Source organism: Streptomyces sp. NPDC087787, assembly GCF_044743035.1.
Taxonomy (GTDB): Bacteria; Actinomycetota; Actinomycetes; order Streptomycetales; family Streptomycetaceae; genus Streptomyces.
In genome coordinates, this window is the sequence record NZ_JBIUVQ010000006.1 from 277,573 (window position 1) to 322,035 (window position 44,463).

At 72.0% G+C, this 44,463-nt stretch carries 27 protein-coding genes and 1 other RNA gene (1 of these 28 only partly in view); 15 read left to right on the plus strand and 13 right to left on the minus strand.

Annotated elements, in window-relative coordinates; all coding sequences use genetic code 11:
- Positions 1–3,977, minus strand: partial view of an RHS repeat-associated core domain-containing protein gene (locus ACIOWN_RS12750; RefSeq protein ID WP_362348248.1) — the 5' portion only. It extends 2,290 nt beyond the left edge of the window; the window shows 3,977 of its 6,267 coding nt (coding positions 1–3,977); it begins with the start codon at positions 3,975–3,977; the stop codon falls past the left edge of the window.
- A 331-nt stretch (positions 3,978–4,308) separates the two neighbouring features.
- Here ACIOWN_RS12750 and ACIOWN_RS12755 point away from each other — a divergent pair, with 331 nt between their 5' ends.
- Positions 4,309–5,421 (plus strand): sensor histidine kinase, encoded by a 1,113-nt coding sequence (locus ACIOWN_RS12755; protein ID WP_401982062.1) that lies wholly within the window; start codon positions 4,309–4,311, stop codon positions 5,419–5,421.
- Positions 5,422–5,503: 82 nt separating this feature from the next.
- Positions 5,504–5,920, plus strand: a complete 417-nt coding sequence (locus tag ACIOWN_RS12760) for a PIN domain-containing protein (RefSeq protein ID WP_401982144.1) — start codon at positions 5,504–5,506, stop codon at positions 5,918–5,920.
- 131 nt (positions 5,921–6,051) lie between these two features.
- On the opposite strand, the gene ssrA is transcribed toward ACIOWN_RS12760, so the two are convergent.
- From ssrA to ftsE, 5 genes are all read right to left on the minus strand, one after another.
- Positions 6,052–6,451, minus strand: a transfer-messenger RNA (tmRNA) gene (gene ssrA / locus ACIOWN_RS12765).
- Between the two features lie 131 nt (positions 6,452–6,582).
- On the minus strand, positions 6,583–7,062 hold the full coding sequence (gene smpB / locus ACIOWN_RS12770; protein WP_401982065.1) for an SsrA-binding protein SmpB: 480 nt from the start codon (positions 7,060–7,062) through the stop codon (positions 6,583–6,585).
- Positions 7,063–7,164: 102 nt separating this feature from the next.
- On the minus strand, positions 7,165–8,337 hold the full coding sequence (locus tag ACIOWN_RS12775) for a S41 family peptidase (RefSeq protein ID WP_401982068.1): 1,173 nt from the start codon (positions 8,335–8,337) through the stop codon (positions 7,165–7,167).
- A gap of 68 nt (positions 8,338–8,405) precedes the next feature.
- Entirely contained in the window at positions 8,406–9,326 is a 921-nt protein-coding gene (gene ftsX / locus ACIOWN_RS12780) for a permease-like cell division protein FtsX (protein WP_362357065.1), read from the minus strand.
- 33 nt (positions 9,327–9,359) lie between these two features.
- Complete coding sequence (gene ftsE / locus ACIOWN_RS12785; RefSeq protein ID WP_401982072.1) at positions 9,360–10,049, minus strand: cell division ATP-binding protein FtsE; 690 nt, start codon at positions 10,047–10,049, stop codon at positions 9,360–9,362.
- Positions 10,050–10,328: 279 nt separating this feature from the next.
- On the opposite strand from ftsE, the gene ACIOWN_RS12790 reads away from it, so the two are divergent.
- Positions 10,329–10,520, plus strand: coding sequence for a hypothetical protein (locus ACIOWN_RS12790; protein ID WP_362357068.1), 192 nt, complete (start codon positions 10,329–10,331; stop codon positions 10,518–10,520).
- Positions 10,521–10,650: 130 nt separating this feature from the next.
- Here the strand turns inward: ACIOWN_RS12790 and ACIOWN_RS12795 are convergent, their stop codons facing one another.
- From ACIOWN_RS12795 to ACIOWN_RS12810, 4 genes are all read right to left on the minus strand, one after another.
- On the minus strand, positions 10,651–11,457 hold the full coding sequence (locus ACIOWN_RS12795) for a hypothetical protein (protein ID WP_401982076.1): 807 nt from the start codon (positions 11,455–11,457) through the stop codon (positions 10,651–10,653).
- A gap of 318 nt (positions 11,458–11,775) precedes the next feature.
- Positions 11,776–12,888, minus strand: a complete 1,113-nt coding sequence (gene prfB / locus ACIOWN_RS12800) for a peptide chain release factor 2 (RefSeq protein WP_362357070.1) — start codon at positions 12,886–12,888, stop codon at positions 11,776–11,778.
- A 149-nt stretch (positions 12,889–13,037) separates the two neighbouring features.
- Positions 13,038–14,285, minus strand: a complete 1,248-nt coding sequence (locus tag ACIOWN_RS12805; protein ID WP_401982079.1) for a serine/threonine-protein kinase — start codon at positions 14,283–14,285, stop codon at positions 13,038–13,040.
- 121 nt (positions 14,286–14,406) lie between these two features.
- Positions 14,407–16,065 (minus strand): protein kinase, encoded by a 1,659-nt coding sequence (locus tag ACIOWN_RS12810; protein ID WP_401982082.1) that lies wholly within the window; start codon positions 16,063–16,065, stop codon positions 14,407–14,409.
- A gap of 503 nt (positions 16,066–16,568) precedes the next feature.
- On the opposite strand from ACIOWN_RS12810, the gene ACIOWN_RS12815 reads away from it, so the two are divergent.
- The 10 genes from ACIOWN_RS12815 to galE all read left to right on the plus strand — a co-directional run bounded on the left by ACIOWN_RS12815 (position 16,569) and on the right by galE (position 34,462).
- Positions 16,569–20,543 carry an FHA domain-containing protein gene (locus ACIOWN_RS12815; RefSeq protein WP_401982147.1) on the plus strand — a complete coding sequence of 1,325 codons (3,975 nt, stop codon included), beginning with the start codon at positions 16,569–16,571 and terminating at the stop codon, positions 20,541–20,543.
- A 215-nt stretch (positions 20,544–20,758) separates the two neighbouring features.
- On the plus strand, positions 20,759–22,147 hold the full coding sequence (locus tag ACIOWN_RS12820; protein ID WP_362357076.1) for a carbohydrate ABC transporter substrate-binding protein: 1,389 nt from the start codon (positions 20,759–20,761) through the stop codon (positions 22,145–22,147).
- A 7-nt stretch (positions 22,148–22,154) separates the two neighbouring features.
- Positions 22,155–23,498, plus strand: a complete 1,344-nt coding sequence (locus tag ACIOWN_RS12825) for a carbohydrate ABC transporter permease (RefSeq protein ID WP_401982086.1) — start codon at positions 22,155–22,157, stop codon at positions 23,496–23,498.
- Positions 23,495–24,406 (plus strand): carbohydrate ABC transporter permease, encoded by a 912-nt coding sequence (locus tag ACIOWN_RS12830; protein WP_362357080.1) that lies wholly within the window; start codon positions 23,495–23,497, stop codon positions 24,404–24,406. The genes ACIOWN_RS12825 and ACIOWN_RS12830 overlap by 4 nt, the downstream gene beginning before the upstream one ends.
- Positions 24,407–24,586: 180 nt before the next feature.
- A complete protein-coding gene (locus ACIOWN_RS12835; protein WP_401982090.1) occupies positions 24,587–26,779 on the plus strand; it encodes a bifunctional glycosyltransferase family 2 protein/CDP-glycerol:glycerophosphate glycerophosphotransferase in 2,193 nt (730 codons plus the stop codon).
- A 15-nt stretch (positions 26,780–26,794) separates the two neighbouring features.
- A complete protein-coding gene (locus tag ACIOWN_RS12840; RefSeq protein ID WP_401982093.1) occupies positions 26,795–29,041 on the plus strand; it encodes a CDP-glycerol glycerophosphotransferase family protein in 2,247 nt (748 codons plus the stop codon).
- Positions 29,038–30,357, plus strand: a complete 1,320-nt coding sequence (locus tag ACIOWN_RS12845; RefSeq protein ID WP_401982096.1) for a hypothetical protein — start codon at positions 29,038–29,040, stop codon at positions 30,355–30,357. The genes ACIOWN_RS12840 and ACIOWN_RS12845 overlap by 4 nt, the downstream gene beginning before the upstream one ends.
- 115 nt (positions 30,358–30,472) lie before the next feature.
- Positions 30,473–31,759 carry a glycosyltransferase family 87 protein gene (locus ACIOWN_RS12850; protein WP_362357087.1) on the plus strand — a complete coding sequence of 429 codons (1,287 nt, stop codon included), beginning with the start codon at positions 30,473–30,475 and terminating at the stop codon, positions 31,757–31,759.
- Between the two features lie 44 nt (positions 31,760–31,803).
- Entirely contained in the window at positions 31,804–33,420 is a 1,617-nt protein-coding gene (locus ACIOWN_RS12855; protein WP_362357137.1) for a glycosyltransferase family A protein, read from the plus strand.
- Positions 33,421–33,478: 58 nt separating this feature from the next.
- The gene (galE, locus tag ACIOWN_RS12860; protein WP_401982100.1) at positions 33,479–34,462 is read left to right on the plus strand and encodes a UDP-glucose 4-epimerase GalE; all 984 of its coding nucleotides are present in this window, start codon (positions 33,479–33,481) and stop codon (positions 34,460–34,462) included.
- A gap of 73 nt (positions 34,463–34,535) precedes the next feature.
- Here galE and ACIOWN_RS12865 read toward each other — a convergent pair whose 3' ends face one another.
- Complete coding sequence (locus ACIOWN_RS12865; RefSeq protein ID WP_401982103.1) at positions 34,536–35,174, minus strand: TetR/AcrR family transcriptional regulator; 639 nt, start codon at positions 35,172–35,174, stop codon at positions 34,536–34,538.
- A gap of 170 nt (positions 35,175–35,344) precedes the next feature.
- Here ACIOWN_RS12865 and ACIOWN_RS12870 point away from each other — a divergent pair, with 170 nt between their 5' ends.
- Together ACIOWN_RS12870 and ACIOWN_RS12875 are read left to right on the plus strand one after the other, a co-directional pair.
- Positions 35,345–36,259: an ABC transporter permease gene (locus ACIOWN_RS12870; protein ID WP_362357093.1), complete on the plus strand. Its 915-nt coding sequence runs from the start codon at positions 35,345–35,347 to the stop codon at positions 36,257–36,259.
- The gene (locus ACIOWN_RS12875; RefSeq protein ID WP_362357095.1) at positions 36,252–37,061 is read left to right on the plus strand and encodes an ABC transporter ATP-binding protein; all 810 of its coding nucleotides are present in this window, start codon (positions 36,252–36,254) and stop codon (positions 37,059–37,061) included. The genes ACIOWN_RS12870 and ACIOWN_RS12875 overlap by 8 nt, the downstream gene beginning before the upstream one ends.
- 28 nt (positions 37,062–37,089) lie before the next feature.
- Here the strand turns inward: ACIOWN_RS12875 and ACIOWN_RS12880 are convergent, their stop codons facing one another.
- Positions 37,090–38,604, minus strand: coding sequence for a hypothetical protein (locus ACIOWN_RS12880; RefSeq protein ID WP_401982106.1), 1,515 nt, complete (start codon positions 38,602–38,604; stop codon positions 37,090–37,092).
- 228 nt (positions 38,605–38,832) lie between these two features.
- On the minus strand, positions 38,833–43,767 hold the full coding sequence (locus tag ACIOWN_RS12885; RefSeq protein WP_362357099.1) for an NAD-glutamate dehydrogenase: 4,935 nt from the start codon (positions 43,765–43,767) through the stop codon (positions 38,833–38,835).
- Positions 43,768–44,463 lie beyond the last annotated feature (696 nt).

Sequence of the window (44,463 nt, forward strand, 5' to 3'; positions counted from 1 at the left end):
TTGACCGTCCACGTACGTGCGGTGACCGAAGTGCCCGCGGAGACCAGCGAGGTGGTGCCCTGCTTCAGATCGGCGGTGAGGTCGATCCGGCGCAGCGGGCCGAACTCCTCCAGTACTCGGGTTCCGTTCTCGTTGTGGACGGAGCGAGTCGCCAGCAGGTCGCCGCGCTCGGCGACGGTGAGCTGAGTGATGCCGAGGTCGGCCTGGGTGGCCTTGTCGTCAGCGCTCAGTCCCAGGGCGACGGCCCGATTGGCGGCGGTCAGTTCACGGACGGTGTTGCCGAAGCGGTCGTATTCGGTGGTGGAGATGTGTCCGCCGGGGGTGGCGGAGTTGACCTCACGGCCGGATACGCCCAGGTAGTGCACATCGGCCCGCTTGTAGGCGGCCGCGGTCAGCGAACCGCCGGAGTGCGAGGACGGCACGGCGTCGGCCGGGAAGACCGCGGTCGCGTCCGTCGGCGCGTCGAGCTGGCCCCAGGCCTTCACATCCGAGGCGCCCATCTTGTTCGGGGCGGCGGTGCCGGTCAGCGGCACGTCGTAGACGATGCTGGTGGCGGCCGTGCCCTCCGCGACATCGGCGGTGCCCTGCTTCAGCCCCGCACGGGTCGCCTTGAGCAGCATGCCGTCACCGGCGGTCGCGGCGTTGCCCGCCTTGCCGTAGGTGAAGGTCCAGGGCAGTTCGCCGGGCGGGGTGAACTTGACGACACGGCCCGCGCTGTCGTACTCGTACTCGGTCTTGAGTGCAGGAGAGATGCGCGGGTTCCAGGTCTCGCGCAGCCGCCCCTGCCCGTCATACGCGTACGACTGGATGGCGAGGACCTTGGAGGTGGCCGCGCCGGGCTCGGTGGCCCACAGGCGGATGGACTTGACCTGACCCACCACGTCGCCGAACTCGGTGTCCGTGGCGGTGGTGGTCAGCGGGTACAGGTATTCCAGGACCCGGCAGCCCTTGGTGGCCGGATCGGCCGCGCAGTCCGCGGCGGTCGCGGCCGAGGTGGGTGCGATGACCCACTTGGGCCGGGCGACGGCCTTGCCGTTGTAGGTGGTCTTCTGCGAGATCACCGTGGTGGTGGAGTTGGTCAGCCCGTCCAGCAGGGTGCTGGAGACCTGCCAGGTCGGCACGGTCGGATCGGGCTTGGTGAACTCCGTGACCGTGCCCTCGGTGTCGGAGAGCGTGAAGCTGCCGCTCACGCTGCCTTTGAGGGTCAGGTCCTCCGAACCCGGCTCCGGAATCCAGCCCGACTTGGCCGCGTTCGCGGTGAAGTGGGTCTCCTCACCTTCGGAGTCGACCAAGGCCACGGCCGTGTCGGAGATCCTGCGGATGTGGGAGTAGTCGGAGTCCGTCAGCTCGGCGGTCGCACCCGACACCCATTCCTTGCCGAAGATCGGCGCCTGTCCCTCCTGGGTGGCGCCCTTGTCCGGTGTGCGGGACGAGGCGGTGCGCGTGACGGACATGTCGAGCGCGGAGGCGTCCGTGGCCGACAGGCCGAAGTCGCCGGTCAGCATGTTCACCGTGCCAGGACCCACGCCCTGGCTCGCGGCGCCGCCGGCGTTGCGGTCGACGACGACGGCCAGCGGCTCGGTGCTGCCGGAGGCGTTGCCCGGGCCGGTGAAGTCGGCCTTGATCTGTACCGTGCCGTCGGGGTCGACGGTGTCGGTGGCGTTCCAGACCAGCTGCGCGTTCTTGCCGCTGGTCAGCGAAACGGGCCACGCGGTCAGCGGGGTACCGCCGGAGGTCACGTGACCGGTGGGGATCTCCATCCACTTGTCGGCCTCGGAGCGTCGCCAGGAGAAGGACACCGCGTTGTACTTGGTGCCATCGGCCTCGGCAACGAGGGGGAGTCGGCGTGCGGTGCGTTCGCCGTCGTTGGGCTGGATGAAGCCGCCGGGGCCTGCGTGGAAGGTGTACTCGGCCGCCTCGGACTTGTTGTCCGCCTTGTCCACGGCCCGCACCTGCAGCGTGTGGGTGCCGTCCTTCGGCGGGGCGATGCTGATCGCCTTGTTCGCGCTGGAGCCGCTCGTGGTCACCTTGGTCCAGGTGACGCCGTCCAGCGACCATTCCAGCCAGTTGTGGTCACCGCCGGCGGGCGGGGTGACGGTGAAGGTGCCCGCCTGGCCGGTGCCCTTGACCCACTTGTCCGACGGGTAGTCCGTGGAGACGATCTTCGTCGGGGCGGACGGTGCCTTGGTGTCGACCGTGAAGGTCTTCCACGCCGACCAGCCGGTGTTGTAGTGCGTGCCGTCGTACGGGCTGGTGCGGAACTTGTAGGTCTTGCCGTCCGCGAGCACCCCGGCCGGGACGGTCACCGAGGCGACCTGTCCGGAGGGCACGTACTTGGACACCAGGACGTTGCCGACCTGGGCGTTGGTGGCGGAGTCGAAGATCTGGAAGGTGCCGTTGACCTTGTCGCCGTCGGCGTCGACGAAGGTGTCCCGCAGCGTCGGCGTGGTGGTGTTCACCATGTAGTCGCCGCCGTAGGAGAAGTACGGCGGGCCGGCCTCCTGCTTGGTGCCGGTGCGCGGCCGGTAGTTGTAGTTGACGACCAGCTTGGGCGGGTTGGAGGCGGCGTTGGCGGAGTTGACACGCTTCCACTGGGCCACGACCGCTTCGCTCGTGGCTTGGATGCCCATGTGGCCGCGGGTGGCCTTGGCCGAGGCCCACTCCTGCGCCAGCGTGGTCACATTGGCGTTGATCCAGCCCGCGGGCTGGGTGCTGGTGCACGAAGAGTTGCCACGGGTCTCGGTGGAAGTGGCCTTCAGGGCCGTCATCGTCGGGCGGTTGGTCCACCGGCTGGACGTGGAGGCTGCGGGAGAGGACCACACCTCCCACGGGTACGCCTTGCAGTCGGTGTTGCCCGAGTGGAAGTTCCACAGCGACAGCTTCGCGTCGAGGACCAGCGCGTCCTGGATCGGTGTGGTGTTCCAGGAGATGAAGGTCTGCGCGGTGCGCGGAGTGCCGTCGGCGTTCTTGGTGCCGGGGTTGCCCCAGTCCAGCTCGGTGTCGGTCGACTGGTCGACCGTCACGCCCTGCTGCACGTAGGTGTCGAAGACGTTGGAGAGCGAGGAGGTGGACGGGTCGATGGTGACCGGGTACTTGGTGGCCGGGTCGGCGAGGAACTCGGCGTCCGGGGTGATCACCAGGTCGACGGAGGCGCCCTTCTGGACCACCTTCAGGCCGACCCTGGCCTTGCGGGTGTGCTCACCGGAGCGCTCGTCGACGGTGGCGTCCCACATCACCGGGGCCGGCATCACGGCCCGCTTCTTGTTCTTCCTGTCGGTGAACAGCACGCTGCCGTCGGCGAGTTGCGTCGCCTTCAGCCCCTTGGCCTTCAGCGGCAGAGTGTAGGAGTAGCCGCCCGCTTCACCGGTCTCGGGGCGCTGCTTGAGTTCGACGTACTGCTCGAAGCCGGTCCTGGTGGCCTCCACGACCACGTCCGCGCCCGGTACGGCGTTGGCATACTCCGCCCGTGTACCGTCCAGCTTCGGCTGCGGAAGCCCGCCCTTCCACTGCAAGGTGATCTGCTGATCGCCCTCGCCCAGGGTCACCAGGTCGGTGGCCTCGGCCCGCTGGGCGGCTTCCAGCGACTTCGCCGGGGTCCCGGACCTGCCGGACAGGCGCAGGCCTCCCGGGTGTGCCTTGGGTTCGACGGTCCCGTCGGCCCCCCGGACGAGATCCAGGTCGACCTCGCGCCACTCTCCCGTCTCCTCGTCCATGAACCGGACGGGACCGGCGGAGAGTTCGGTGGTGAGCGAGCCGTCCTTGTTCACCCAGGTCGTGGAGGTCTCGGTACGCTCCGAGAGTGCCTCGACCCGCTTGCCGCTGAGCCGGGCCGCGACCTTCGCCGACGGGATGTCCGCCGCGGTAGCGGAGCTCTTGGCCGTGTCCTTGGCGGCTGCCTGCTGTATGTTCTCGCGCGGGAGTGCCACCGCTTGGCCGGTGTTGGCGACCACCAGCGCTGTCTCCGCCGCGAGCACCATGGCGGTCAGGACCGCGATCCGGGGCAGCAGCCGTCTGTGCCTCTGCAGGGCGACGGCCGAACCCTCCCACTCGCCGATCGGTCGTGTTCTCTTCGACACGTTCAGTCATCTCTCTTTGGTATGGACATGACGCAGACGTGATCAAAGCAGGGCCATCGCCGCCGAAGAAGTGAAAAGTTCACAAGCTGCGAAGATCTTGTGAAGCCGCTCATGCATGCGCCTCGGAGTCCCCTTTGCGGGGATTGGCGGGGTCCGATCACCTCGCCTGGACCGGTCCATAATTGATCAAAAACGGAGCGGGGCGAGGATGCGGAGCAGAGCGGTAAAGGGCGTGACGGCTCCACCGGGAGCGCGGGTCGCATTGGGCGCGCTGGCCGTCGTGGTGATCGGATCACTGGGGCTGGTGGCGCTGGATGTCGCCGCTTCGCCGTTCCACCGGCGCACGGTCACCGCCGGTCTGACCGTGCTGGTGCTGACGCCCGCCGTTCTGCTCGGCCAGTACGCGCCTCCGCCCTACCGGCTGCCGTACCGCTGGAGGTGGGGCCTGCTGCTGGTGCAGGCCGTGCTCACCTATGTTCCCTTAGTGGTCTTCCAGCACCGGTGGTTCACTCTGCTCGGCTTCCTCGCCGGCGCCGTGATGCTCACTCTTCCTCCGGCCAACTCCGTTCCCGTCGCCCTGGCGGTCGTCGCCAGCGGGCCACTGCTCATCCACACGGGCGTGGTCGACAGCAGCCGCGGTTCACTGGTCGCTCTGCTCAGTGCGACGATCACGGCGAGCACGGTCTTCGCGGTCACCCATCTCGCCCTGCTCTCCTCGCGGTTGTACGGCAGCAAGGAGCAGGCGGCCCGGCTCGCCGAGCAGCGCGCCCAGACACGTATGCGCCAGGACCTGCACGATCTGGTGGGGTCGTCGCTGGTGGCCATCGCGATGCGGGCGGAGAACACCCTGCGCGCGGACGCCTCCGCCGAGTCCGCCAGGGCGGCGCTCACCGAGGTCGTCGAGCTGACCCGGCGGACACAGGAGGACGTACGGCTCATCAGCAGCCCCGGGGCGCCCCGCTCGCTGGCCGACGAGTTCGCCCGGGCACAGAGGCTGTTGACCACCTCGGGGATAGGGGTGCACGCCTCGCTGCCGCCGCGCCTCGAACTGGACGACGCGGTGACGGAGTGCCTGCGGTCGGTGCTCCACCAGGCGGTGGGCAACCTGCTGGAGCACAGCCGCGCCACGTTGTGCGAGATCGAGCTCCACGCCGACCCGGACGGCATCCGCCTGACCATCCGCAACGACGGCGTCCCGGCCGGCTCACCCCCGCCCTCCGCCGCCCCCGGCCGCGGCACGGGCCTGGCCGGCCTCAGAGGCCGGGTGGCCGCCCTCGGCGGAACCCTCCGCACCACCCCGGAAAACCGCACCTTCTCCGTGACAGCCACCCTGCCCCTGCCCTGACACCACCGCCGCCCCCGTGGCAAGTTCTCCGCCACTCGGAAGCGACAGGGCCATGCCCACCCAGCCCGATGTAGCGCCGGTGATGCGCTACCTGCTCGACTCGTCGGCGCTGGGGCGCCTGCTCCGGGACCGCGACCTGCACGAGGCGTGGCGACCGGTGGTCACGGACGGCTACGTGCTCTCCTGCTACCCGCAGCGGGCCGAGTTCCTCCGGTCCGCGCGTGATGCCAAGGAGTACAAGGCGTTCAGCGACATGTTCACCGATCTCTACGACGACGTCTCCCTGCCCAAGAGCGCCTGCCTGTGGATCAGCGCGTTCCAGGAACGGGCGGCGGATCAAGGGGCGCACAGGGCTCTGTCCGCCGTCGACCTCCAGATCTGCGCGACGGCCGCCCACCACGGACTCGTCGTCCTCCATGACGACGCCGACTTCGGCACCGCGGCCCGGTTCGCGGTGGAACTGAGCCAGCACAATGTGCACGACGGTCCCCGCGACTGACTGACCGCGTTCTGCCGTGTCAGGGTCCTGATGTGTTGTGCCGGGCGCACAACGACGGGAAAGGCCCCGCCGCTTGGTAGCGGCGGGGCCTTTCCCGCATGGGTGATGAAGGAGGCTCGGGAGCCTCCCGATCGTGGAGATGGCGGGAATCGAACCCGCGTCCAACGGTGCGGAACCAGGGCTTCTCCGTGTGCAGTCCGCTTCGATTTTCTCGGCCCCGGAGATCACGCGGACAAGTCTCCGACGGGCTCAGTCACTGTTTGGTTTCCCTCTTCACCCCGTGACCGGGATCAAGGTTTAGTCCCCTAGCTGATGCCAGGATCCGGGTCGGGAACAGCCCCGGGCTGACACTCCCTTAGTAGGAGGCTCGCTCTGCTACCTGAGATCAGGCAGCGAGGGCGAAGGCCTGCTGGGAGGAATCGCGCTTGGTGTTGGCGATTATTTTTTTCGGCCTGTGGTTTACGAGATCATGGCCGCTTCCTCGACACGCTTCCCCTGCTTCGACAACCGCTGTCGAAACCGATCATCCCCATGTTGATTTTTCAAAACCCTCCGGAGAGGGGATCCGCACCGGCCTCGCGGTGCTGATCTCATCGTACGTGACCAACGCGGGTCCGTGCCAGCGTATTCCCCGCGTCACGGACCGCGTCACGGACCCGCCGTCACGCCCGCTGCCTGCGGCGCGCCGCCGCCACCGCGCGGTCCGTCTCGCGGCGGTCCTGCTTCTCGCGGAACGTCTGCCGCTTGTCGTACTCCTTCTTGCCCTTCGCCAGCGCGATCTCGACCTTGGCCCGGCCGTCCTTGAAGTACAGCGCCAGGGGGATGATCGTGTGCCCCGTCTCCTGGGACTTCGACTCCAGCTTGTCGATCTCCTCCCGGTGCAGCAGCAGCTTCCGCTTGCGCCGGGCGCTGTGGTTGGTCCAGGTGCCCTGACTGTACTCGGGCACGTGCACGTTGTGCAGCCACGCCTCGTGCCCGTCGAGCTGCACGAAGCCGTCGACCAGCGATGCCCGCCCCTGACGCAGCGACTTCACCTCGGTCCCCATCAGCACCAGACCGGCCTCGTAGGTGTCGATGATGAGGTAGTCGTGCCGCGCCTTCTTGTTCTGCGCGATCAGCTTGCGCCCTTTTTCCTTAGCCATAGTGCCGTCCATTTTGGCACTACGCGGGGGGTGCGCGGAAAGCGTATTAAGGGGTGTGCCCGCCGGACCGGGACAGGGACCGGGCCTGTCTGGGCAGTACTGCTAGGACGCCTCGCCCAGGCCCGTGAGGACCGTCTGCGCGCGCCGCAGCCCGTCCTGCCCTGCATCCAGGTCGGGGGTGATGCCGTGGCCGTCCACGGCGTGCCCGCCGGGGGTGCGGTAGTGCCCGACCGTGAGCTCGGCGACCGAGCCGTCGGGCAGCCGGCTCGGCATCTGCACCGAGCCCTTGCCGAAGGTGCGGGAGCCCACGACGATCGCGCGGCCGCGGTCCTGGAGGGCGCCGGTGAGCAGTTCGGCCGCGCTCATCGTGCCGCCGTCGACGAGCACGACCAGGGCCCGGGCGGTGTCCCCGCCGGAGCCGGCGTGCAGGGCGCGCTGGTCGCCGTCGACGTCGTAGGTGGCGACCAGGCCGCCGTCGAGGAAGGCGGAGGCGGTGGTGACGGCCTCGGTGACCAGGCCGCCGGAGTTGCCGCGCAGGTCGAGGACGATCCCGCCGGCGGCCGGCGACCGGCGTACGGCGGTGCGGACCTTCTCGCCCACGCCCTTCGAGAACGCGGCGATCTTGATGACGGTCACGCCGTCCGCCGACCGCTGTACCGTCACCGGGTCCGTCGACAGGCGGGCCCGCAGCAGCGTCCGGCTCCACACGCGCTTGCCGCGTTGCAGGCCGAGGGTCACGGGGGTGCCTGCGGGCGCGTCCTCGGCGTCGCCGCGCAGCAGCGCGACCACCTCGGTGACCGGTAGACCGTCGGTCCGCTCGCCGTCGACAGTGCGCAGCCGGTCGCCCCGGCGGATGCCGGCGGCCGCCGCGGGCGAGCCCGCCTGGACCCTCGCCACCTCGACCCGGCCGTCCCGCCGGCGCCGCGTCGACAGTCCGACGCCGGTGTACTGGCCGTCCAGGGCCTCCTGGAACTCCTCGTACTCGCCGCGGGAGTAGACGGCTCCCCAGCGGTCGCCGCTGCGGCTCACGGCGCGTTCGGCGGCCTGCATGGGGGACTCGCCGTCGGCCATGGCCTCGGCCGCCGCCCGGGTCACCTCCTCGGGCCGGCCGGCGGGCAGAGCCGAACGGAACTGGTCCGGAAGGGACTTGCGGTCGTCGTGGCCGGGCAGGGAGCCCGTCGCCGCGCCCGCCACCAGCACGCTCGCGAAGACCAATGTCAGGGCGGCCCCGGCGCGGCCGCGGCGGGGCTGGCGAAACAGGTCACGGCCTGACATGGCGGTGAGTCTAGGACAACGCCCGGAGGCCGCACGGTTGCTCGACCGTACGACCTCTTTGGCGTGCGTCACACCTTCAGGTACTTGCGCAGCGCGAAGAACGCGGCCACCGCCGGCATCAGCACGCTCGTCGCGAGGATGAGCGGCAGCTTGGTCAGCACCGCGTTCCAGCCGATGAAGTTGATCAGATTCAGCTTCTCGGACAGGGCGAGACCGTGGTCGATGATGAAGTACCGCGCGGTGACCAGGAATCCGCAGGCGACACCGCCGCCGATCAGTCCGGCGACCGCCGCCTCCATGATGAACGGCGCCTGGATGTAGAAGCCGGAGGCGCCCACCAGACGCATGATCCCGGTCTCACGCCTGCGGCTGAACGCCGAGACGCGCACGGTGTTGACGATCAGCATCAGCGCCACGACCAGCATGAGCGACATCACCGCGCGCGCGGCCCAGTTCATGCCGTTCAGCAGCCCGAAGAGGTTGTCCAGGATGCCCTTCTGGTCCTGCACGGCGTACACGCCGTCGCGGCCGTTGAAGGCGCTCGCGATGACCTTGTACTGCTCCGGGTTCTTCAGCTTGATCCGGTACGACTCCTGCATCTGGTCCGGCGTGATGGTGTTGGCCAGCGGGGTGTCGCCGAACTGCTCCTGGTAGTGCTTGTACGCCTCGTCCTGGGACTCGTAGGTGACGTTCTCGACCACCGCCGACATCTTCTTCAGGTCGGCGAGGATCGTCTTCTTCTGGTCCTCGGTGACCGCGCCCTTGGCGCAGTTGGCGTCGCTCTGGGCGTTGCTCTTGTTGCAGAAGTAGATCGAGACGTTGATCTTGTCGTACCAGTAGCCCTTCATCTGGTTGACCTGGTCGCTCATGAGGAGCGACCCGCCGAACAGGGCGAGCGACAGGGCGACGGAGACGATGACGGCGAAGGTCATCGTCAGATTGCGACGAAGACCGACACCGATCTCCGACAGGACGAACTGGGCGCGCATGGCGTCTGGTCAAGCCTTTCCGTCGTGGGCTGGTCAGTGCTGGTAGCCGTAGACGCCGCGCGCCTGGTCGCGGACGAGACGGCCCTTCTCCAGCTCGATGACGCGCTTGCGCATCTGGTCCACGATGTTCTGGTCGTGGGTCGCCATCACCACGGTGGTGCCCGTCCGGTTGATGCGGTCGAGCAGCTTCATGATGCCGACGGAGGTCTGCGGGTCGAGGTTGCCGGTGGGCTCGTCGCAGATGAGCAGCTTGGGCCGGTTGACGAAGGCGCGCGCGATGGCGACGCGCTGCTGCTCACCACCGGACAGCTCGCCCGGCCTGCGGTCCTCCTTGCCGCCGAGCCCGACGAGGTCGAGCACCTGCGGCACGGACTTGCGGATCTCGCCCTTGGACTTGCCGATGACCTCCTGCGCGAAGGCGACGTTCTCCGCGACCGTCTTGTTGGGCAGGAGGCGGAAGTCCTGGAAGACCGTGCCGAGCTGGCGGCGGATCTGCGGGACCTTCCAGTTGGAGACGCGTGCGAGGTCCTTGCCCAGGACGTGCACCTGGCCGTGACTGCACCGCTCCTCGCGGAGGATCAGCCGCAGGAAGGTGGACTTTCCGGAGCCGGAGGACCCCACGAGGAACACGAACTCGCCCTTCTCCACCTCCAGGGTCACTTCCCTGAGGGCCGGGCGGGTCTGCTTGAGGTAGACCTTGGAGACATTGTCGAATCGGATCACGGATGCACCACGGGTCGCCGGGGGTAGATGTGCGTGACCTTACGCGAACCGGGGAGGGGCGCGCAGTCGCCGGTCAGGGTTAGGTGCGGGTTGTGTGTTTTTGTGCGGCGCATATTCTCGCGGAGCGGTACCGCGAGGATTCGGTGCGGGGCCCGTGCGGGGCCCGCCTTTGTGGAGCGACCCGCGCGCCGTCCCGGCGAACCTGGCATTGTGGGGGAGGGAACGTTCACGCGCGCGTGGGCGTTGACTGGGTAGGACCGGTGCAAGGAGGGCGAGCGCATGACGTACGACCGGCTGGTGTGCGCGAACTGCGCGGCGCCCGTGAACGAGGGCCGGTGCCCCGTGTGCCGTGCGAACCGCGAGCGGCTGCAGCAGGAGAGCTTCCTCGCGGGGCTGAACCCGATGACGCTGGTCGCGCTGCTGGTGGTACTGATCGCCGCGGTGGCGCTGCTGGCCCACCAGACGGTGTAGGGCGCAGCCCGAGGACGCGAGACGCGAAGGGGCCCGGAGCTTGCCGCTCCGGGCCCCTCGTCGTTCACTCAGCCGTACGCGCGTGTGTACCTACCGTGCGTACGCACCGTGCGTAGGTCACTCGCCACGCTCAGGCAGCGGCGCCGCCGCGACCCTCCATCAGGCGCGGCAGGAACCGGAAGCCGATACCGCCGGCGATCATCGTCGCGGCGCCGACCAGCAGGAACGTGGTCTCAGCGGCACCGGTCTCGGCGAGCTCCTGGCCGTTGCCCTGAGCGGACGGGTTGGAGGCGTCCGGGCCGGTCTCGGTGAGAGCCGAGGAACCCTTCTCCTGCGGGACGGCGTTGTTGCCGCCACCGTTGGGGACGGTGCCGCCGGTGGAGCCGCCGTTACCGCCGGTGGAGCCACCGTTGTTGCCACCGTTGCCGCCAGTGGAGCCACCGTTGCCACCGGTGGAACCACCGTTGCCGCCAGTCGAACCGCCGTTGTTGCCGGAGCCGCCGTCGGTGCTGCCACCGCCGTTGCCGCCGTTGCCGCCGCCGTTGCCGCCGCCGTTGTCACCGGCGCCACCGTCGCTGCTGCCACCGTCGCTGCTGCCACCGTCGCTGCTGCCACCGTCGCCGGAGCCACCGTCGCTGTTGCCACCGTCGCCGGAGCCACCGTCGCTGTTGCCACCGTCGCTGTTGCCACCGTCGCCGGAGCCACCGTCGCTGTTACCACCGCCGGTCTCGCCCTCACAGACGCCGACGACGTCGCAAGGGTCGGTCGGGTCTTCGTCGCCCACGGACGCGACCGCCTTGATGCTGGTGCCGCCGACGCCGGCGCTGACACCGAGATCGAGGGCCGAGGCCGCGCCCGCGGCGGTCAGCGAGGCGCCGGCGGCGATCACGGCACCGGCCGCGATGCGGGCGACACGAACCCGCGTCTTCTTCGTCATATGGTTGCTACCCCCAGTAGCTGAATCGTCTTCGAGCGGCGCGCGGGGCAGTGATCAACGGGGGTGGTTGGCGCAGTGCGGATCCCCCCGGTTCACATGCGCCCCAGAAATGCGCATGCCACGCTTCACCCTTGCCGCTTTTTGAAAGACCGTCAAGGTCGTTGCGGGCGCGATGTCCAACTGTGCGCCGTTTGCGCGTGATTGAAGTATGTGAGCGTGACGCAAAACCTGGACATCGGGCAACAGAAAAGGCAACTACCGCTGGAGGAGCGGCAGTTGCCTTGTCGACAAAGAGTCTGCTTGGGGTGTCCCGGGCTGCTACTTGCCCTGGTCCTGCTGCTTGCGCCAGCGAATTCCGGCCTCCAGGAACCCGTCGATCTCGCCGTTGAACACGGCCTCGGGGTTGCCGACCTCGTGGTCGGTGCGCAGGTCCTTGACCATCTGGTACGGGTGCAGGACGTAGGAGCGCATCTGGTTGCCCCAGGAGTTGCCGCCGTCGCCCTTGAGGGCGTCCATCTTGGCCTGCTCCTCCTGGCGGCGCCGCTCGAGCAGCTTGGCCTGGAGGACGTTCATGGCCGTGGCCTTGTTCTGGATCTGCGAGCGCTCGTTCTGGCAGGAGACCACGATGCCGGTCGGGATGTGCGTGAGGCGGACCGCGGAGTCCGTCGTGTTGACACCCTGGCCACCGGGGCCGGAGGAGCGGTAGACGTCGACGCGCAGCTCGGACTCGTCGATGTCGATGTGGTCGGTCTGCTCGACGACGGGCAGGATCTCGACACCGGCGAAGGAGGTCTGGCGGCGCCCCTGGTTGTCGAAGGGGGAGATGCGCACCAGGCGGTGGGTGCCCTGCTCGACGGAGAGGGTGCCGTAGGCGTAGGGCGCCTGCACGGCGAAGGTGGTCGACTTGATGCCGGCCTCTTCGGCGTACGACGTCTCGTAGATCTCGGTCTTGTAGCCGTGCTGCTCGGCCCAGCGCAGGTACATGCGCTGGAGCCGCTCGGCGAAGTCGGCGGCGTCGACGCCACCGGCCTCGGCCCGGATGTTCACGAGCGCCTCGCGGGAGTCGTACTCGCCGGAGAGCAGCGTCCGGACCTCCATCTCGTCCAGCGCCTTCTTGACGTCGGCGAGCTCGGCCTCGGCCTCGGCGCGGGTGTCCGGGTCGTCCTCGGCCTCGGCGAGCTCGAAGAGCACGTCGAGATCGTCGATCCTGCCGCGCAGGGCCTCCGCCTTCCGTACCTCCGCCTGGAGGTGGGAGAGCCGGCTGGTGATCTTCTGCGCCTCGTCCGGGTTGTCCCACAGGGAGGGCGCGGCCGCCTGCTCCTCGAGCACGGCGATGTCTGCCCTCAGCTTGTCGAGGTCCAGAACGGCCTCGATCGACTCCATGGTCGAGGAGAGGGACTTCAGCTCTTCGGATACATCGACGACTGCCACGCATCCAGCGTAACGGCTCCGCCAACCGGCGAACGCCGCGCTCCCCCGGTACCTCGGGCCTCAGCGGTCCCTCGGGACCCTCCAGGGCCGGGCGTGACCGTCCCCGCGCTCCGCGCCCCGGGGCGCGGTCCCGGAGGCCGAGGGCGCCGTCACGGAGACGCCGATCGGCCCGGTGTCCCCGGGGTCCCGTCCGATCCGTCCCCCGACGACGCCCACCACACGCCCGCCCCGAGCACCCCCGCGACCACCACGCCCGCGACGCCCAGCGTCAGCCTTCGCCGCCGCGCCGCGGCCCGGTGGCGGGCGGCGGAGCCGGGGCGCGGCGCGCCCGCCGCTCGCGGCACCCGGGCCGTACCCCGCGCGCCTCCGGCCAGCTCGTCGGGTGCCGGCACCCGCATCGACGTGTGCGTGTCCCGGTTGGAGTCCGGCTTCGCCCCGGGCACCAACGGGACCGCTCCCCGCCGTACCCGCTCCCCGGCCCCGGCAGGCGGCGCCGACCGGTCGGACGACGCCTCCTCGCCCGCCTCCCGCGAGGTCTCCGCGTCCGGCTCGTCCACGTCCAGCGGCGGCATCCCCGCGAGCATCGGCTGAAGCTCCCTGAGCCGGGCGCTCAGCTCCGAGGCCCGCAGCCGCGACGCCGGTGCCTTGGCCAGGCACTGGACGATCAGCCGCCACAGCTCGTCCGGGATGCCCGGCAGCGGTGCCACCGTCTCCGTGACGTGCCGGCGCAGCACCGCGCCCGGATGCCCGCCTCCGAACGGAGTGAAGCCCGCCAGCAGCTCGTACAGGACCGTGGCCAGAGCGTAGATGTCGACGGCGGCCCGCGGGGGCAGGCCCTCCACGATCTCCGGCGCGAGGTAGTCAGGGGTGCCGATGATCTTCGTCGCCCGGGTCCGCTTCGGCGAGTCGATGAGTTTGGCCACACCGAAGTCGGTCAGCAGCGCCGGATGCGCGCCGCCGGGGCCGAGCGGTCCCTGCATGTCCAGCAGCACGTTCTCCGGCTTGACGTCCCGGTGCACGACCCCGGCCGCGTGCGCCGCGGCGAGCCCGTCGGCCACATCGGCCACGATCGCCACGGCCGCCTCGGGCGCCAGTCGCCGCTCCCGCTCCAGCCGGGTGCGCAGATCCGTGCCGCGGACCAGGTCCATGACGAGGGCCAGGTCGTTGCCGTCGACCACCATGTCCCGTACGGAGACCACGTTCGGGTGCTCCAGGCCCAGCAGCGCCGTCCGCTCCTGCACGAAGCGGCCCACGAGTTCCTGGTCGGACGCGAGGTCCTCGCGCAGCAGCTTGACGGCGACGGGGCCGTCGGGTCCTTCGCCGAGCCACACCGTGCCGGCGCTGCCCCGCCCCAGGATCTGGTTGGCGGTGTACCGGCTACCGATCTTCCGTGCCAAGACTGCTCCTACAGACGCGTGTTGCCGACAAAGCTACGCGTCCGGCGAGCCAACCCTCACCACGGAGCCGGAATTCACCCGCCGGCTGTCGACAAATCCCCAGACCCGCGTCCGGGCTGTCCTACTTGCCACTCAGGTTCTTGAGCCAGTTGCCCACCGCGGTGGCCCAGGTGCCCAGTTGGTCCCAGTAGCTCGCGCCCGTCCCGATCCAGCCCTTCAGCGGCGTCAGTTCCCAGACGAGCCAGCCGGCCACCACCAGGATGATGATCGTGAACAGGCAGCCCTTGAGGCAGCCGAGGCCGGGGATCTTCATCGGGTTCGCGCTGCGCTGCCGCGGCGGCCTCGGCTCGCGGACCGGCCGCCGGGGCTCCGGCTGGGCGGGGGGCGCGTACCGCTGCGGCTGGGGTGCGTACCGCTGCGGCTGTTGTTGCTGCTGCTGGTAGCCGCGGGGCTGCGCCTGGGGAGCCTGCGACCGGCGCGGCGGCTGCTGCTGAGGCCGGGCGACCTGCCGCTGCGGGCGGCGGCGCAGCGGGTCCTCGCCGGGGTCCAGGTACTGGACCTGCGTCTGCTCGTTGCGGTCGCGGGCGGCGCGGAGCTGGTTCTGCCAGGGGTGCGGCTGCTCGGGCTGCTGGTCCCCGTACGGCCCGCCGGCGCCGTTCATGTCGCCGGGCGGCCCCTGCGGCATCACGCGCGTGGAGTCGGCGCCGCCGTGGGCGGGCAGCACGGTGGTCGGATCGGCCGCGCCGGGCACGCCCGTGTGCGGCAGGACGCTGGTCGCGCCGTTCGGGTCGTACGACGCCGCGCCCTGCGGCAGCACCTGGGTGGGGTCGGCGGCGCCGGGCACGTCGGGAGCGGGCACGGTCGCGGGTGCCGGGTCCGGCGCCAGCAGCGCGCCCACGGCCTCCGCGGCGGCGATCTGCGCGGCGCCCGCGTGTACGCCCACGCCGTCGGCGACGACCCGCAGGCCCCGGGCCAGGTTCTCGGCGCTGGGCCGTTCGTCGGGGTTCTTGCGCAGGCAGCGCTCGATGACCGTCCACAGCGGGTCAGGGACGGTGGACGGGCGGCGCGGCTCGGCGCTCAGGTGCTGGTGCAGGACCTCGAGCGCCGACCCGCCGGCGAACGGCGGACGGCCGGTGACCAGCTCGTACAGCAGGATCCCGGCGCCGTAGACGTCGACCGCGGAGGTCTGCGGCCGGCCCTCGGCGGACTCGGGCGCGACGTACGCGGGCGTGCCGACGAACTCGTGGGTGCGGGTGAGTCCGGGCGAGTCCGCCAGACGGGCGATGCCGAAGTCGGTGAGCATCGGGTGCATCTGCCCGCCGTCCTGCCGCAGCAGGACGTTGGCCGGCTTCAGGTCGCGGTGCACGACCCCGTCGGCGTGGCTCGCCGCGAGCGCGTCGGCGATCTGGGCGGTGAGCAGCGCGGCGGCCACGGGCGTGAAGGGGCCGTTCTCGCGCAGGTAGCGGTGCAGGTCGGGGCCGTCGACGAGGTCCATGACCAGCGCCAGCAGATCGCCCTCCACCACCAGGTCGCGCACCCGCACGATGTTCGGATGGGTCAGCCGGAGCAGGACGGACCGCTCCCGCAGGAACCGCATCACGATGTCGGCGTCGCTCGCCAGCTCCTCCTTGAGGACCTTGATGGCGACGGTCTCACCGGGCTGTCCGGGCACGGCCGCCTCAGCGCCCGCCGCCTCCCTCTGGCGGGCCCGCCAGACGGTCCCGGTGGCACCGCGTCCGAGCGGCTCCTCCAGGAAGTACTTGCTGCCTACCGGCCGCACGTCATGTGCTCCCTGCTGCTTGCTTGCCTGAACCCGCGCTCCCGGGGCGTCCCGCGGATGCCGCGACCCGCCGCGCGGGTGTTCCGACCCACTTTAGTGCCGTCCTCCGCGATGCCGGGCGGTCGAGCTGACGCGCCCGGCGCCGCGGCCGCGCCGCGCCGGCTCCTTCCACGGCGACGTACGCATGGGGCCCCGTACATGTTCGACGGAAAGACGCTCGGCTCAGGTCGGTTGGTTGCCTCGTACGGTCATGAACGATCCCAAGCAGGCACCGAGCGGACATTCGATGGGCATGTGCCGGGAACTTTTGCGGGCAGAGCCGACCAATCAAGATCACTTGGCGATGGGCGGCAGGCGCGCTGTCGGTGGTAGGTGCGAGGATGCCTCCAGAACTGGCCGACGTGCTCGTGCGGTGGTGGGGGAAAGTCCGCGGTGGGGGACCGCGGGGCGGTTTCGCCCCACGCCGGTCGCGGGCGCCCGCGCAGAAGGGACCGCTGACGGCGATGCAGATCCGGCTGACCGTCGTAGATCCGCTGGGCCCGCCCTCCCCCACGGTCTCGGCCTCGCAGGAGCGGGGCGGCCACCCACCGGCGCGCGATCGCGCCGCGCGTCGCGACGTACTGGTCACGGCGCCCGCCGGTACCGCCCTGGCCGCGGTGGCGGCGGCGCTGGCCGCGGCGGTCTGCGGCGAGGGGACCTCGGCGTCCGAGCGGGGCGGCCGGGAGCGGGGCGCCTCCGGCGGCCGGGAGCCGGGAGCGGGCCCCGTGGTGCTGTACGCGGGCGCGGAGCGGCTGGACGCCCAGCGCTGCACGCTCGGCGAGCCCCCGCTGCTCGACGGCGCGGTGCTGTCCCTGGGCGCCCCCGCCGACCCCGAGCCGCACCCCGAGCTCGACGACGCGCCGACCCAGCTGCACGTGGTCGCGGGACCGGACGCGGGCGGGGTGCACCTGCTGCACGGCGGGCAGATCACCGTGGGCCGTTCCGCCGACGCGGACGTGCCGTTGGACGACCCCGACGTCTCGCGCGTGCACTGCGCGGTGACGGTCGCCCCCGACGGCGGCGTCTCGGTCGCCGACCTGGGCTCCACCAACGGCACGGTCCTGGGCGGCAGTCCCGTCGGGTCCCGCCCGGTCCGCTTCGCCCCGGGGGCGCTGCTGCGCATCGGCGAGTCGGCCCTGCGCCTGACACCGGCCGCGGGACCGGACGCCCGCGTACGGACGACACCCGACGGGGAGGGACATGTGCGGCTCCCCGCCGAGCACACCCCCGCACCGGCCGCCACCGTCACTCCCGCACACGCGCGCGTACGGGACGGCGTGGGCGACGGCGACGGCAGCGGTGCTCGGGCGGCGGCCACGCGCGCGTACGGCGATGCCGCGGGCCCGACCGTGACCCACCGGGGAACGTTCGCGCCGCACCCGCCGGAACCCCAGGCGCATGGGCCCGTCGACCCGCCCGCGGTTCCCTCGCAGGCGGGCGCGCCCCGGATCGAGGGCGGTCAGGGCCCGCACGGCTCGGCGCGGCCGCCCGTGCCCTTCGCCATCACGGCCGACGGCGGCACCGGCGTGCCGCAGGTGCTGCGGCGGCGCGGCGGACTCGGGGCGTGGGCGAGGCGGCTGGCCGGCGGGCGCGGCGAGCAGGCGTCCGACCGGCGTGGGACGTACGACGGCGGCGCGGCGGACACGCGCGCGCAGGACGCGCCCGCGTGGTGCGCGGCGCCGCAGCAGCCGGAGACCTGGCCGGACCCGGCGGCCCTGCTCCTCGCGGCGCTGGGCCCGGGGCCGCGGCTGTGGGAGCGCGGGCCGGGGCACCCGGAGGCGCTCACCGTGCGGCTCGGCACGGCCGACCGGCCCGCCCCCGACGGCTCGGGACTGCTGCCCGCGGTCCCCGTCACCGCCGACCTGCGCGAGGTGAGGGCGCTCGGCCTGGCCGGACCGCGCGCCCGTCTGTCGGGGCTGGCCCGCGCGGTGCTCGCCCAGCTCGCCGCGGCGCACTCCCCCGACACCCTTGAGATCGTGCTGATCAGCGCCGACGGCGGCCGCCCGCTGGAGGAGCGCACCGCCGAGTGGTCCTGGCTCGGCTGGCTGCCCCACGTCCGCCCGGCCCACGGCCAGGACTGCCGCCTCTTGCTCGCCCACGACCGCGAGCAGGCCGCGGCCCGCACGGACGAACTCCTGCGGCGCGTCGAGGACCGCACGGCGAACCACGCGGACCACGCCGCGGACCACCCGGGCGGCGCCCCCGCTTCCGGGACGGACGACGCGCACTCCGGCCCACGGCGGCCGTCCTGGGCGCGGGACGGCGATCCGGCGGGCGAGCGGGGCTTCGCGGGGCCGTACACGGTGGTGGTCGTGGACGGCGACCCCGGCGGCGCGGCCGCGCGCGAGGCGGTGGCTCGCCTGGCGCACGACGGCCCGCGGGCCGGGATACACGTGGTGTGTCTCGCCGAGACGACGCCCGCCTCGCCCGCGTCCCCGGTGACGGACACCTACGAGTCGGCGTGCGCGGTGTCGCCGGGGTTCGGGGAGTGCGGGGCCGTCGCACTGCTCAGCGGTGACGTGGCGACGGCGCTGCGGCTGATGCGTGTCGCGGGGCACCCGGCCGCGGCCCGTCCGGACGGCGGGGCCGAGCGGATCCGGCGGCACCCGGACGACCCCCTTCGCGTCTCGCCCGGGGACGCCGCCGCCGGGGCCCCGGCGGCACGGGCCCCGCACCGCGACCCCATACCCCCCGGCACCGTCGCCGTCGTCGACGCGGTGTCCCTGGCGTGGGCCGAGCGGTTCGCGCGGGCCCTGGCGCCCTTGCGGACGGACGGGCCCGGAGCGGACCGGCCGGCCCGGGTGTCGGCGCCGCTGCCCCTGTCGGCGCGGTTGCTCGACGAGCTGGGGCTGGCCCGGGCCACCCCGGCCTCGCTCCAGGCCCGCTGGGCGGACGCGGCCGACGACACGGCGGCCCTGGGCGGGCGCGCCTGGACGATACTGGGCGCCGGTCCGCGCGGGCCGGTCTGCGCCGACCTCGTGACGGACGGCCCGCATCTGCTGATCGAGGGTCCGGCGGGCAGCGGCCGTACGGAACTGCTGCGGTCCGTCGTCGCCTCGCTCGCCGCCGCCGAGCGCCCCGACCGCCTCGGCATCGTGCTGGTGGACGGCCGGGACGGCACCGGCGCGGGCGGCGGGCACGGGGACGGCCTGCGGGTCTGCACGGACGTGCCGCACGTGACCACCCACCTCACCGCCAACGACCCCGTCCGTATGCGGGAGTTCGCCCAGTCGCTGAGCGCCGAGCTGAAACGCCGGGCCGAACTGGTGGGGCTGACGGACTTCACCGAGTGGCACACGCGCCGCGAGGTCTCCGGCCGCCTCGTCCCCCAACGCACACCGGCCCCCTCCGGCACACCCGGCCCGGCCTCGGCCTACGCGGGCGCTGCCGACTCCCCCACCACGGGCACCCCGCAGCGGGGGGCGGCGCCCCGCAGCGCGTACGAGCCCGGCCACACGGGCGCAGGCACGGCCCACTCGGCTCTGCCCGGCCCGAGGACGACCGGCACCCCGCAGCCGGGGGCGGCGCCCCGCGGCACGTACGAGCCCGGCCACACCGGCACGGGCACGGCCTACACGGCCCCGCCCGGCCCCAGGTCAACGGGCACTGACACGGCCGGCTCCCACACCGGCACCTCTCAGCAGGGGACGTCGGCCCGCCGCGCGTACGAGCCCGGCCACACCCCCACGGACCCCACCGGCCCCGGCACGGCCCACTCGGCTCTGCCCGGCCCGAGGACTGCCGGCGCGGACGCGGCCCGGGCCGCCCAGCGCGCGGCGGCCGTCCACGGCGCGTTCCCCCCGGGGCACACCGGCACGGACCCGACCGGACCGGGCGCCGGCGGTGCGGGAGACCTCGACAGCCCGCCCAGTTCGACGATGCGACTGAGGCCCGCCTCCGCCCGCCGGCAGGCGGAGGCCGCGCCGCCGCTGCCCCGGCTGGTGGTGGTCGTCGACGACCTCGACGCCCTGGTCTCCCCCTCGCTCGGTTCGCCCGGCCGGCCCTCGGCCGGGTCGGTCGTCCGCGCGCTGGAGGCGGTGGCCCGCGAGGGCGAGCGCCTCGGCGTCCACCTGGTGGCGGCCACCACGCCCGGCGGCCGTACGGCGCAGACCGAACCGGCGCGCCGGGCCGCGCTGCGGGTCTCGCTGGACGCGCCGGCCCAGGGGCCGGACGAGCCGGCGCCCGGACGCGGCCGGCTGGCCTGTGCGGACGGCCGGGTGACGGCGTTCCAGGGCGGCCGCGTCACGGGCCGCATTCCGCGCACGGCGACCCAGCGCCCCACGGTCGTACCCCTGGAGTGGCACCGCATGGGCGACCCGCCCACCCGGCGCTCGGTACGGGAGTTGGGCAACGGGCCGACGGATCTGGCCCTGCTGGCAAGCGCGTTGGAGCGGGCGGCGCGGGAGGTGTCGGCGGCCCGCATTCCCTCCTTGCTCTAACCACGCCCCGCCGCCACCATCGGCCCCGCCACCGTCACCAGCCCCACGTCACCGGCTCCCGCCGCCGCGATCAGTAGCTGACTCTGCGTCACGACGTGGTCACGATCGCCCGGTTGACACCGTGGGCGCCCTTGCCGACTCCCGGACCCCGGCGTACACCAGAGCCCACGGGACAGCGCTCGGACGTTCGACGAGAAGCGGAGAACGGGGCAGTCATGCGCAGCACGAGCAGCACCATCCTCAGCCACAGGGCCGCCAGGACCGCGGCGGCCGTCGCCGCGGGAGCACTGGCCCTCTCCCTCACCGCGTGCGGCGGCGGAAGCGACGACAAGAAGAGCGGCGACGACCAGAGCATGGGCACGAAGCCCGGCGGCGGCGTCACCCTCCCCAAGCTGGACGGCGCGACGCTGGAGGTCGCCGCCGTGTGGACCGGCGGTGAGCAGAAGAACTTCAAGCAGGTCCTCGCCGAGTTCGAGACACGCACCGGCGCCAAGGTCACCTTCGTCCCCGCCCAGGACCCGATCATCAACTTCCTCGGCTCCAAGATCGCGGGCGGCCAACCGCCGGACGTGGCGCTGCTTCCGCAGCCCGGTGCCATCAAACAGGCCGTGGACAAGAAATGGGCCAAGCCGCTGGGCCCGGAGGCACAGGCACAGCTCACCAAGAACTACTCGCGGGGCTGGCAGGACATCGGCAAGGTCGACGGCACGCAGTACGGCGCCTACTACAAGGCCGCCAACAAGTCGCTGATCTGGTACAACGCCAAGGTCTTCGAGGACGCGGGCGCGAGCGAGCCCAAGACCTGGAAGGACCTGCTGAGCGCCGCGCAACAGGTCTACGACTCCGGGGTCACCCCGTTCTCCGTGGGCGGCGCCGACGGCTGGACCCTCACCGACTGGTTCGAGAACGTCTACCTCTCGCAGGCGGGCCCGGAGAAGTACGACCAGCTCGCCCAGCACAAGATCAAGTGGACGGATCCGTCCGTCAGGGACGCGCTGACCACGCTCGCCCAGATCTGGTCGAAGAAGGACTACATCGCGGGCGGCCCGGACGGCGCCCTCCAGACCGAGTTCCCGGCCTCGGTGACCCAGACCTTCACCGGCGGCGACCAGCCGAAGGCCGGCATGGTCTACGAGGGCGACTTCGCCCAGGTCAACATCGGCGAGACCAAGGCCGAGGTGGGCACGGACGCGAAGGTGTTCCCGTTCCCGGCCGTGGGCTCAGCCCCGCCGGTCGTCTCCGGCGGCGACGCGGCCGTGATCCTGAAGGACTCCAAGGCGGCCCAGGCCCTGGTCACCTTCCTGGCCTCGGCGGACGCGGCGACGATCCAGGCGAAGCTCGGCGGCTACCTGTCGCCGAACAGGAACGTGCCCGGCTCGGCGTATCCGAACGCGGTCCAGCAGAAGATCGCCAAGGCGCTGATCGACTCGGGCGACGACTTCCGCTTCGACATGTCCGACCAGGCCCCGCAGGCCTTCGGCGGCACGCCCGGCAAGGGCGAGTGGAAGGAACTCCAGGACTTCCTGAAGAACCCGTCGGACGTCGCGGGCACCCAGGCGAGGCTGGAGAAGGACGCGGCGGCGGCGTACGGCGGCGGGAGCTGATCCGGCGATGGCGCCGGCCACGGCGGCGGGAGCCCCGACGGGTCCCGCCGCGCCCCGTCGTCGCAAGAGCGTGACCGGCACCCGCAGGACCGTGGCGGCCCTCTTCCTGCTGCCCGCCCTGGTGCTGCTCGGCGCGCTCGTGGTCTACCCCATCGGGTACTCGGTCGTCCGCAGCTTCTACAACGCCTCCGGCGACGGATTCGCCGGATTCGACAACTACAAGGCCCTGTTCACCGACGACGGCATCCGCACCGCGCTGAAGAACAACATCGTCTGGGTGGTGTTCGCGCCGGCGGTCGCCACCGCGCTCGGCCTGGTCTTCGCGGTGCTGACCGAACGGGTGCGCTGGGGAACGGCGTTCAAGCTGGTCGTCTTCATGCCGATGGCGATCTCCATGCTGGCGGCCGGGATCATCTTCCGGCTGGTGTACGACCAGGACCCGGACCGGGGCGTCGCCAACGCGGTGTGGGTCGGGGTGCACGACACCTTCGCGCAGTCCTCGGCGTTCCCGAAGGCCCACCCGGGCCGCGACTCGCCGCTGAGGCCGGACCGGGGCGGCTTCGTCACCTCGGCCACGGTCCGCACCGGCGAGTGGGTGGCCCTGCCCCTCGTCGGCGTCGCCCCCGAACAGATGCCGAGGAGCGCGAAGAGGGCCGTACGGGCCGAGCCGGAGGCCGGGAGGCTCACCGGCACGGCCTGGCAGGACTTCACGCGCGGCAAGGGCGTCGGGAGGCTCGGCGCGGTCGACCCGCCGGAGTTCGGCTACGCCGGGATGCGGATCGAGGCGGTCAAGGACGGCAGGGTGGTCGCGTCGACGAAGGCAGCCGACGACGGCACGTTCGCGCTGCCCGCCCAGGCGGACGGCGCTCGGCTGAGGCTTCCGGCGAGCAACTTCAACGCGCCGTACAACGGCGTGGACTGGCTGGGCCCGGCGCTGGTGACCCCGGCCATCATCGGGGCGTACGTGTGGATGTGGGCCGGGTTCGCGATGGTGCTGATCGCCGCCGGGCTCGCGGGCGTGCCCAGGGAACTGCTGGAGGCGGCCCGGGTCGACGGCGCCAACGAGTGGCAGGTGTTCCGCAGGGTCACCGTGCCGCTGCTGGCGCCCGTGCTCGCGGTCGTCGCGGTCACCCTGATGATCAATGTGCTGAAGATCTTCGACCTGGTCTTCATCATCGCCCCGGGCTCCTCCCAGGACGACGCCAACGTGCTGGCGCTGGAGCTGTACCGCAAGGGCTTCTCGGAGGGTCAACCCGGCATCGCCAGTGCCATCGCGGTGTTCCTCCTGCTGCTGGTCGTCCCGGTGATGCTGTTCAACATGCGCAGGCTGCGGCGGGAGGTGCGGCGATGACGGCGCAGACCGGGAGTCCGACGAAGGCGGCGCCCGTTCCCGAGGCCGTGAAGGCGAAGCCGTCCCTGGGGTCGCGGCTGGCGGAGGCCGTGAGCGGCGGCGCGCTGCGCGTCTTCCTGATCGTGGTGGGCCTGTTCTGGCTGGTTCCCACGATCGGCCTGCTGCTGTCGTCGCTGCGCGCGCCCGAGGACATGAGCGCGAGCGGCTGGTGGACGGTCTTCAGCAAGCCCGCGCAGCTCACCTTCGGCAGTTACCGGAAACTGCTGGAGAACGGCGACATCACCGATTCCCTCGTGAACACGGTGCTGATCACCGTGCCGGCGACGATCCTGGTGGTCCTCGTCGGCTCGCTGGCGGGCTACGCCTTCGCGTGGATGGAGTTCCCCGGCCGGGACTGGTGGTTCCTGGCCGTGGTCGGCCTGCTGGTCGTGCCGGTGCAGGTCGCGCTCATCCCGATCGCCGAACTGTTCGGCAAGCTCGGCCTGTTCGGCACGATCTTCGGGGTGATCCTGTTCCACACGGGCTACGGCCTGCCGTTCGCGGTGTTCCTGCTGCGGAACTTCTTCGCGGAGATCCCCCGCGAGCTGCTGGAGGCGGCCCGCCTCGACGGCGCCGGTGAACTGCGGCTGTTCGCCCGCGTGGTGATGCCGCTCGGCGGGCCCGCGATCGCGAGCCTGGGCATCTTCCAGTTCCTGTGGGTGTGGAACGACATGCTGGTCGCGCTGGTGTTCACCAAGTCCGGCACGCAGCCGATCACGGTCGCCCTCCAGACGCAGGTACGCCAGTTCGGCAACAACATCGACGTGCTGGCGCCCGGGGCGTTCATCTCCATGGTGATCCCGCTGGCCGTGTTCTTCGCCTTCCAGCGGCAGTTCGTCTCGGGCGTGATGGCGGGCGCGGTCAAGTAAGGACGTTCGAGCGGAACTCGGGGGCGGGCCGGCGCCGGCCTGCCCCCGATCCGATGCCCGCTCGCAACCCTGCGGCAACCCGCCGGCCGGCAGACCGTCACCCGGAGCCTTTGAACACCGTTTGCTCTTTTGGGAGTCCGTATGCACACAGCGGACCGAATCAACACAAGAAAGAGCAGAATGCCCCGATTCAGCATCGTCGTCCCGTCGCATGGTGTCGCGGGCCGGCTGTCCCTGGCGCTGGACTCGGTCCTCGCCCAGTCCTTCGGAGACTTCGAGCTGATCGCGGTGTGCGACGGCCCGGCCGCCCCGGCCGCCGGCGTCGCCGCCGACCACGCGGCGCGGGACTCGCGGGTGGTCCTGGTGCACTCGCCCCCGTGCGAGGGCCTCGGCGCGGCGCGCAACGCCGGGGCGCGCGCGGCGAGCGGCCTCTACCTGCTGTTCCTCGACGGCGACGACGTCCTGGCGCCGGGCGCGCTGGCCGCGCTGGCCGCCCGCCTCGAGGAGACGGGCGAGGTCGACGTGCTGTATTTCGAGCACGAGCGGTGCCCCTGGTGGGACGGCGAACCCGCCACCACGGCCGGGCCCGCGCCGGTCACCGTCCGCGCGCCCTCCTTCTCCCCAGCCGAGGCCCCGCAGCTGACCGGCGTGGCGCTGCCCGCGTGGAGCGCGGCCTACCGGCGCTCCTTCGCGACCGCACACGACCTGGTCTTCCCCGACGGGCACTTCACCGATGTCGGCTGGGGCGGCCTGGTCACCGTCGCGGCCGAGCGCGTCGCGGTGCTGCGCCGGGTCGTCGTACGGCATCTGCTGCGCCGGCAGGGCAGCCGGCTCGATCTCCCGGGCGAGCACCAGTTCGACCTCCTCGACCAGACCGAGCGGGTGCTCGTCCGGGCCGCCGCCGGGAAACTGCCCGCGGAACGGTTCACGCCCCTGTTCGAGCAGCTCTTCGACACGGTGCTGTCGGTGGCCGCGGACGGGGAACGGGTGCCCGCGGCCCGGCGCCGCGCGTTCTTCCGCCGGGCCCACCGCCTGTACCGGCGCCACCGCCCGGCGGGCCGTCGCACCCCGCGCGGCCGGTCCGGCGTGCCGCACCGGCTGCTGGCGGCGGGCGCGTACACGGCGTTCCGCGTACGGTGCGCGGCCGGCCGGACGGCCGGGACCGCCGCCCGGCGTCTGCCGCGCGGGACCCGGCTGCGCGCCCGTCTCGCCTACCGCCTGCACCTGCGCCGCCCACTCGACGAGAACCTCGTCGTGTACTGCGCCTACTGGGGCCGGGGATACGCCTGCAACCCGGCCGCCCTGCACGCCAAGGCCCGCGAACTCGCCCCGCACCTGCGCGGTGTGTTCCTGGTGGAGCCCGGCCAGGAGCACACCGTCCCCGCGGACGTGGAGTACGCGGTGATCGGCAGCCGCCGCTACTGGAAGGTGCTGGCCCGCGCCAAGTACCTGGTGAACAACGCCAACTTCGCCGACGCCGTCGTCAAACGCCCCGGCAGCGTGCACCTCCAGACCCAGCACGGCACCCCGCTGAAGACGATGGGCTGCGACCAGTCGACGTACCCGGTGGTCGCGGCGCGGTCCGGCAGCTTCACCAAGCTGCTGCGCCGCGTGGACCGGTGGGACCACAACGTCTCCTCCAACCGGCACTCCACCGAGGTGTGGGAACGGGCCTTCCCCGGCTCCTACGAGCCCCTGGAGTACGGCTACCCGCGCAACGACGTCTACTGCACGGCCCGCGCCGAGGACGTGGCCCGCGTCCGCCGCGAACTGGGCGTCCCGGAGGGGAAGAGGGCCGTCCTGTACGCGCCCACCCACCGCGACCACCACACCGGCTTCGAGCCCGGCCTCGACCTGGAGGCCTTCTGCGCGGCGGCCGGCGAGGACGTCGTCGTCCTGCTGCGCGCCCACTACTTCTACGACCGGGGCGGGCCGCTAAGCGGCGGCCGGATCATCGACGTCACCGCGCACCGCTCCGCGGAGGACGTGTGCCTGGCCGCGGACGCGCTGGTCACCGACTACTCGTCGATCATGTTCGACTACGCCAACCTGGACCGCCCGATCGTCGTGTACGCCGACGACTGGGAGGTCTACCGGGAGATCCGCGGAGTCTGCTTCGACCTCATGGACACACCGCCCGGCCCGGTCGTCCGCACACCGGGGGAACTGGCGGCGGTCTTCCGCGACGGCGGGTACGCGGGCCCGGAGTCGGCGGCGCTGCGCGCCCGGTTCCGGCAGCGGTTCTGCCAGTTCGACGACGGCCTGGCCGCCGAGCGGGTCGTCCGCCGGGTGTTCCTCGGCGAACCGCCCGAAGCGCTCCCGCCCGTGATCCCGCTCGCCGAGCGTGTCCCGGCCCCCGCCGCCACCCACTGAGGAGCTGACGCAGCCGTGCCCCGCCTCAGCATCATCGTCCCCTGCTTCAAGGTGCAGGGGTTCCTGCGCGAATGCCTGGACTCGGTCCTGACGCAGTCCTTCACCGACGTCGAGGTGATCGCCGTCGACGACTGCTCCCCCGACGGCAGCGGCGCCATCCTCGACGAGTACGCCGCCCGCGACCCGCGCGTCCGGGTGTTGCACCTGCCGGAGAACGTCGGCCTCGGCCGTGCCCGCAACGCCGGAATGCCGCTCGCCACCGGCGACTTCCTGTTCTTCCTCGACAGCGACGACACCCTCACCCCGGGCGCCCTGCGCGCCGTCGCCGACCGGCTGGAGGAGACCGGCGACCCGGACGTGCTGGTCTTCGACTACGCCCGCACCTACTGGTGGGGCGGAACCCGGCGCAACGTACTGGCCGCGGTGCTTGCCGAGGCGGGGGCGGGCACCTTCACCGCCGCCGAACACCCGCGGATGCTGGACCTGCTGATGGTGGTGTGGAACAAGGTCTACCGCCGCGGCTTCGTCGAGGAGCACGGCTTCGTCTTCCCGCCCGGCTACTACGAGGACACGCCCTGGACGTTCCCCGTCCTGCTCACCGCCCGGCGGATCGCCACGCTCGACCGGATCTGCCTGTACTACCGCCAGCGCCGGCAGGGCAACATCCTGTCCACCACCAGCCGCAGGCACTTCGACATCCACGACCAGTACGAGCGGGTCTTCGCCCATCTGGACTCCCATCCGGAGCTGGCGAGCTGGCGGCCCTACCTGCACCGGAAGATGGGCGAGCACTGCCTGGACATCCTCGCCAAGCCGGACCGGCTGCCGCCCTCGGACAAGGCCGAGTTCTTCCGCCGTACGGCCCGGATGTTCCGCGCCCACCGGCCCCCGGACGCGGACACGAGCGGTCAGGTGCGGATGCTGGAGGGCGGTTGGGCCGCCTACCGGGTCAGGCGGCAGGCCGGGCGGGCCGGCCGGGAACTCGGGCGCCGGGCGCTGCGGATCCGCCGCGCGGCGGCCGGACGGGTCAAGAACGGCTGGGCCGCGCTGCACACCCGCCGGCCCCTGGACCAGGACCTCGTCCTGTACTCGGCGTTCTCGCACCGGGGCATGCTCGGCGACCCGGCGGCCGTCCACCGCAAGGCATGCGAGATCGCGCCGCATCTGCGCGGGGTGTGGGTGATCGGCGACCGGGAGCAGGCCGCGCTGCTGCCGCCGGACGTGGAGTACGTCCTGCCCGGCACCCCGCGCCACCGGCAGCTCGCCTCCCGGGCCGCGTTCTTCGTCAACAACGTCAACTGGCCCTCCGTCCCGGCCAAACGGCCCGGCAGCACGCACATCCACACCCATCAGGGCACCCCGCTGAAGTTCATGGCGGCCGACCTGCTGGGCAAGCCGGGCGCCCGGCACGGCGTCGATGTGCCGGGCCTGCTGAAGCGCGCCGACCGCTGGGACCACAGCCTGGTCGCCAACCGCCACTCCGAGCTGGTCTGGGAGCGCGCCTACCCGTGCCGGTTCACCTCCGCGCGCACCGGCAGCCCGCGCAACGACGTGCTCGTCACCGCGCGCGCGGACGACGGCGCCGCCCACCGCGACCGGCTCGGCATCCCGCCCGGGCACACGATGGTGCTCTACGCGCCGACCCGCCGGGACTACCGGCGCGGCGGCCACGTCGAACGCTTCGACCTGGCCCGGTTCGCCGCGGACCTCGGCGAGGGCCACACCCTCGTCGTACGCCTGCATCCCTCGCTGGCCACCGGGCCGGCGCGCGGCCTGGGCCTGGCCGAGCTGCACCGGCGCGGAGTGCTCGTCGACGCGACCGACGAGCCGCACGTGGAGGAGCTCATGCTCGCCTCCGACGTGCTGGTCACCGACTACTCGGCCCTGATGTTCGACTACGCGAACCTGGACCGCCCGATCGTGGTGCACGCCGACGACTGGGACGCGTACACCGCGAGCCGGGGCGCCTACTTCGACATCACCGCCGAACCGCCGGGCCATGTGTCACGCACCTACGAGGAGTTGGCGCGCCTGTTCACCTCCGGCGACTGGCGGGACGCCGAGTCGGCGCGGCTGCGGACCGGCTTCCGGGAGCGCTTCTGCGAGTTCGACGACGGCTGGGCGGCCGAGCGGGTGGTACGGACCCTGATCCTCGGGGACACGGAGTGGACCCCGGATCCGTCGGCGGCGCCCGCGGCCCCCGGAACGGCCGCCCACCTGCCCGCCCAGGCCTCCGGCCGCGATCTGCTGGCGCCCTCGTGAGACGGCCCCGGTGGAGACCGCGCGCGGGGCGGCCGGGCACCTGGGTGCTGGTCCTGGCCGCCGTGTTCGCGCTGCTCCAGCTCGGCACGGTCACCGGCCGGGACACCCCCGACACCAAGAACTACCTGTCGTACGCGCTGAGTCTGCGCGGTGCGGACAAGCGGGAGACGGCGGCCGTCACGATCGACTACGCGTGCGCCGGGAAGGCGGCCCGGGCGAGCCGGGCACGGAGCGTGGACGTGCTGCGCTTCCGTGAGCCGAGCCCGGCGGCCCGGGTGGCGGACGCGTGCCGGTCCGGGCTGCGACGCGAGGTGGAGGCACGGTTGAGGGCCGGGCAGACCGGCGGGCACACCCTGCCGTTCATGCCGGAGCGCTTCATGCGGATCTTCGAGGCGCGCCCGGGCTATCCGGTGTTCCTGATCCCCTTCATCACGGTGTTCGGTGTGACATGGGGCGTGTGGGCGGCGGGCGTCGTCGTCACCGCGGTGGGCGGCGTCCTCGTCTTCCTGGTGCTGCGCGGCCGGCGTGTGCCGGCGCCCCTGGCGCTGACCGGCCAGGCCCTCTACTACGTGCTGCCGTGCGGCACGACGGCCATGCGCCCGATGACCGAGGGCCTGATGCTGGCGCTGACCCTGGCGGCGCTGTGGGGCTGCTCGCTGGCGCTGGACGGGCGCGCACGGGCCGGCACCGTCCCGGTCGCGGGCGCGCTGCTCGCGCTGTTCACGGTCAAGCACTCCCAGGCGCTGTTCCTCGGCCTGAGCCTGGCGTCCGCGGGCGCGGCCGTCGCCGTACGGCGGTGGACGCTGCGGCGCCCGGCGGGGCGGGGCGTCCTGGCGGTCACCGCGGTGGCCTGCGGAGCCGCCGTCGGCACGGTGCTCCTGGCGCGGGCGCTGCGCTACCCGACCGGGACCGACAGCGTTCAGGACCTGCTCACCGGCCACTACGCCCTGCCCGACCGCGATCGCCCCTGGCCGGAGCTGCTGCGGCTGGAGGGCGCCTTCTGGCTGGAGTGGCTGCGCCGTCAGCTGTGGCAGCCGCTGTTCGCCGCCCTGCTCGCCGCCGGCGCGTGGGGTGCGCTGCGGCGGCGGGGGGCTTTCGGGCTCTTCGTGGTGGCGACGGCGTTCACCGGGTTCCTCACCCAGGCGGCACATCCCGACATCACCGTGTGGGGCGAACGGCTGATCGTGGTGGCCTGGCTGCTGCCGGTGGTGGGGGTGCCGCTGCTGCTGGAGCGTGTGGCGCTCCGGCCCGCGGCGGACGTCCCCGGCCCGCGTCCCCGCAGCCTGCCGGACGAGCGGAGCCCGGTCACCCGATGACCCCGGCGAACCCGGTGAGGGTGCCGGGGCCGGTTTGGTCCACTTGGCAGGCTCTTGTCGACCAGGACGCGTATCAGCACATATACGGCTTTCCATCGGATTACGATCCGCCGTGATGAGTGCCTTCCAGAGCGTGACGCGTCTTTCCGCGCGTCCGTCGACGAGACACCGCCTCCTCGGCCTGACGGTCGCCTGGCTCCTCACGCGCGCCCTGATGCTGTGGCTGCTCGCCCACAACGGACTGCCCCTGCTCGGCCGGGGCTCGGTGGCGCGCGAGGTGTGGAAGCTGTACCAGCACTGGCACGTGCTGCTGTCCCACGGCGCGTTCCCGGCGCACGACACGCTGTGGCAGTACCCGCCGGGCGCCGGTCCGGTGCTGCTGTCGCCCGCGCTGCTGCCGGGCCTGACCTACTTCCAGGCGTTCGTGGCACTCACCGTCGCCGTCGACGCGCTGGTCACGCTGGCGCTGGCGCACGCGGGCAGCCGGCCGGACCGCAGCCTGCGCGGGGCCGGCTACTGGACGCTGGGCCTGCCCCTGCTGCTGCACGTGCCGCTGGCCCGCTACGACGTCCAGGCGACCGCCCTGGCCGTGCTGTCCCTGCTGACCCTGTCGCGCTCCCCGCGCGCGTGCGGCGCGCTCGCCGCGCTGGGCGCCCTGGTGAAGGTGTGGCCGGTCCTGGCGCTGCTCGGACTCCCCCGGGGCCGTCCGACCCGCTCGGCGTTGACCTGGGCGGCCGCCACCGGCGCCGTCGCGCTGACCGTCCTCGCCGTCCTGTTCAGGAACCCGCTCGCCTTCGCTCGCCAGCAGGGCGGCCGGGGCGTGCAGATCGAGTCGCTGGGCGGCACCGCGCTCGCGCTGGCCACGCACGCCGGCTGGCCGGGGCGGGTGCGCTACCGGTACGGGTCCCTGGAGTTCACCGGACCGTACGTGTCCACCGTCGCGCATCTCTCGCTGGCCCTGTCGGCGAGCGCCTTCGGACTGCTGCTGCTGTGGCGGATCCGGGCCCGGCACTGGACGCCCGCGACCCCGTACGACGCCGCGCTGAGCGCCGTCCTGCTGTTCACCGTGACCAGCCGGGTGATCAGCCCGCAGTACATGGTGTGGCTGCTCGGCCTCGCGGCGGTGTGCCTGACGTCGCCGCTGACCACGCAGCGGCCGGCCGCCGCGCTGATCGCGTCGGCGAGCCTGGTCAGCGTGATCGCCTATCCCGCGCTGTACCACCAGGTGGCGTCCTGCACGTGGACGGGTTGCGCGCTCATGGTGATGCGCAACGGTCTGCTGGCCGCCGCCGCGCTATTCTCTTTTGCCCGGTTGTGGCGATCGACGAAATTGATGACGCAGGAAGGGGAACCCGAGCCAGGCGCACACCGTCTTCCGCACGGGACTCTAAGTCCCTCTTAACGGGAGAATACCGACCGCCCCTACTATTCCCGCTCGTGGACTCCATGCCTCTGCAGCCCCACCCTTCAGCCGACGTCAGCGTTGTCGTGATCGGTTACAACGACGCCGCCCACATAGCCGACGCCATGCGTTCGGCACTAGCGCAGGGCCCCGCCGTCAGCGAGGTCGTCGCCGTCGACGACTGCTCGACCGACGGCACCTCCGAGCTGCTCGACCGGCTGGCCGCGGCCGAACCGAGAGTGCGGGTGATCCGGCGCGAGGAGAACAGCGGCGGCTGCGGCACCCCGCGCAACACCGGCATCGACGCGGTCACGACGTCGTACGTGATGTTCCTCGACAGCGACGACGTACTGCCGCCGGGCGCGGTGGACGCGCTGCTCGCCGCCGCCCGCGAGGAGCGGGCCGCGGTCGTCAGCGGCCTGTGCGTGCGCCGTGAGCTGCCCTCCGGGCGCGAAGTACCGTGGCAGGGCAAGCTGTACGCCGAGGGCGCCGTCCTCGCGCACCCCGCGCACCTCCCTCGCCTCGTGCACGACACCCTGTGCGTCAACAAGCTGTACCGCACCGACTTCCTGCGCGAGCACGCGATCCGCTTCCCCGAAGGGCGCTTCCCCTACGAGGACTTCGTGTTCACCGCGCGTGTGCTGGCCGCCGGGCCGCGCATGGCTCTCATCCCGGACCAGGTCTACGTGTGGAACGTGCGCCGGTCGGCCGGACAGCTGTCGATCTCGCTGGACCGCTCGGACATCGAGAACTGGCAGGCGCGCACCGAGGCCAGCCGGTCGGCGTACGACATCCTGCTGAACGCCGGTCAGAAGAAGCTCGCGCGGGCGGCCCGCGCCAAGTTCCTCGACCACGAACTGCGCATGTACGCGCGTGAGCTGGGCCTGCGCGACGCGGAGTACCGGCGCGCGTGGTGGGACCACACGCGGGAGTACCTCGGCGAGTACGACGCGGCCGACTGGGCGGTCAACCCGACGGCCTCCGGACGCCTACTCGGACGGGTGATTCTCGCGTCGCCCGAGCCGCGGGATCTGGCGCGCCTGAAGGAGTTCGCCGCCCGCCCGTCCCGGCTGTGCCCGCCCTACACCCGGGACAAGGACGGCACCCCCGTCTGGGCGGACGATCTTCCCCAGATCAGCCTGGAGCCCTACCTGGTCCGGCCGGTCCACGTCCTGCCGCTGGCCGTGGCCGCGGAACTGCGCCCCCACGCGGGCACCAGCCTGCTGCGGCTGCGCCTGCACGACCTGTACGGCAGGGTGGCGTCCGCCGGGCCCGAGGCCCTGGAGGTGGAGTGGCGGCACCGGGAGGCGGGGCGCACGGTCCAGCACGCCGCCGTCCCGCTCACGCCGTCCGCGGACGGCACCTGGTCGGCCGAGACGGCCGTGGAGCTAGCGGAGCTGGGGGCCGGCACCTGGGACCTGCGGCTACGGGTGCGGTTCACCGACGGCGCGAGCCGTGAGGTGACGGCACACGCGCACGCGGGCGCCGGTCTGCTGCGCCGCCGTGTCGTACCGAGCGTGCGCTACGGCGTCCTGCTCGTCCAGCCCTACGCCACGCACTCCGGCGCGCTGGCACTGCGGCTGGCGGCGGGACTGAGCGGGGTGACGTCCGTGCTGCGCGGCAGGCTGCGCCGTCTGCTCCAACGGGCCGCGTCCCGGTGAGCGCGCCACGATCCGCATTCCCCCGACGACCTGGGCCAACTGACGAGGAGACGCCCGCATGACCTGGCTGATCACCGGCGGCGCCGGCTACATCGGAGCGCACGTCGTCCACGCGATGACCGAGGCGGGCGAGCGGGCGGTGGTGTACGACGACCTGTCCACCGGCATCGCCGAGCGCGTCCCGCAGGGCGTCCCGCTGGTGGAGGGCTCCACGCTGGACGGCGACCGGGTGGCGCGCGTCCTCGCCGAGCACGAGGTGACCGGTGTCGTCCACCTGGCGGCGAAGAAGCAGGTGGGCGAGTCGGTGGAGCAGCCCCTGCTCTACTACCGGCAGAACGTCGAGGGCCTGCGGGTCCTGCTGGAGGCCGGGACGGAGGCCGGGGTCGGGTCCTTCGTGTTCTCCTCCTCGGCGGCCGTGTACGGCATGCCGTACGCCGCCGGGAACGACGCCCTGGTCACGGAGGAGACGCCGTGCGCGCCGATGTCGCCGTACGGCGAGACGAAGCTGGCCGGCGAGTGGCTGGTGCGCGCGACCGGCCGGGCGACGGGCCTGTCGACGGCGTCCCTGCGGTACTTCAACGTGGCGGGCGCGGCGAACCCGGAGCTGGCGGACATCGGGGTCTTCAACCTGGTCCCGATGGTCTTCGAACGGCTGACCGAGGACAGGTCCCCGCTCATCTTCGGGGACGACTACCCCACGCCGGACGGCACCTGCATCCGTGACTACATCCACGTGGCGGACCTCGCGGAGGCCCACGTGGCCGCGGCGCGCGCCCTGCGCTCCTCCCCGGGTCGCGACCTCACGCTGAACATCGGCCGCGGGGAAGGGGTCTCGGTGCGCGAGATGATCGACACGATCAACGCCGTCACCGGTCACGACAGCCCTCCGACGGTCGTCCCCCGCCGCCCCGGCGACCCCGCCCGCGTCGTCGCCTCCGCCGAGCGGATCACGGTGGAACTCGGCTGGAAGGCCCGCCGCGACCTCCGCGACATGATCACCACCGCCTGGGAGGGCTGGCTCCACCACCACCCCCGGCCCTGACACCGCCCGAGGACGCCATCGGGTTTGCCGCGCCCGCGGCCCCGATGGCGTCCTCGCCTGCGTGGCCCCGTGGTCAGAGGGCCTTGAGCGCCTCGGCCGTGCCGCGGGCGAGGGCGTTCAGGTAGCCCTTGGGGAGCTTCGGCGTGCGGATGACGACCGCGCGCCAGTACAGCGGGCCCGAGATCAGGTCGAGGGCCAGGTCCCGGTCCAGACCGGGGCTGGTCTCGCCACGGCGCTCGGCCGCCGCCAGGATGCTGCTCGCCACGCTCTCCTGACCGTCGCGCAGGGCCTTCTGCATGGCCTCGGCGATGTCCGGATTGCGGGCCGCCTCCGCCTGGAGGTCGGGGATGATCTGCGAGGCGATGGGGTGGCGCAGGGCCCGGGAGGTCACCTCGTACAGCAGCCGCAGATCGCTCTCCAGGGAGCCGGTGTCCGGCGCGGGCAGGCCCTGCACGGCGAGCGCCGAGACGATGTCCAGCACCAGATGCAGCTTGGAACGCCACCGGCGGTAGACGGCCGTCTTGCCGACGCCCGCGCGCCGCGCGATCCCCTCGATGGACGTCCGCGCGTAGCCGACGGACGCCAGTTCCTCGAAGACGGCCGCACGGATCGCCTCCGTCACGTCCTCGCGGAGCACGGCCGCTCCGGCGGGGACCCGGCGGCGGGGGCGCGTCTGGGGCTCGTCGGCGTTCGTCGTCATGGGGCCAAGCATAGGGCGTTACGACGAAACGGTTGCGTTGCGGCGTACCTTCGCCGTACGCTCACGTTGCGACGATACGGTCCCGTTCCGACGTAAGAAAACCTAAAGAGAACCGTAAGGAAACGATCGGCGACCCGGAGCCGGACCCCCGCACCACCTCCCCCCGAGCGAAAGCAGCGGATGTGAGCCAGGCCCTCCACACACCGCCCCACACACCGGCCGCGGCCGAGCACCCCCTCTCGGCGCTCGCCACTCGCCACGGCCTGTCGGTCAGCGGCGCCCGCCCCTCCCTGCCCGAGTACGTCCGCCGGCTCTGGGCGCGGCGCCACTTCATCAGCGCCTTCGCCACCGCCAAGCTCACCTCCCAGTACAGCCAGGCGAAGCTCGGCCAGATCTGGCAGGTCGCCACCCCGCTCCTGAACGCGGCGGTGTACTACTTCATCTTCGGCATCCTCATGGGCACCAGCCGCGGCGTCGCGGACTACATCCCGTTCCTGGTGACGGGCGTGTTCATCTGGACGTTCACCCAGAACTCGATCATGGCGGGCACCCGGGCGATCTCCGGCAACCTGGGCCTGGTGCGGGCCCTGCACTTCCCGCGGGCCGCGCTGCCGGTCTCCTTCGCGCTTCAGCAGCTCCAGCAACTGCTGTTCTCGATGGTCGCCCTGGTGGCGATCCTGTTCTGCTTCGGCATGACGCCCTCCATGTCGTGGGCGCTGGCCGTCCCGGTGCTGCTCCTCCAGTTCGTGTTCAACGCCGGCGTCTCCATGATCATGGCCCGGATGGGCGCCAGGACCCCGGACATCGCCCAGCTGATGCCGTTCCTCCTGCGCACCTGGATGTATACCTCCGGCGTGATGTGGAGCATCGACAAGACGCTGGACCGCAGCCACATGCCGCACGTCCTGAAGGTGCTGCTGCAGTCCAATCCGGCCGCCGTCTACATCGACCTGATGCGCTTCGCGCTGATCGACAGCTTCAAGGCCCACCAGCTCCCCCACCATGTGTGGGCCTTCGCAGTGGGCTGGGCCCTGCTCGCCGGGGTCGGCGGCTTCATCTACTTCTGGAAGGCTGAGGAGACGTACGGCCGTGGCTGAGCTGAACACCGACAGGGTCCCCACCGTCGTCGTCGACGGGGTCGACATCGTCTACCGGGTCAACGGCACCGGCTCCGGCCGGGGCTCCGCGACCGCCGCCCTCAACCGGATCCTGCGCCGCGAGAAGGCGGAGAAGGCGGCCGGCGTACGCCGGGTGCACGCGGTCAAGAAGGTCTCGTTCGTCGCCTACAAGGGCGAGGCCATCGGCCTGATCGGCACCAACGGCTCCGGCAAGTCCACGCTGCTCAAGGCGGTCGCCGGACTGCTGCCCGTGGAGAACGGCAGGATCTACACCAACGGCCAGCCCTCGCTGCTCGGCGTGAACGCGGCGCTGATGAACGACCTGACCGGCGAGCGCAACGTCCTCCTCGGCGGACTGGCCATGGGCATGTCCCGCGAGGAGATCAGGGAGCGCTACCAGGGCATCGTCGACTTCTCCGGCATCAACGAGAAGGGCGACTTCATCTCGCTCCCGATGCGCACGTACTCCTCCGGCATGGCCGCCCGGCTGCGCTTCTCCATCGCCGCAGCCAAGGACCACGACGTCCTGCTGATCGACGAGGCACTGGCCACCGGTGACCGCTCCTTCCAGCGGCGCTCGGAGAAGCGGATCCGCGAGCTGCGCGCCGAGGCCGGCACCGTGTTCCTGGTCAGCCACAGCAACTCCTCCATCCGCGACACCTGCGAGCGCGTCCTGTGGCTGGAACGCGGCGAACTGCGCATGGACGGCCCCACCGAGGAGGTCCTCGCGGCCTATGAGGCCTTCACGGGCGGCTCCGACAAGAAGAAGGCCAAGCGGTAGCCCGCGCCCCACGCCCGCGGCGGGCCGGTCAGGGCGTCACCGCGTACAGGATCTGGCCGTCCGGACCGCGGGTCACCACGCGCAGTTCCGGATCGCGGCGGGGCGTACTCCGGTCCACGACCCAGCGCACGTCATAGGTGCGCAGGATGTCCCGGCGTACGTCCTCCGGCGTGCGGCGCGTGTAGTAGCGCCGCACCGCCCACTCCCGCCTCGACTCGTCCGGCAGGAAGAAGTCCGGGTAGCCGGGGGCGACGGTGTAGGGACCGTAGGCCGGGATCAGCCGGGAGGGCAGGTCCCGGGCCATGACCACGTCCCCGTACTTCACGTACGGCGTGATCCAGTAGTACCCGTTCCACGTCCGGGTGTAGCCGGCCGCGAGCACGTCCGGCAGCGCCTCGCGCCCGACCGCGTACCCGAGCACGCCCGCCTGGGCCCACGCGCCCAGGGCCAGCGCGCCGCCCAGCACCCATGCCCAGCGGATCCGCACGGTCCGCGGCCCGCTGCGCACCACCTCCAGCGCGGCGGCGAGCTGCGCCGGGACGAGGGCGGCGGGCAGGGTCCGGCCCCAGGCGTAGTGGCCGGTGACGAAGCCCGCGGCGCACATCAGCGCGCCCAGCAGGAAGAAGATCACCAGCGGGTCGCGCCGGTCGCGCCGCCACCGCGGGACCAGCGCGGCCACTCCGAGCAGGGCCAGCCAGTAGCGGCCGAGGAACTGCTCGTACAGGGCCCGGTGCACCTCCTCCAGATCGTCTCCGGCCGAGAACAGGGCGAAGAAGTCGTAGTACGGCCACAGCCACAGCACCAGCAGCCCCAGGGCCGCCCCGGCGCCGAGCCGCGGCCACAGGGCCCGCGGGGGCCGGGCCGCGAGCACCGCGGCGAGACCGCCGAGCGTGGCGACGACACCGGTGAACTGATGGCACAGCAGGATCAGCGCCCACAGCGCCCCGAGCCCCAGCCACACCTCCCACCCGGCCGCCGTGCGCAACGCCCTCGTGAGCCAGGCCCAGTGGTGGAACGCGAGGCCGAGGGCGAACACGCTCGGGTACGACACCGTCAGCGCGAGGGAGTTGAGGGAGAGGAAGCCGCTCCAGTTGATGAGCTCCGTACCCCACAGGAGCACCAGGCTCAGAGCGGCAAGCGCGGGCGCGGCCCGGTGCGCGCTCAGGGTCCTGACGTACCGCCAGACGCCCGTCGCGAGCAGTGTGAGCCCGGTGAGCGCGGCGAGCCGCAGCACCACGAACACCGACAGCCCGCCGGCCCGGGCGACACAGCCGAGCAGCACCATCCACGGCGAGTAGTACGGGCTCGGGGTGTCGGCGTCGACGAGCGGATTGCCGGGGTGGAACAGGCTGTGGCGCAGCCGCTGGATGGTCGCCGCGTGCATGCCCAGGTCGCCGGCCCAGGGCAGCCGGACGACCACCAGGAGCAGCAGGGCGACGAGGAAGGCGGCGGCCACGCGGGGCGCGTAGGCCCCTGCCGGGGCAGTGGACGGCCGGGCGACGGCCGCATCCGCTGACGGTGCCTCAGGCGGCGCGGTGCGCATGACGCAGGAGCCGGGTGCGACTGCCGAGGGAGTTCACGCGGCAACTTTATACGAATGATCCCGTTTAGCAGGAAAGGGTAAATTCGGCGTGCGGCGTTTCCTGGCCGACGGCAGGAAGACGGGCCGACGGCAGGAAGACTGCGTGGGCGGGAGCGTGGACGGCATGAGGGCGGCCCCGGACCGGAAAGGTCCGGGGCCGCCCTCATGTACGGGTCGGCCTCCCGCGTGTTACGAGTGCGTGCGCAGCAGCGTGCGCATCGTCCGCATCGCCACCGACAGGTTGGCCAGGTCGAACGCGTCCGAGCTGCGGATCTCCTCGAGAGTGGAACGCGCCCGGGACAGGATCGCCCCGTTCTTCTGCTCCCACACCTTGAAGCGCTGCTCCGGCGTGGCGGTGCCGTTGCCCGCGGCCAGCACGTCCGCGGTCAGTGCCGCGTGCGCCGCGTACAGGTCCTCACGGATCGCCGCACGGGCCATGGACTGCCACCGGTCGGCGCGCGGCAGCTCGATGATGCGGTCCATCAGCTGGGTGATGTGCAGGCGGTCGGCGAGGTCGTAGTACACCTCGGCGACATCCATCGGGTCCTTGCCCATGCGGTCGGCCACCGAGACGATGTCGAGCGCCGGGAAGGCGGAGGAGAACCCGGCCACGCGCGTGGCCAGCTCGTCCGGGACGCCGACGCCGGACAGCTCGTCGTAGACCTCCTGGTACCACTCCAGGTCCGCGCCCTTGAGCAGCTTGGGCAGCTCCGCCCACACCTGCCCGACCCGCTCGGAGAAGAACTCGACGGTCTCGGCGAGCTCCAGCGGCTGCGGCCGGTTGTTCAGCAGCCAGCGCGTGCCGCGCTCGACCAGTCGGCGCGAGTGCAGGCGGATACGGGTCTGGACATCGGCCTCGACCTGGTTGTCCAGCGCCTCGACCGCGTCCCACACCGGGGCCGAGCGGAAGATCGTGCGGGCCACCGTCTGCGCCCTGACGATCTCCTCCAGCGACGCGCCGGTCTCCTCCCGCAGGCGGTGCAGATAGGTCGTACCGCCCGTGTTGACCGTGTCGTTGACCAGGACGGTCGTCGTGATCTCACGGCGCAGCGGGTGGTTGTCGATCCGCTCGGCGAACTGCTCGCGCAGCGGGGCCGGGAAGTAGGCGTGCAGCAGGCCACGCAGGTACGGGTCGTCCGGCAGCGAGGTGTGCAGCAGCTCCTCGGCGACCGTGATCTTCGTGTACGCCAGCAGGACGGCCGTCTCCGGACCGGTCAGGCCGTTCCCCGCGGCCAGCCGCTCACGGATCTGCCGGTCGGTGGGCAGGAACTCCAGCGCCCGGTCCAGGTGGCCCTCGCGCACCAGGTGCTTCATGAAGCGCTGCTGCGCGTTGAGCATGTCCTTGGACTGGGCGAGCGCGTTGGCGATCGCCGTGTTCTGCGCGTAGTTGGTGCGCAGCACCAGGGCGCCGACCTCGTCGGTCATCTCGGCGAGCAGCTTGTTGCGCTGCTTGACGGTCATGTCGCCTTCCGCGACCAGGCCGTTCAGCAGGACCTTGATGTTCACCTCGTGGTCGGAGGTGTCCACACCGGCGCTGTTGTCGATGGCGTCGGTGTTGATCCGGGCGCCCTGCGTCGCGCACTCGATCCGGCCGAGCTGGGTGAAGCCCAGGTTGCCGCCCTCGCCGACGACCTGGACCCGCAGGTCGCGGCCGTCGACGCGGATGGCGTCGTTGGCCTTGTCGCCGACGTCGGCGTGGGACTCGGTGGACGCCTTGACGTACGTGCCGATGCCGCCGTTCCACAGCAGGTCCACCGGGGCCTTGAGGATCGCCCGCATCAGGTCGGCCGGGGTCAGCTTGGTGACACCGGCCTCGATGCCGAGGGCCTCGCGGATGTGCGCGTTGACCGGGATCGACTTGGCCGTACGGGGGAACACCCCGCCGCCGGCCGAGATCAGCTCGGCGTTGTAGTCCCCCCACGAGGAGCGCGGCAGCTCGAACAGGCGGCGGCGCTCGGCGTAGGAGACGGCCGCGTCCGGCTCGGGGTCGATGAAGATGTGCCGGTGGTCGAAGGCGGCGACCAGGCGGATGTGCTCGCTCAGCAGCATGCCGTTGCCGAACACGTCACCGGACATGTCGCCGATGCCGACGACCGTGAAGTCCTGGGTCTGGGTGTCCACGCCCAGCTCACGGAAGTGCCGCTTGACCGACTCCCAGGCGCCACGGGCGGTGATGCCCATGCCCTTGTGATCGTAGCCCGCCGAGCCGCCGGAGGCGAAGGCGTCGCCGAGCCAGAAGTCGTACGACTGGGCGACCTCGTTGGCGATGTCCGAGAACCGTGCCGTGCCCTTGTCGGCGGCGACCACCAGGTAGGTGTCGTCACCGTCGTGCCGCACGACGTCCTGCGGGGGCACGACCTCGCCGGCGACCATGTTGTCGGTGATGTCGAGCAGCGCCGAGATGAAGGTCTTGTAGCTGGCGATGCCCTCCGCCATCCACGCGTCCCGGTCCACGCTCGGGTCGGGCAGCTGCTTGGCGACGAACCCGCCCTTGGCGCCGACCGGCACGATGACGGTGTTCTTCACCATCTGCGCCTTGACCAGGCCGAGGATCTCGGTGCGGAAGTCCTCGCGCCGGTCGGACCAGCGCAGACCACCGCGGGCGACCTTGCCGAAGCGCAGGTGCACGCCCTCCACCCGCGGCGAGTACACCCAGATCTCGTACGCCGGGCGCGGCGCCGGCAGGTCCGGGATGGCCCGCGGGTCGAACTTCATGGACACGTACTCGTGCGGCCCGCCGCCCTGCGCCTCCTGGAAGAAGCTGGTGCGCAGGGTCGCCTTGATGACGGTGAGGAAGGACCGCAGGATCCGGTCCTCGTCGAGGGACGCCACCTGGTCCAGGGCCGCGTCGACCTCCTCCAGCAGCGCGTCCACGAGCTCGTGCCCGGCGCGCTGGCGCTCCGGCGACATCCGTGCCTCGAACAGGGAGACCAGCAGCCGGGTGGTGTGGACGTTGTTGCGGAGGGTGTCCTCCATGTAGTCCTGGCTGAAGGTCGAGCCCGCCTGGCGCAGGTACTTGGCGTAGGCGCGCAGCACCATCGCCTGACGCCAGGTCAGCCCGGCGCCCAGCACCAGGGCGTTGAACCCGTCGACCTCCGCCTTGCCCGTCCAGGCGGCGGCAAAGGCGTCCTGGAAGCGCTCGCGGGCGTCGTCGCCGAGGTGGTCGCCGATGCCGGCGGACTCCTTCGGCATCCGCAGACCGAAGTCGTACACCCACGCCGTCGTGCGGTCCGCGCAGCGCAGTTCGTACGGCCGCTCGTCGGTGACCTCGACGCCGAGCCGGCTGAGCACCGGCAGTACGGCGGACAGGGAGACCGAGCCGCCCTTCTGGTAGATCTTGAACCGGCGCTCCTCGGGGGCGGCGCCCACCGGCTCGTACAGGCTCAGCGCGAAGGTCTTGTCCTCGCCCAGCTGCTCGAGGTTGCACAGGTCGGCGACCGCGGCGCGCGGGGTGTGGTCGGCCTTGTAGCCCTCGGTGAAGGCGCCCGAGTAGCGGCGCAGCAGCTCCGCGGCGCGCTCCTCGCCGATTTCGGCGGTCAGCGCCTCGGAGAAGGCGTCCGTCCAGGAGCGGGCGGCCTCGACCAGGCGGGCCTCGATGCGCTCCTTGTCGCTGTCGGACAGCTCCGGCAGCTCGGTGCCCTGCGGCACCCGGACGACGAAGTGCAGCCGGGAGAGCACCGACTCGGTGTTCCAGGCAGTGAAGTCGACGCTGGTGCCGCCCAGCTCCTCCTTCAGGATGTCGATGATCCGCAGGCGGACACCGGTGGTGTAGCGGTCACGCGGGAGGTACACGAGGGCCGAGTAGTAGCGGCCGTACTCGTCCTGGCGCAGGTACAGGCGCAGCCGGCGGCGCTCCTGGAGGTACAGCACGGAGGTGGCGATCGCCTGGAGCTCGGCGGCCGGGGTCTGGAAGAGCTCGTCGCGCGGGTAGGTCTCCAGGATCTGGAGCAGGTCGCGCCCGTCGTGGCTGTTGGGCGAGAAGCCGGCGAGCTCCAGGACCTCCTCGACCTTGCGGCGGATGACGGGGACCCGGCGCACGGACTCGGTGTAGGCGGCGGACGAGAACAGGCCGAGGAAGCGGCGCTCGCCGACGACCTCGCCCTTGTCGTTGAACTTCTTGACGCCCACGTAGTCCAGGTAGGACGGCCGGTGGACGGTGGCCCGGCTGTTGGCCTTGGTCAGCACCAGCAGCTTGTGCTCGCGCGCCTTGGCGCGGGCGTCGGCGGGCAGCCGCTCGAAGGACGGGCTGACCGGGTGGCTGTCGTCGCCGGCGTGCGGCGGGTCCGCGCGCAGTATGCCGAGACCGGTGCCGGGGACGGCGGCCAGGGAGTCGTCGTCGCACAGCCGGTACTCGCGGTAGCCGAGGAAGGTGAAGTGGTCGTCGGACAGCCAGCGCAGCAGCTCGCGGGCCTCCTCGACCTCCTGCGCGCGCAGGTCGCCGGGGGCCGGCTCGCCGGGCAGGTCCTCGGCGAGGCTGGTCGCCGCCTGGCGCATCTTCTCCCAGTCCTCGACGGCCTCGCGGACGTCGGACAGCACGCGCAGCAGGTCGGCGGTGATCTGCTTGAGGTCGCCGCGGTCGGTCTCGCGGTCGGTCTCGACGTGGATCCAGGACTCGGTGTGCGCGTCGTGCGGCAGCTCCTCGCCGGGCGCCGCGGTGGGCAGCACCTCGATGAGCTTGCCGGTGACGTCACGGCGCACCACGAACTGCGGGTGGATCACCACGTGGATGCCACGGCCCTGGCGGGTCAGCTCGTTCGTCACGGAGTCCACGAGGAAGGGCATGTCGTCGGTGACGACCTCGACGACGGAGTGGCTGCACGTCCAGCCGTTCTCCTCGACGGTCGGGGTGTGGACCCGGACGTTGGCCGTGCCCTGCGGGCGGCTCTCGGCCAGACGGTAGTGGGAGTAGGCGGTGCCGAAGACGTCGACCGGGTCGCGGTCGGCGAGGTCCTCGGGGGCGGTGTGCAGGTAGAAGCGCTGGAGGAACGCGAGCACGGACTCCCGGTCCGGCATGCCCTCGCCCGTCGACCCGGTCGGGGCGTGTCCCCCGAGCGGACTGTTCTCAGCTACCCGGGCGGCCCTCTCGAGCAGCTCGGCCTTGGCTTCGTCCAGCTTGGTCTGCATTGTCCTCTGGCTCCTGTCGCGCGCCGTTGCGTGACGTAGAAGGAAGTACGGTCTCTTCCCCTCCGGCGTGACGCCGCGGCCCGGGATGTCCGGTGTGCTTCGACGCTATGCCGGAAAGTGAGATGAGCGGGGGGATATCAGTCATGTTCGACGCGTCCGACGGGTGTGACGCTGCTCTCCGCCGCGCCCGTACCCGTGGTTGACGCGGCGTCCCGGGGGCCTCCATGGCCCCTTCCCGCCCGCGAGGACCAGCGACCGCCGCCCGGACACGGATACGGTCCGTGCTCACCGGGCGCACAGCGGAGGCGACGGTGCCCCCGCGAACTATCGCGCTGATCACGCCACAAGGCTATCGCTCCTCACGGGGGGCCCGTCATGAGCCGTATGTGTACAAAACCGGGGGTGGAAGTTTGACGTTCTGCACAGGGGTGGTGCCGGCGAAGGCGGCGTATGGCTCCACCGGACCCCGCCGTGCCCCGCCGTGCCCCGCCGTGCCCCGCCGTGCCCCGCCGTGCCCCGCCGTTCCAGTTTCCCGCTGCGCACTTCCCACGCTTCCCACTCCACGTCTCTCACCCCGTTGCTCCCCCGCGTCCTCCCCCGCGTCTTCCTGCGCCGCCTGTCCGCGCTTCCCCCGGTGCTTCCCGCGCCCCCCCCCCCGCGGCCCGGGGCGGGGCCCCGGGCGGGGGGCCCGCCGCG

What these genes read in the sequence shown, in the direction of transcription:
- ACIOWN_RS12865 (WP_401982103.1), bottom strand. Translation starts at nt 35,174, where the DNA reads ATGCTTGGCCCCATGACGACGAACGCCGACGAGCCCCAGACGCGCCCC.
- ACIOWN_RS12795 (WP_401982076.1), bottom strand. Translation starts at nt 11,457, where the DNA reads ATGACGAAGAAGACGCGGGTTCGTGTCGCCCGCATCGCGGCCGGTGCC.
- smpB (WP_401982065.1), bottom strand. Translation starts at nt 7,062, where the DNA reads ATGGCTAAGGAAAAAGGGCGCAAGCTGATCGCGCAGAACAAGAAGGCG.
- ACIOWN_RS12855 (WP_362357137.1), top strand. Translation starts at nt 31,804, where the DNA reads ATGCCTCTGCAGCCCCACCCTTCAGCCGACGTCAGCGTTGTCGTGATC.
- ACIOWN_RS12835 (WP_401982090.1), top strand. Translation starts at nt 24,587, where the DNA reads ATGCCCCGATTCAGCATCGTCGTCCCGTCGCATGGTGTCGCGGGCCGG.
- ACIOWN_RS12760 (WP_401982144.1), top strand. Translation starts at nt 5,504, where the DNA reads ATGCGCTACCTGCTCGACTCGTCGGCGCTGGGGCGCCTGCTCCGGGAC.
- ACIOWN_RS12885 (WP_362357099.1), bottom strand. Translation starts at nt 43,767, where the DNA reads ATGCAGACCAAGCTGGACGAAGCCAAGGCCGAGCTGCTCGAGAGGGCC.
- ACIOWN_RS12790 (WP_362357068.1), top strand. Translation starts at nt 10,329, where the DNA reads ATGACGTACGACCGGCTGGTGTGCGCGAACTGCGCGGCGCCCGTGAAC.
- ACIOWN_RS12775 (WP_401982068.1), bottom strand. Translation starts at nt 8,337, where the DNA reads ATGTCAGGCCGTGACCTGTTTCGCCAGCCCCGCCGCGGCCGCGCCGGG.
- ACIOWN_RS12815 (WP_401982147.1), top strand. Translation starts at nt 16,569, where the DNA reads ATGCAGATCCGGCTGACCGTCGTAGATCCGCTGGGCCCGCCCTCCCCC.
- ACIOWN_RS12850 (WP_362357087.1), top strand. Translation starts at nt 30,473, where the DNA reads ATGAGTGCCTTCCAGAGCGTGACGCGTCTTTCCGCGCGTCCGTCGACG.
- ACIOWN_RS12830 (WP_362357080.1), top strand. Translation starts at nt 23,495, where the DNA reads ATGACGGCGCAGACCGGGAGTCCGACGAAGGCGGCGCCCGTTCCCGAG.
- ACIOWN_RS12825 (WP_401982086.1), top strand. Translation starts at nt 22,155, where the DNA reads ATGGCGCCGGCCACGGCGGCGGGAGCCCCGACGGGTCCCGCCGCGCCC.
- galE (WP_401982100.1), top strand. Translation starts at nt 33,479, where the DNA reads ATGACCTGGCTGATCACCGGCGGCGCCGGCTACATCGGAGCGCACGTC.
- ftsX (WP_362357065.1), bottom strand. Translation starts at nt 9,326, where the DNA reads ATGCGCGCCCAGTTCGTCCTGTCGGAGATCGGTGTCGGTCTTCGTCGC.
- ACIOWN_RS12880 (WP_401982106.1), bottom strand. Translation starts at nt 38,604, where the DNA reads ATGCGCACCGCGCCGCCTGAGGCACCGTCAGCGGATGCGGCCGTCGCC.
- ACIOWN_RS12820 (WP_362357076.1), top strand. Translation starts at nt 20,759, where the DNA reads ATGCGCAGCACGAGCAGCACCATCCTCAGCCACAGGGCCGCCAGGACC.